The following is a 57,113-nucleotide window of genomic DNA, read 5'->3' as shown; positions in this document are numbered from 1 at the left end:
GAAGATCGATTAACGATCCTCCATGTGCCGGTATTGCTGTCATGCTTCTATTCCTCCCTACTTGTTTAAGCGTATCGTATTATTTATGCAATCCACACTCTACCTTACCTGTACCTGACCAACGTCCTGCACGAGGATCCTCACCAGGCATAACTTGTCTTGTGCAGTGAGAGCAGCCGATACTTGGGTAGTGGTTGTCATGAAGTGGGTTGTAAATGATATTATTATTGCGGATATATGCCCACACATCATCCCAAGTCCAATGTGCAATTGGATTAAACTTTACAAGGCCAAATTTCGTATCGTATTCAATTTTCTTTGCATTAGCACGAGTAGGTGCTTGATCACGGCGAATACCAGTAATCCATGCATCGTATTTGCTTAATATTTGTGTTAAAGGTTCTACTTTACGGATGTTGCAGCATTTGTTGGGATCGCTCTTCCATAGTTCAGACCCAAATTGTGTATCTTGTTGTTCAGGAGTAATGGATGGTGCTACACGTACAAATTCTAAATTGTAGTGAGATTGTATTTGATCGCGAGTGTGGTAGGTCTCTTCGAAGTGAAAGTCAGTATCGAGATAAAAAATATCAGTTGAAGGGCTAATCTTCTGTACCATATCAACTAGAACAACATCTTCTGCCCCAAAGCTGCATGCAAATGTTATATTCGGAAACGTTTCTATAGCCCATTGAATAATTTCTTCAGGACTAGACGTTTCAAACACTTCAGCCTTCTCAGCTATCAACGCTTCTTTCTCCAATAAGTTCATTACCGCATCCTCCACCATCTTTAAATTCCTAGTATTTAGGTGTGTTTTATATACTTAATAAGTATAATTTGATTTCAAGTAAAGTCAATCCATTTTTTGACTAATTGAGGCGTTTTAGCTATAACTTTTTCTTATTTTGGATTTAAGAGTTCGAAATTGATAAAGAATAGGCTTGAATAGGTGCTGAGATTTAGGGGAGGTCATGTTTTGGCCGAGGAAGATCATTGGGGTTTGATTTAAAGTATGCAAAAAACCTCTTCTGTGTAAACACAGAAGAGGTTTGATACCCATTGTAATCCAATATTAACGTTTGGAGAACTGAGGTGCGCGACGAGCTGCTTTAAGACCGTATTTTTTACGCTCTTTCATACGAGGGTCACGAGTCAAGAATCCAGCTTTCTTCAAAGCGGAACGAAGCTCTGGGTCAGCTTTAAGCAATGCACGGGAGATACCGTGGCGAATTGCGCCTGCTTGTCCGGAGATACCACCACCATGAGCCAATACCAAAACATCGTACTTGCCGACTGTTTCTGTAAGGTTCAATGGTTGCTTGACGATTAGTTTCAAAGTTTCCAAACCGAAGTATTCATTAAGGTCACGTTTGTTGATAACGATGTTGCCTTCACCTGGTACAAGGCGAACACGCGCTACGGAATGCTTACGACGACCTGTCCCATAGTATTGTACTTTTGCCATGAAACTGTCCTCCCTTTTATTTATCCGCGAAGTTCGTAAACTTCTGGTTGTTGTGCTTGATGTGGATGAGCTGCGCCAGCATATGCTTTAACACGAAGCTTCATTTTGTTGCCCATGCGAGTCTTAGGAAGCATCCCTTGAACCGCTAGTTCAATCATACGCTCTGGCTTCTTAGCAAGCATTTCGTGAGCTGGAGTCACTTTCAAACCACCGGAGTAGAGGGAGTGACTGTAGTAGTTTTTGTTTTGAAGTTTCTTACCTGTCAAAACAACTTTCTCAGCATTGATGATGACTACGAAGTCGCCACCGTCAACATGAGGTGTGAATGTTGGCTTGTGCTTACCGCGGATAAGTGCCGCAGCTTCAGTAGCAAGACGACCAAGCGTCTTACCTTCAGCGTCGATAACGAACCATTTACGTTCTACTTCAGCTGGTTTCGCCATGTATGTTGTACGCATGAAACATCCTCCTAACAAATTCATTGTTCGCTTTAATTCAAAAAACGTATATATCGTTCAATCTGTTACATTTAAATGTTAGCTGTTACCATAACGCATTTCTTTATTGGGGGCCGTGGGAAGCCATAAAGAAACACAAATGTTATTTTACAATATAACGCTCGAATTTGCAAGTTGTTTTTGCTCTGTTAAAGTTCTAGATTCGTTCTTCCCCATCGTATTCGACGCTCCACAGCAACAAACCATGTGCCACGGTCATTGGCCCTGCAGCATCACGATGACGAGCCTCCATAATATCGGGTATATCCTCAGGACGGAGTTTGCCTTCCCCAACCCACATCAACGTACCTGCTATAATCCGTACCATGTTGTATAAGAATCCATTACCTTTGAAGAACAAGTGAATCCGACCACGGCCAGCTTCATCACTTCCTGCATCCTCGACTTCCATCCATGAGCGAAATATCGTACGAACATTAGATTGCTTCGTTGACTTCGGCGATGTAAAAGAAGTAAAGTCATGCTCACCTTCTAAATAAGACATTCCTTTCCGCATAGCCTCAATATTGAGAGGACGCGGATGATGGAACTCGTATAAACGTCGGAATAAGTCCGGGTTGCGCTCTGCTAAAATGGTGAAACGATACGTCTTTACCTTCGCCGAATAACGAGCGTGGAAGTCTAACGGTGCCTCCCAAGCGTCCTGAATGACAATGTCATTTGGCAGCCTAGAATTCATCGCTAGTACCCAGCGTTCGATCGGAATAGCGGATGTTGTATGAAAGTTGAACACCTGTCCCCTAGCATGAACACCCGCATCCGTACGCCCAGATGCCGATATCGTAATTTGTTCGCTCGTAAGCTTCGCAATCGCTGCTTCGATTCGTCCTTGAACCGTGTCTTGATCAGGCTGTCTTTGAAAGCCGCTATATGCAGTGCCATCATAAGACACAGTCATTCCGATATTTCGCATACTTCCCTCCGGTCTACGATATACACAAAAAGAAAAGCTCCTCGAGGGAGCCTTCTTCCACGCTGCTCATGCTGCGTTATTGCGCTATATCAAATGCATCTTGCCGCTATTACGCGCGGTCAACTAGTTCCAAGTAAACCATTGGCGCGGAATCGCCACGGCGAGGACCCAATTTCATGATGCGCGTATAACCGCCTGGACGCTCAGCATAACGAGGTGCCAAATCCGAGAATAGTTTCTGGATTGCATCTTTCTCGCCATCTACAGTCTCACGACGTACGAATGCAGCCACCTGACGGCGAGCATGCAAGTCACCACGCTTCGCCAACGTGATAAGCTTCTCAGCGATAGAACGAACTTCTTTCGCTTTAGCTTCAGTTGTTTGAATGCGCTCGTACAAGAACAGATCAGTTACCAAGTCGCGGAACAACGCTTTACGAGCGCTGGAGTCACGACCCAACTTTTGGTATGCCATATGTTTCCCCTCCTTCTATGCCCAAGTCCCGATTAATCTTCCATGCGGAGGCCTAATCCTAATTCTTCGAGCTTCTCTTGAACTTCTTCCAAAGACTTGCGGCCCAAGTTACGGACTTTCATCATGTCTTCTTCAGTCTTCGTGATTAGCTCTTGAACAGTATTAATACCTGCACGTTTCAAGCAGTTATAGGAACGAACAGAGAGATCAAGTTCTTCGATAGTCATCTCAAGCACTTTCTCTTTCTTATCTTCCTCTTTTTCAACCATGATTTCCGCATCTTTCGCTTCGTCCGTCAATCCTACGAAGAGCATCAAATGCTCTGTAAGGATTTTTGCACCAAGACTAACTGCTTCTTCTGGTTGCGTGCTTCCGTCTGTCCATACTTCAAGCGTAAGCTTGTCGTAGTTCGTCACTTGTCCTACACGCGTATTCTCTACACTGTAATTAACACGAGAGATTGGTGTGTAGATCGAGTCAACTGGAATGACACCAATAGGTTGATCTTCATTCTTGTTGCGATCTGCAAGGACAAAGCCACGACCACGATTCGCATAAATACGCATATGGAGACGGGAGCCTTGTGACAATGTAGCAATGCGAAGATCCGGGTTCAAAATTTCCACATCACTATCCGCGCGAATATCTCCGGCAGTAATTACCCCTTCACCTTCAGCATCGATTTCGAGAATTTTCTCTTCATCGGAGTGAATTTTGAGTGAAAGGGACTTCAGGTTCAAAATAACCTCTGTTACGTCTTCATAGACACCAGGGATTGTAGAGAACTCATGAAGCACGCCGTCAATTTGCACAGAAGTCACTGCCGCGCCTGGCAAGGAAGAAAGTAAGATACGGCGTAGGGAATTCCCTAGTGTCGTACCGTAGCCACGTTCAAGCGGCTCGACTACGAACTTGCCGTAAGTACCTTCTTCATTGACATCAACGGTTTCAATTTTCGGCTTTTCGATCTCAATCACTATATAACCCTCCTTCAAAACGTCGCTGGCGTTAAACCATTAAACACCTACGGTCGGTCGATTCATGCAGTATGCCTAAACAACCATTATTCCCAACAGGCGTCATTATAAACGACACGTTAGCCACACACGTAAATTATACGCGGCGACGTTTTGGCGGACGGCAGCCATTGTGAGGAACTGGAGTTACGTCTTTGATCATGCTAACTTCCAACCCTGCAGCTTGCAAGGAACGGATGGCAGCTTCACGGCCTGCGCCTGGGCCTTTAACCGATACTTCTACCGTCTTCATACCATGTTCCATAGCTGCTTTAGCAGCTGATTCTGCAGCCATTTGTGCAGCAAACGGTGTGGATTTACGCGAACCGCGGTATCCAAGACCACCGGAGCTTGCCCAAGAAATTGCGTTGCCGTGTGTATCCGTGATTGTTACGATCGTATTGTTGAACGTAGAACGAATGTGTGCCACACCAGCTTCAATATTTTTACGGTCACGACGTTTTGTACGTACGACTTTTTTTGGTTTAGCCATTGCTACTTATCCCTCCTTACTTCTTCTTATTTGCTACCGTACGACGAGGGCCTTTGCGTGTACGAGCATTAGTTTTCGTGCGTTGACCGCGAACAGGCAATCCACGACGATGACGAACACCACGGTAACATCCGATATCAACCAGACGCTTGATGTTCAAAGAAATTTCACGACGAAGGTCACCCTCAACCTTAACCGTTTTATCAATTGTTTCACGAATAGCGTTTACTTCGTCTTCTGTAAGATCACGAACACGCGTATTAGCATTAACGCCAGTTGCTGCGATTACTTTTTGAGATGTTGTCTTTCCGATACCGAAAATGTATGTCAAGGCGATCTCAACGCGTTTATCACGTGGCAAGTCTACACCAGCTATACGAGCCATTTACGCTACACCCCCTTCAATTATCCTTGTTTTTGTTTGTGTTTCGGATTTTCACAAATTACCATAACGTTACCTTTGCGACGAATGACTTTGCATTTTTCGCAAATGGGCTTAACAGAAGGTCTTACCTTCATGCTGAATACCTCCCAGTCCTTAAGTTGCACGCGTCAAACCGTCTCGCATGCAGTCTGTTGGTTTGCAAGTGCATTGCAAGCGCTCTTTGAAGCTCCGAGTGCTAATGCTACTTACGATATGTGATGCGACCTTTGCTCAAATCGTATGGCGATAGCTGTACGACCACTTTGTCACCTGTTAGGATACGGATAAAGTGCATCCGCAGCTTTCCAGAAACATGGGCAAGAATCTGATGTCCGTTCTCTAGCTCAACTCGAAAAGTCGCGTTTGGCAACGGCTCGATGACCGTTCCTTCTACTTCAATCACATCTTCCTTGGCCAACGTGATTCTCCTTTCTATTACGCATTTGCTTCGTTCAGCTGCTCCGCATACTTCTGAATGACGTAGCGAAGCTTGCTGTTTGTAACCCGTCCGCTTTCGTTTAAACTCTGGACAACTTCGCGGCTTATATCCTTCTGCAACTCCAGATGAAGCAGGTTTTTACGTTTCGGTTGTTCAAACTTGCGTTTGTCCCCGTCCGCGATAAAGACATATCGCTCAGGCTCTAAGCCAACGATGACAGCCAGCTTGTCGGCATCTCTGCCTTGAGCCACTTTGACAAATTGCCCGAGCTGCGGGTTCAGAATATGATTCATTCCCTCACCTACTCCTGCAATCTAGTCAAAATCTCGCAACCGTCCGGTGTTACTGCAACTGTATGCTCAAAATGAGCACACCATGTACCATCCACCGTCACGACCGTCCAGTTATCCGCAAGTGTTTTTACATAACGCTCACCAATAACGACCATCGGTTCAATCGCGAGCACCATGCCCGGCTTGAGTCGAGGCCCACGGTTCGGGCTACCGTAGTTCGGAATCTGTGGTTCTTCATGAAGACTCGCACCGATTCCATGTCCGACGTACTCACGTACGACGGAAAAACCTGCATCTTCAATGACACGTTGTATAGCATGAGAAATGGTGTACAACCGTTCATCCGGCCGAACAAGTTCTAAACCAGCATAGAGCGAACGTTCAGTGACGTCCAGTAATCTCTGTGCCTCTTCAGAAATCTGTCCAACTCCATATGTCCAAGCTGAGTCACCGTGATACCCACGATACTCTGCGCCGATGTCGATGCTGATGATGTCGCCTTCGTTTAAAACACGGTTACCAGGAATACCGTGCACCAGCTCTTCATTAACTGATGCGCAAATGCTTCCAGAGAACCCGTTGTATCCCTTGAAAGAAGGAGATGCTCCTTGGCTGCGAATGAATTGTTCCGCGATAGCATCAAGCTCCCGAGTCGTAATGCCCGGCTTGATCGATTGAGACATGAGACGGTGCGTTTCCGCAACGATTCTCCCTGCTTCTCTCATAAAGCCTAATTCCACTTCGGACTTACAAATGATCATTCGTTTAACCTCGCAGTAAAGATACGACTTCAGACGTCACCGTATCAATTTCCTTCTCCCCGTCAACATCACGCAACAAGCCTTTGTTGCCGTAATAGTCAAGCAAAGGGGCAGTCTTGTTGATATATTCATCCAAGCGTGTGCCAACTTTCTCTTCGGAATCATCCGAACGTTGGTATAGCTCACCCTGGCACTTATCACAGACGCCTTCTTGTTGTGGCGGGTTAAAAATGACATGGTACGTCGCGCCGCAAGACTTGCAAATGCGTCTGCCTGTGAGACGTGCCAGTAATAATTCACGGTCAACGCTCAGGTTGATGACATGGTCCAATTTGCGACCTAGTGCTCCCAACATGTCGTCCAAAGCTTCCGCTTGAGCCAACGTGCGTGGGAATCCGTCCAAAAGGAACCCTTTCTCACAGTCCGGCTGAGCGAGACGCTCTCGCACAATCCCGACTGTAACGTCATCAGGAACGAGCAGACCTTGATCAATGTATTCCTTTGCCTTTAAGCCGATTGGCGTTTCTTCGCGCATTGCTGCACGAAACGCATCGCCTGTGGAGATATGAGGAATACCGAACTCCGTTACAATGCGTTCAGCCTGCGTCCCTTTACCTGCCCCAGGAGGCCCCATGAATAGAATGTTCATCGAATGTCACTCCCTTTTTGGTAAGCATAGGCTTAACTTTCGTCGGAAGTGTATGCTTTCGATGGCATTCGTTAAGCCTCTGCTTTACAAGAAACAGCACAATAGGTGCCGACCTGAGTCAGTACCTATTGCCTATTTATTGATAAAACCTTTGTAGTGGCGTTTAATCAACTGGCTTTCAACCTGTTTCATCGTATCAAGCGCTACGCCGACAACGATAAGAAACGACGTTCCACCAAGCTGTACTTCACGAGGGAACCCTGCAAGCGATCCAAGGAACACTGGCAATACTGCAATTAGAGCCAAGAAGATGGCACCAGAAAGAGTAATACGGGACATCACTCGTGTCAAGTAAGTAGCTGTAGCTTTACCCGGGCGAATGCCTGGAATATAGCCACCGTTCTTTTTCATTTGATCCGCCATTTGCTGTGGATTCAATTGAACGAACGTGTAGAAGAACGTGAAACCGATAATAAGCAGAACGAAAATAGTCATACCAAGCGGCTTATCAGAAGACGTGTTGTTAATGATCCATTGCGCCCATGCTTTATCAGCCCAGAACTGTGCGATGACTGTTGGGAACATCAGCAATGATGAAGCGAAGATTACTGGGATAACCCCTGCACCATTCACTTTAAGTGGAATGTGCGTATTCTGGCCACCATACATTTTGTTTCCAACAACACGCTTCGCATATTGTACCGGAATCTTACGAGATCCTTGCTGGATGAAAATAACCGCTACAATAATTAGCAAGATCACAATTGCAACAATGACCATTTTAAGAATGCCTAGGAACAGTTGTCCATCACCGTTAACAAATTGTGATTCATACATCTTCCCAAGAAGTGTTGGAATACCAGCCACGATTCCCGCGAAGATGATAATGGATATACCGTTGCCAATACCTTTCTCAGTGATTTGCTCACCGAGCCACATTAGAAATGCAGTACCAGCTGTCAAAACAATGGCGATCACTACGTAATCCGTCATGGTCGCGTTAGGAATCATCTGCATTCCATACATTCTATTGAAACCAATAGCTGTACCGAATGCTTGGATTAAACCTAAGATTATTGTGCCATAACGCGTAAATTGAGCAATCTTACGTTTACCAACTTCGCCTTCTTTCGCCCATTGTGCAAACTTCGGAACCACGTCCATGGAAAGAAGCTGCATGATGATCGATGCCGTGATGTATGGAAAGATACTCATAGCAAAGATGGAAAATTGGAACAACGCACCGCCGGAGAATGTATTCAGCAAGCTGAACAATTCAGTTCCAGTAGTGTTGCTTTGAAATACCGAAGGATCAACGCCGGGAACCGGAATAAAGGACCCGACGCGATAGATGATAAGGACACCAAGAGTAAAAAGAATCTTACTTCTTAGATCCCCAACTCGCCATATATTCGATACGGTCTTAAACATTAGATCACCTCGGATTTACCGCCGGCAGCCTCGATCTTCTCTACCGCAGATTGAGAGAACTTGTTAGCTTTAACCGTAAGCTTAACAGACAAGTCACCAGTACCCAAGATCTTGATTCCGCTCAATGGGTTCTTGATGATGCCTTGCTCCATAAGCAATTCCGGAGTTACTTCAGTTCCTGCTTCGAAACGGTTCAAGTCCGCTACGTTCAACACCGCGTACTCTTTACGAGTTGGATTCGTGAATCCACGCTTAGGCAAACGACGGTACAATGGGTTTTGTCCGCCCTCAAAGCCTGGACGAACACCACCACCGGAACGAGCATTTTGACCTTTGTGACCGCGACCTGCTGTTTTACCGTTACCGGAAGCGATACCGCGTCCGCGGCGGAAGCCTTCCTTACGGGAACCAGGTGCTGGAGAAAGTTCATGCAAATTCATCGTTCGTCGCACCTCCTTAAATATTTATGCTGTTATCTATCAATCGAGTGTTCGATCGCAATTCATTTAATGAAATTAATTAATTCAAAGCCTAAGCTTCGATTTCTTTAACTTCAACCAAATGAGTAACTTGATTTACCATGCCGCGAATCGCTGGGCTGTCGTTTTGAACAACCGTCTGATTCAGCTTGCGTAGGCCCAAAGTATTCACCGTTTTACGGTGAGTTTCCGGGCGACCGATCAGACTGCGAACGAGGGTAATTTGCAATTTAGCCATTGTCGTCCCCTCCTTATCCTAACAGTTCCTCTACGGATTTGCCACGAAGCTTAGCTACTTGCTCTACAGTCTTCAAACGAGACAAACCTTCAAGCGTAGCGTTTACCATGTTCATGGAGTTTGAAGAACCTAGGGACTTCGTCAAGATGTCGCCTACACCAGCTAGCTCCAATACAGCACGAACCGGGCCGCCAGCAATAACTCCTGTACCTTCAGAAGCCGGTTTAAGAAGAACTCTACCAGCGCCGAAGTGACCAATTACTTGGTGAGGAATTGTTGTGCCAACGAAAGGAACATGAATTAGATTTTTCTTAGCGTCTTCGATACCTTTACGGATCGCGTCAGGAACTTCGGATGCTTTACCGATTCCTACGCCAACCCAGCCTTTGCCGTCGCCGACAACGACAAGTGCGCTAAAGCTGAAACGACGTCCGCCTTTTACAACTTTAGAAACGCGGTTAATTTGAACAACTTTTTCAGATAGTTCTAACGTGTTTGGATCAACTCGCAAGTCGTTAACCTCCTTTTGTAAAATTCTTAGAACTCAAGACCAGCTTCACGAGCTGCGTCTGCCAATGCTTGAATACGTCCATGGTACAAGTAGCCACCGCGGTCGAATACCACATTTGTTTGGCCTTGCTCTTTTGCACGTTTCGCTATCAATTCGCCAACTTTAGCTGCCGCCTCAACGCTGCCGCCGTTTTTGATTTGATCACGCAATTCTTTGTCCATTGTCGAAGCGGAAGCAACAGTTACGCCCTTCACATCGTCGATCAATTGAGCGTAGATATGCTTAGAGGAACGGAATACGTTCAAACGTGGACGTGCAGTCGTTCCTTCAATTTTCTTACGAACACGAAGGTGACGTTTCAAACGAGCTTTGTTCTTATCGCCTTTTGTGATCATCGTTGTTTTCACTCCCTTCAGTTTAGCCATTAAGCTACAGAGGTAAGCGAGCTAGGCAAGATATTACTTCTTCTTGCCTGCTTTACCTTCTTTACGTAGAATACGTTCGCCTTGGTACTTGATACCTTTGCCTTTGTAAGGCTCTGGTGCACGTACAGCACGAATTTTTGCAGCATACTCACCAACACGCTCTTTGTTAATACCCTTAACAATGATTTGTGTTTGAGTTGGTACTTCGAACTCGATACCAGCTTCTGGAGTAATCTCAACTGGGTGAGAGTATCCAACGTTTAGTACGAGCTTGTCACCAGTTTTGTTTGCACGATATCCGACACCAACTAGCTCCAAAGTTTTGGAGTAGCCTTCCGTTACGCCGTTAATCATGTTGCTGATGACGCTGCGAGTTGTTCCGTGAAGGGAACGGTGAAGTTTATGTTCAGAAGGACGAGTCACGCTAATTACGTTCTCTTCTAGAGATACTTGAATATCTTTATGAAGTTCACGAGTCAACGATCCTTTCGGTCCTTTAACCGTAATCACGCTATTTTCCAAAGTAACTGTTACGCCACCTGGAACGTTAATTGGTTTGCGACCAATACGAGACATGTGTTGTTGCACCTCCTATCATTATGCAGTAAATTACCAAACGTAGCAGATCACTTCGCCGCCGGATTTCGCTTGACGAGCTTCTTTATCCGTCAAAACGCCTTTGGACGTCGAGATGATTGCAATTCCGAGACCACCAAGTACGCGAGGTACCTCGTTGGATTTCGTGTAAACGCGTAGACCTGGTTTAGAGATACGCTTCAAACCAGTGATGACACGCTCTTGGTTTTGACCATATTTCAAGAAAATACGGATGATCCCTTGTTTGTTGTCATCGATATATTCTGCATCACGGATAAAGCCTTCACGCTTCAAAATTTCAGCGATTTGCTTCTTCATCGTAGAAGCAGGCATTTCCACTGTTTCATGACGTACTGTGTTAGCATTGCGAATACGAGTAAGCATATCAGCAATTGGATCAGACATAACCATTAGTGTAAACCTCCTTCCCGCAACAGGGTTGATTACCAGCTAGCTTTTTTAACGCCAGGAATCTGGCCTTTATGTGCCAATTCGCGGAAACAAATTCGGCAAATTTTGAACTTACGCAATACAGAATGCGGACGACCGCAACGCTCACAACGAGTGTATGCGCGTACTTGGAACTTCGGCTTGCGTTGCTGTTTAACAACCATCGAAGTTTTTGCCACGTGTTGACACCTCCTATGAACTTTGTCGTGACATCATGGTCACCGGACAAACTCATGTCCTAATTTTATTCATCAAATGATGAGCTAGACCGACCTTACTTCACGAAAGGCATGCCGAGTTGCGTCAACAATTCACGGGACTCTTCGTCTGTCTTCGCTGTAGTAACGATGACGATATCCATACCGCGTGCTTTATCAACTTTATCGTACTCGATCTCAGGGAAGATCAATTGATCTTTAAGACCAAGAGTGTAGTTACCACGACCGTCAAACGCTTTGTTCGAAATTCCGCGGAAGTCACGAACACGTGGAAGCGTTACGTTGAACAATTTGTCCAAGAAGTGGTACATACGCTCACCGCGCAATGTTACTTTAACACCGATCGGCATTCCTTCACGAAGCTTGAAGCCTGCGATAGACTTTTTAGCGCGTGTAATAACTGGCTTTTGACCAGCAATTAGTTGCAATTCAGCTACAGCTGTGTCCAGTACTTTGGAGTTCTGAACAGCTTCACCCATACCCATGTTGATAACAACTTTCTCAACTTTAGGTACTTGCATGACTGTTGTATAGTTGAACTTCTGCATAAGAGCAGGAGTAATGTCGTTCAAATAACGTTCTTTCATACGAGCTGCCATTGTAAATGGACCTCCTTTCCTAGCAATTAGTCGATAATAGCGCCGGAACGTTTAGCTACGCGCACTTTTTTACCGTTCTCTACTTTGTAACCGATGCGCGTTACTTTACCGGACTTCGGATCCACGTGCATCACGTTGGAAGCGTGGATAGCAGCCTCTTGCTCAATAATACCGCCTTGTGGGTTCTTTTGATTAGGCTTCTGGTGCTTCTTCACCATGTTTACGCCTTCTACAAGAACGCGGTTTTGACGAGGGAATGCTGCGATGACGCGGCCTTTTTTACCTTTATCTTTACCTGTGATAACGATGACCGTGTCGTCTTTTTTCACGTGCAATTTATTATTATGCGACTCGAGAATCTTCTTCAATCGTGGCATGTGTTACACCTCCTGAGTCTTGCCAGGCAGGCAAGTTGATTTAGATAACTTCCGGAGCCAAGGAAACGATCTTCATGAAATCTTTCTCGCGAAGTTCGCGAGCAACAGGTCCGAAGATACGCGTTCCGCGTGGTCCTTTATCTTCCTTAACGATAACCGCTGCGTTCTCATCGAAAGCGATGTAAGAACCGTCTTTACGACGTACCGAACGTTTTGTACGAACGATAACTGCCTTAACTACGTCACCCTTTTTGACAACGCCACCTGGTGTTGCTTGTTTCACGGAGCATACAATCAGGTCACCGATGTGTCCTACACGACGTCCCGTACCACCCAACACACGGATACACATCAATTCTTTCGCACCAGAGTTATCTGCTACTTTCAAACGTGTAAATGGTTGAATCATTCTGATTTCCTCCTTTCGGTAGAGCTACCCGGACATTAAACGATTACTGCTTTTTCAACGATTTCCACGAGTCTCCAACGCTTGTCTTTAGACAGCGGACGAGTCTCCATGACTTTAACAGTATCGCCGATTTTAGCTTCATTGTTTTCGTCGTGAGCTTTGAACTTCTTCGTATATTTGATGCGTTTATGGTACAAGTCATGCTTTTTGTACGTTTCAACCGCGATTACGATTGTTTTGTCCATTTTATCGCTGACAACTTTACCGATTTGCACTTTACGAGCATTACGTTGTTCACTCATCAGTGTATTGCCTCCTTCCTGGTTACAGGATGTCTATTTTCAGTCAAGACCTTGACTTCAATTAACTAGTGATCCCAAGTTCTCTTTCATGCAATACCGTTTTCGCACGAGCAATTGCTTTACGCACGTCACGGATACGAGTTGGGTTGTCAAGCTGTCCAGTAGCCAATTGGAAACGGAGGTTGAAAAGTTCTTCCTTGAATCCTGCAATCTTCTGTTCAAGTTCAGCAGTGGTCAAGTTGCGGAATTCACTAGCTTTCATTTGCTTCACCACCCAATTCTTCGCGTTTCACAAACTTAGTTTTGCAAGGCAGCTTGTGAGCAGCAAGGCGCATCGCTTCACGAGCGACTTCCTCAGGTACACCAGAAAGTTCGAACATAACTTTACCAGGCTTAACCACAGCTACCCATTTCTCAACGTTACCTTTACCACTACCCATACGTACCTCTAGCGGCTTAGCCGTAATTGGTTTGTCTGGGAAGATTTTAATCCATACTTTACCACCACGCTTGATATAACGAGTCATCGCGATACGAGCGGACTCGATCTGACGGTTCGTAATCCAAGTTGGTTCAAGAGCTTGCAAGCCGAATTCACCGAAATGAACCGTTGTGCCGCCTTTAGCGCGACCTTTCAAGCTACCACGTTGTTGTTTACGATGTTTTACACGTTTAGGTACCAACATGATTAGTTGCCTCCTTCCTCAACAGCCTTTTTCTTAGCCGTAGGAAGTACCTCTCCACGATAAATCCATACTTTTACGCCGATACGGCCGTAAGTTGTATGAGCTTCCGCAGTTCCGTAGTCGATATCAGCGCGAAGCGTATGAAGTGGTACAGTTCCTTCGCTGTATCCTTCCGAACGAGCGATTTCAGCACCGCCCAGACGTCCACTTACCGCAGTTTTAATTCCTTTTGCACCAGAACGCATAGTACGTTGAATAGCTTGTTTAAGTGCACGACGGAAAGAAACGCGGCGCTCAAGTTGTTGAGCAATGCTCTCAGCAACAAGAATAGCGTCCAAATCTGGAGTCTTGATTTCCGAAATGTTGATGTGAACTTTTTTACCGTTAGCAATTTTAGTTACTTCACGGCGAAGTGCTTCAACTTCGGAACCGCCTTTACCGATTACCATACCCGGCTTAGCGGTGTGGATCGTAACGTTCACGCGGTTAGCTGCACGTTCGATCTCGATGCGCGATACTGCCGCATCTTTCAATTTATTTTTCAGGTATTCCCGGATTTTTACGTCTTCGATAAGCAATGTACCGAAATCTTTTTCAGCATACCACTTAGACTCCCAATCGCGGATAACACCCACTCGAAGTCCGACTGGATTTACCTTTTGACCCACACGTTTTCCCTCCTTATTTCTCAGATACTACTAGCGTAATGTGGCTAGTTTTCTTATTGATACGGCTTGCACGTCCCATTGCGCGAGGACGGAAACGTTTCAACGTTGGACCTTGGTTAACGAACGTTTGCTCGATAACGAGTTTGTTCACGTCCATAGAATAGTTGTGTTCTGCATTCGCAATAGCAGAGTTCAACAACTTCTCCACGATTGGAGATGCTGCTTTTGGCGTGTGACGCAAAATTGCGATCGCCTCGCCTACTTGCTTACCGCGGATCAAGTTAAGAACGATCTGAACTTTACGCGGTGCGATGCGAACCATATTCGCATGTGCTTTCGCTTGCATGGAAGTACCTCCCCTCAAGTGCTAGATATCAGTATTAACGTCTTGTCTTCTTATCGTCGTCATGACCTTTGTACGTACGAGTTGGCGCGAATTCGCCAAGCTTGTGTCCGACCATATCTTCAGTTACGTACACTGGCACGTGTTTGCGACCGTCATAAACGCCGAAAGTGTGACCGATGAATTGAGGGTAGATAGTGGAACGACGGGACCAAGTCTTAATAACGACTTTTTTACCACTCTCGTTCATAACTTCAACCTTCTTCATCAAATGACCATCAATGAATGGTCCTTTTTTCAAACTGCGACCCATGTGTAAATCCTCCCTTCACGAAATCCGTTAATTTCGCTTATTACGCGGCTAATTTACTAACCAAACAAATATTACTTCGTGCGACGACGAACGATGTATTTGTCGGAGTGCTTGCCCTTCTTGCGAGTCTTGTAACCAAGTGTCGGTTTACCCCATGGAGACATAGGAGATTTACGACCGATTGGTGCACGACCTTCACCACCACCGTGTGGGTGATCAACAGGGTTCATTACAACACCACGTACGACTGGACGTTTGCCCAACCAACGAGAACGACCTGCTTTACCAACTTTGATGAGCTCATGGTCTTCGTTACCTACAGATCCGATTGTAGCGCGGCAAACTTTCAATACTTTACGAACTTCGCCAGAACCCAAACGAATTGTAACATAACGCTCTTCTTTACCAAGCAATTGAGCTTCCGTACCAGCTGCACGAACCAACTGACCGCCCTTGCCTGGCTTCAACTCGATGTTGTGGATAACTGTACCTACAGGGATGTTTTCAAGTGGCAATGCATTACCGATCTTGATATCAGCTTCTGGTCCAGAAACGATTACGTCTCCAACTTTCAAGCCTTTAGGAGCGATAATGTAACGCTTTTCACCATCCGCGTAGTTGATCAACGCGATGTTGGAAGTACGGTTTGGATCGTACTCGATTGTAGCAACGCGACCTGGAATGCCATCCTTGTTACGTTTGAAATCGATGATACGATACTTACGCTTATGTCCGCCGCCTTGGTGACGAACTGTTATTTTACCTTGGTTGTTACGACCTGCTTGTTTGCTAAGAGGCGCAAGCAACGATTTCTCCGGTGTGCTCGTTGTGATTTCTTCGAACGTAGATACGCTCATCGCACGGCGAGCCGGGGATGTCGGTTTATACTTTTTAATAGGCACTAGTTTTCCCTCCTAACTTTAAGAATTGTATATTTATACCGTCTCAAAGAACTCAAGCGGCTTGCTGTCTGCAGTCAATGTTACGAAAGCTTTCTTCCATTCGGAAGTGTAACCGTTGTAACGACCGTAGCGCTTAGGTTTAGCTGGAACACGCAACGTGTTCACACCTGCTACTTTAACTTTGAAGATTTGCTCGATTGCAGCTTTGATTTCCGTTTTGTTAGCACGGATATCAACTTCAAAGACATATTTCAAATCGTCCATCATTTCAGCTGTACGCTCAGTGATGATTGGGCGTTTGATAATATCACGAGGGTTTTTCATTACGCGAACACCTCCTGTACCTTCGAAACCGCATCCTTAGTAAGGATAAGCTTTTGATGGCGAAGAACGTCATAAACGTTTACTCCGTCAGCAGCTACCAATTTAACGGATGGGATGTTACGAGCGGACAATGCAACGTTGTCGTTGTACTCAGGAAGCACAACTAGCGCTTTGCGGTCCACTTTCAAGTTGTTAAGCAATGCTTGGAATTCTTTCGTTTTCGGCGCATTGAATGCCAACTCGTCTAGAACGATGATTTGATTTTCCAACACTTTGGAAGAAAGTGCGGATTTGATCGCCAAACGGCGAACTTTCTTAGGAAGCTTGTATGCATAGCTGCGTGGTGTTGGTCCGAAAACGACACCGCCGCCTTTCCATTGCGGCGCACGAATAGAACCTTGACGCGCACGACCAGTACCTTTTTGTTTCCATGGCTTACGGCCACCGCCGCGAACCTCGGAACGGCCTTTAACTTTGTGTGTTCCTTGACGCATGGATGCAAGTTGCATCACAACAGCATCATGAAGCACATGTTTGTTTGGTTCAATTCCGAATACGCTGTCAGCAAGTTCAATCTCGCCAACTTGAGCACCGGAGATGTTGAATACTGCTACTTTAGGCATTCTGAGCTCCTCCTTTCCTCACCAATTACTTTTTAATTGCAGATTTAATGTTAATGAAGCTGTTTTTAGCACCAGGAATGGAGCCTTTAACGAGGATTACGTTACGTTCCGCATCCACTTTAACAACCTCAAGGTTTTGAATTGTAACTGTTTCTGCTCCCATATGACCTGGAAGGTGTTTACCTTTAGGTACGCGGTTCGCTTGAATGGAACCCATGGAACCAGGGCCACGATGGTAACGAGAACCGTGAGACATTGGTCCGCGGCTTTGTCCCCAGCGCTTAATTGTGCCGGTAAAGCCTTTACCTTTAGAAATACCTGTTACGTCAACGAACTCGCCTTCTGCGAAGAGATCAGCCTTCAATTCTTGGCCAACTTCGTATTGAGAAAGATCGATACCGCGGTATTCCTTAATGTAGCGCTTAGGTGTTGTGTTTGCTTTTTTAGCGTGACCTTGTTCAGGCTTGTTAGAACGCTTTTCCTTTTTGTCAGCGAAGCCGACTTGGATTGCTTCGTAGCCGTCATTCTCAACGTCTTTCTTCTGAAGAACGACGCAAGGACCAGCTTCGATAACTGTAACTGGCAATACGTTACCTTCTGGGGTAAACACTTGAGTCATGCCGAGTTTTTTTCCTAAGATACCTTTCATGTTGACACCTCTTTTCGTTTCCATGATCCGTTCATTTTAAGCTGTTATTACAGCTTGATTTCGATATCTACACCGGACGGTAGGTCTAGTCGCATAAGCGCATCAACCGTTTGCGGCGTTGGACTCACGATATCGATAAGGCGCTTATGAGTGCGCATTTCGAATTGCTCGCGAGAATCCTTGTACTTGTGCACCGCACGAAGAACCGTGATGATTTGCTTTTCCGTTGGCAACGGAATTGGACCGGACACTCCTGCACCGGAACGTTTCGCTGTTTCAACGATCTTCTCAGCGGATTGATCAAGAATTCTGTGGTCGTATGCTTTTAAGCGGATACGAATTTTTTGCTTTGCCATTGTATTCCCTCCTTTAATCGCCCAATTTTGCATCGGACATACTCCGTGAAAATTTTCCTTCACACTCCCCCATGGCAAAGGGGCCGGGTGTGTCGGTAACCTCTCACATCATCGCAACGTCGACGAACAACATTCACTATTATATATAATAGTCCCGACAATTGCAAGCATTTATTTAAAATCATTACGAAACAATTCCTTCTGTAATAAGGTCTGTACGTCCTGATGTCCTGCATCTGTCGGGAACTATTCGTCTTCTGCTGTTGTCCATTATATAATGAAGCAACTGAATTTTTCTACGGAAATCTATTCCACCATTGATTTACTAGCTTTATAGACTAATATAACGCTCAAATTAATTATACGGAACTAATACGATTAAGCTGTTCAGCTGAAGAAGCAACTTGTTCAGTAGATTCACTAATACTTTGAATTGCATCTGATAAACTTTGAATGCTATCGCTAATGACATTAAGTTGTGAAGCGCTTTCAGAAATTTCTAATACTATATTCGAAAATTTCTCCATTGTAAGCTCTGCATTTATTCTTACTTGACCTGCATTGTTCTGCACCGCTGAAATCACTTCTACTACTGCTTTTGTCACTTCACTTGAATTAACGATAAGATTTTCAATGTTGTTTACGGTTTGCTTTGTACTGACAGCAAGTTTGTTTACTTCCTTAGCAACAACTGAGAAACCTGCTCCTCGTTCCCCCGCGTGTGCTGCTTCAATCGAAGCATTCAATGATAATAGATGTGTATGGTCAGCAATCTCTATAATGGACTGGGCAATCGATGCAATATGTTCGGTCGTCATTTTGAGCGCACTCATATGCTGTTCAACCTGCTGCATATCGATATCGATTTGTTGAATACTAATATTCAATTGATCCATAAACATTTTGCCTTCTTCAGCATTTCTTTGTGTTGCTATTGATAAATTTGCGGTTTGTTGGGTAGAGTTGTTCAGTTCAATTCCATATGACACCATTTCTTGAATTGCATCATTTGTACGAACCGATAACGAGGCTAATTGTTCACTTAGTTTACTAATTTGTGAATGAAGCTCATCTTTTTGGCGAAGATGTTCTTTCTCTGTTTCTTGTCTTTTCCTTTCAAAAAATTCAAGTACGAGCTGCTGTTCGAGGTTCAATACTTTGTTGAAACTATGTACAACTTCTACAGCCAATTGCGGATTAGCAGCATGCATCATCAACCGTTCAAATACAACTGCTTGTACTTTTTGAAATGCTCCCATATACCATTTCGGCTCCAAGCCTATTCGATAATGAATCGAAGCAATGCGCATGCGCTTTTCTACATAGGCTTCATTAATGAAGCCATCGAACATTTCCTCGATGTGCTTGCGCAAAGTAATTTGCAATTTTTCAACACTACTATGCTGATTGATCATTTCCTTTAGTGCTCCTACCTGTAAAACAGATTCATAAAAGGCTTCACTAATTTCATCTAACCAAGGCAGAAGATGCGGTTGCGCCAAGCGAAGCATGCCGAGATCTCTTGTAGTAAGTTGAATCATTTTTAATTGAGACCATATCTTATGATCTTCAGAAAATTGAATACTACCTAGTTGATCTGCTTGCTCCAGATTAAAGTCCCATTTCGTATTCATGTCATTATGAGCTACATGATTATTCTGTTTCTCTTTATTATATCCCCATCGTTTAAACAATCATTTCACCCTCCCCCGTAGGAATCTTTTGTGATTATGGAGTTTTATTACATCCCTTTCATTATAATCATGTATACAGTCATTCGGATATACATTCTTCAAGTAAATATGAAAAAATTATATTATGCAATTTACATAGCAGCAGAGCTACTTATAACAAAAAGCCCCTCTCCCGAAGGAGAAGGGCTTTATCATATCGCTAAGCGATATTACTTGATGATTGTAGCAACTGCACCTGCACCTACTGTACGGCCACCTTCGCGGATAGCGAAACGTGTACCTTCTTCAATCGCGATTGGATTGATAAGGTTTACAGTAACTGTGATGTTGTCACCAGGCATAACCATTTCAGTACCTTCTGGAAGGTCGATTACACCAGTTACGTCAGTTGTACGGAAGTAGAACTGTGGACGGTATCCAGTGAAGAATGGCTTATGACGGCCACCCTCTTCTTTAGTCAAAACGTACACTTGTGCAGAGAACACAGTGTGTGGTTTAACTGTACCTGGCTTAACCAATACTTGACCACGCTCGATGTTGTTGCGGTCTACACCACGAAGCAATGCGCCAACGTTGTCACCTGCTTGAGCGGAGTCAAGCAATTTACGGAACATTTCAACGCCCGTAACAACGGATTTGCGAGTTTCTTCTTGGATACCAACGATTTCGATCTCGTCGCCGACTTTGATCGTACCACGCTCTACACGACCTGTAGCAACTGTACCACGGCCAGTGATGGAGAATACGTCCTCAACAGGCATCAAGAAAGGCTTGTCAGTGTCGCGCTCTGGAGTTGGGATATAAGTGTCGATTTGTTTGAACAATTCAACGATCTTTTGAGCCCACTCACCATCAGGAGCTTGAAGAGCTTCACGAGCAGAACCACGAATGATTGGCGTGTCGTCGCCTGGGAATTCGTACTCGGAAAGCAAGTCACGAACTTCCATCTCAACCAATTCAAGCAACTCTTCGTCTTCAACCATGTCGCATTTGTTCAAGAATACAACGATGTAAGGTACGCCTACTTGGCGAGAAAGCAAGATGTGCTCACGAGTTTGTGGCATTGGACCGTCAGCTGCGGATACAACCAAGATCGCGCCGTCCATTTGTGCAGCACCAGTGATCATGTTTTTAACGTAGTCAGCGTGACCTGGGCAGTCTACGTGTGCGTAGTGACGAGTATCAGTTTCGTACTCAACGTGTGCAGTAGAAATTGTGATACCACGCTCGCGCTCTTCTGGAGCTTTGTCGATTTGATCGAATGCTACAGCAGCACCACCGTAAGTTTTGGACAATACAGTTGTGATTGCAGCAGTCAAAGTTGTTTTACCGTGGTCAACGTGACCGATAGTACCGATGTTAACGTGCGGCTTATTACGCTCAAATTTTGCCTTTGCCATTTGAACAATTCCTCCTTAAGTAGATGGAATAATATAGTGTAATGGTTGTCTGCAAGTTCTCACCTACAGACAATCCATGAATATAAGTCAATTAAGCAATAATCGTTAGATTATTGACCTTTAACTTTGGAAACGATTTGCTCAGCGATGTTGCGAGGTACTTCTTCATAATGAGAAAGTTCCATTGCGAACACGCCGCGTCCTTGTGTACCGGAACGAAGTGTTGTGGAGTAACCGAACATCTCAGCGAGAGGTACCTTAGCACGGATAACTTGTGCACCAGCACGAGAATCCATACCTTCGATACGTCCACGACGGGAGTTCAACATACCCATAACGTCGCCCATGTACTCTTCAGGAACTGTAACTTCAACCTTCATGATTGGCTCTAGCAATACCGGATTACATTTTTCCTTAGCAGCTTTAAGCGCCATGGATCCTGCAATCTTAAACGCCATCTCGGAGGAGTCAACGTCATGGTAAGAACCATCGAAGATTGTAGCTTTGATATCTACCATCGGGAAGCCAGCCAATACGCCGTTCTTCATCGATTCTTCGATACCAGCTTGAACCGGAGCGATGTATTCACGAGGAACAACACCACCGACGATTTTGTTGACGAACTCAAATCCAACACCTGGCTCTTGTGGTTCGAACTCGATCCAAACGTGACCGAACTGACCACGTCCACCGGATTGACGTACGAACTTACCTTCAACCTTAGCAGCGGATTTAAACGTTTCACGGTAAGCAACTTGAGGGTTACCTACGTTCGTCTCAACTTTGAACTCACGACGCATACGGTCAATGATGATCTCCAAGTGAAGCTCACCCATACCCGCAAGAATCGTTTGTCCAGTTTCTTCGTCTGTGTGAGCACGAAGAGTTGGATCTTCCTCAGTCAATTTGCTGAGTGCTACACCCAACTTATCTTGGTCAGCCTTAGTCTTAGGCTCAACCGCGATCTCGATAACTGGATCAGGGAAGTTCATAGATTCCAAAATAATTGGATTCTTCTCTTCACACAGTGTATCACCTGTACCTGTATCTTTCAAACCTACTGCAGCTGCGATGTCACCGGAGTAAACTACATCGATTTCTTCACGGCTGTTAGCGTGCATTTGAAGGATACGGCCGATACGCTCGCGCTTGCCTTTTGTTGCGTTCAATACGTAAGATCCGGAGTTCAATACACCAGAGTATACGCGGAAGAACGTCAACTTACCAACGTAAGGGTCTGTCATAATCTTAAACGCAAGAGCCGAGAATGGCTCAGAGTCAGAAGACTTACGAACAGCTTCCTCGCCATCTTCCAATGTACCTTTAATGTCAGGTACATCTGTTGGAGCTGGCAAGTAATCAATAACTGCGTCCAACATAAGTTGAACACCTTTATTTTTGTAAGAAGAACCACAGATAACAGGGAAGATTTGAACGTTTACTACACCTTTACGGAGACCAGCTTTGATTTCTTCAATCGTAAGCTCTTCACCTTCAAGGTATTTCATCATCAATTCTTCGTCAAGCTCTGCAACCTTCTCGATAAGTTCCATACGAAGTTCTTCAACTTTCGCTTTGAACTCTTCTGGAACGTCAATAATATCAACATCGCGACCAAGGTCATCTTTGAAGATATGAGCTTTTTGCTCAATCAAATCAATGATACCTTTGAAGTCGTTCTCTGCTCCGATTGGCAACTGAATAGCTACAGCATTCGCTTGCAAACGATCTTTCATGGTTTCAATAACGTTGAGGAAGTCAGCGCCAATGATGTCCATTTTGTTTACATAAGCAATACGAGGTACGCTGTATTTATCAGCTTGACGCCATACTGTCTCGGATTGAGGCTCAACGCCTTCTTTAGCAGAGAATACGCCTACTGCTCCGTCCAATACGCGAAGGGAACGCTCAACCTCTACCGTAAAGTCAACGTGACCCGGAGTATCGATGATGTTAACACGATGACCTCTCCAAGCTGCTGTAGTAGCAGCGGAAGTGATCGTGATACCACGCTCTTGTTCTTGTTCCATCCAGTCCATTGTTGCTGCACCTTCGTGCACCTCACCGATTTTGTGAGTACGGCCTGTGTAGAACAAAATACGCTCCGTAGTTGTTGTTTTACCGGCATCGATGTGAGCCATGATTCCGATGTTACGCGTATTCTGCAAGGAGAACTGTCTAGCCATTATTGGGAGTCTCCCTTCAAAATAAGAGTTCGGAGAAACGAACTCGCATTAGCATCCTACCAGCGGTAGTGAGCAAATGCTTTGTTCGCTTCAGCCATCTTGTGCGTGTCTTCGCGCTTCTTAACAGATGCACCAGTGTTGTTGGAAGCATCGATAATTTCTGCTGCCAAACGCTCTTGCATTGTTTTTTCACCGCGGTTACGCGAGTAGTTAACCAACCAGCGCAATCCCAAAGAAGTACGGCGCTCAGGCTTAACTTCGATAGGTACTTGATAGTTAGCACCACCTACACGGCGAGCTTTAACTTCAAGAACTGGCATGATGTTTTTGATTGCTGCTTCAAATACTTCCATAGGGTCATTGCCTGTACGTTCTTGGATAAGCTTGAATGCATCATACAAGATTGTTTGAGCAACACCGCGTTTACCGTCGATCATAATACGGTTGATCAAACGAGTAACCAACTTGCTGTTGTATACCGGATCCGGCAACACGTCACGTTTAGTAACTGGACCTTTGCGTGGCATGTGTATCCCCCTTTCTCAATAAGATCATGAATTATGTTCATGAGCTTTTTTCATTATGCTTTTTTCTTAGGACGCTTCGTACCATATTTGGAACGAGCTTGCATACGGTTGTTTACACCTGCAGTATCCAAAGCACCGCGAACGATGTGGTAACGTACACCCGGAAGGTCTTTTACACGGCCACCGCGTACAAGCACGACACTGTGCTCTTGCAAGTTGTGACCAATACCTCCGATGTAAGCAGTAACCTCTACACGGTTAGTCAAACGAACACGCGCATATTTACGAAGTGCGGAGTTCGGTTTTTTAGGCGTCATAGTACCTACACGAGTACAAACACCACGTTTTTGAGGTGCGCTCAAGTCAGTCTCCGTACGCTTCAAGGCATTGAAACCTTTTTGCAAAGCTGGGGATTTGGACTTAGTTACTTTTGCTTGACGGCCCTTACGGACTAGTTGGTTAATAGTTGGCATGATTGCCACCCCCTCATTATAGAATCAACTGTGTTGCCTGGCTTAGCTAAGCCCACAGATCCAGGCGGTTCATAAATGGGCAAATGAAAAGTTTTTGTTCCCGGAAACTTCAATACATTCCGTCATCCTTCACAAAAACATTGGGTTACCTATTCTGGTTTGATGACCGCTGCCATAGCAGCTCCGACTTCGATACCACACAGCTTGCCAAGCTCTTGCATCGTAGTAACTTCTGTTACTTTTACATTTCGCTTGAAACAAATTGATGTTATCTTAGAAATCAATTTCTTGTCGGCATCTAAAGCAACATAGACTTCAATGGCTTTGCCTTGCTCTACCATCTTGGTCGTCTGTTTCGTCCCAATCTTGATGTTTGTATCCTGTAGACTCTTATCATTAGACATGAATCATGTTCCTCCGAAAGTAACAGGTTAACCTCTTGGGCACACTTCGATATATTATCACTTGAGTTATATCATGTCAAGAATATTTTTGATAAAAACTTTGTCGCTCGCTTCATGTAATTTACTACTTCAATAAACTTTTCATTAACTACACTAAGCAACAATTTCTCGACCTTTCTACTATACCATCTTGTCCGAGATTTTCAATAACAAACGTTGCCATTGCATCTACTAGCAGCTTATTTGTTATCCATATAAAAACCGTTAGGGGAACTACTTATGCAGCCCCCTAACGGCCAGTATATTATGCTATAGAAATCAGCAGATAGATCGACTCTGAATTAGTCAGCTACGCTAACTACTTCTTCGGAATCCAATGCCTCTTCGTTCGTCTCTTCAAGCGGGTTGATTACTTTAACACTGCGGTAACGGTTCATACCTGTACCTGCAGGAATCAACTTACCGATGATGACGTTCTCCTTCAGACCAAGCAATTGGTCCACTTTGCCCTTAATCGCTGCATCTGTCAAGACACGAGTCGTCTCTTGGAAGGATGCTGCAGACAAGAAGGAATCTGTCTCAAGAGACGCTTTTGTAATACCGAGCAATACTGGTTTAGCGACTGCTGGCTCTTTACCAGCCAAGATCGCTTCCTTATTAGCCGTTTCGTATTCATAAATGTCTACGAATGCGCCTGGTAGAAGCGTAGTGTCTCCAGCATCGATAATACGGATCTTACGAAGCATCTGCTTGATCATAACTTCAACGTGCTTGTCGTTGATTTCTACACCCTGGTTACGATATACGCGCTGAACTTCCTGAAGGATATAGTTCTGAACGCCACGAATACCTTTAATGCGAAGCATTTCTTTAGGGTCAATAGAACCTTCTGTAATCTCGTCGCCCGCCTCGATCGTCTGGCCTTCATGTACACGGATACGAGATCCATAGCTCGCTGCATAGACTTTCGTCTCAGCTTCGCCTTGTACTTCAACCTCACGACGATCTTTCGTTTCACGGATTTCTTTGATTACGCCGTCGAGTTCAGAGATAATCGCTTGACCTTTCGGATTACGCGCCTCGAACAACTCTTGGATACGCGGCAAACCTTGTGTAATATCGTCACCCGCAACACCACCGGTGTGGAACGTACGCATTGTAAGCTGCGTTCCTGGTTCACCGATCGATTGCGCGGCGATGATACCAACTGCTTCACCGATCTCAACGAATTTACCTGTTGCCAAGTTACGACCGTAACACTTCTTACATACGCCATGACGTGCACGACAGCTAAGAACGGAACGGATTTGAAGTTTCTTGACACCAGCTTTAACGATTGCATCTGCTTTGTCAGAGTCGATCAATTCGTTACGGTTAACGATGATCGCACCTGTTTCTGGATGACGAACCGTTTCAAAGGAGTAACGACCTTCAACACGATCATACAAACCTTCGATAACCTCTTTGCCGTCAGAAATATCCGCAACAAGGAAGCCTTTATCTGTACCGCAATCGTCTTCGCGCACGATAACGTCTTGTGCAACGTCAACGAGACGACGTGTAAGGTAACCGGAATCCGCTGTACGAAGTGCTGTATCGGCAAGACCTTTACGAGCACCGTGCGTGGAGATAAAGTACTCCAAGACCGTAAGACCTTCACGGAAGTTCGATTTAATCGGCAACTCGATGATACGACCAGACGGGTTGGCCATGAGACCACGCATACCGCCTAGCTGAGTAATCTGCGATTTATTACCACGGGCTTTGGAATCAACCATGAGCATGATGGAGTTATAGCGTTCCATCGATTTCATCAAGATATCAGTAATGACATCTTTTGATTTCGACCAAACTTCAATAACTCGGTCATAACGCTCTTCATTCGTAATAAGACCACGACGATATTGATTTGTAATAACCTTAACTTTGTCATCAGATTCTTTCAATACCTCGATCTTCTCTTGCGGTACGATAACGTCAGATACCGCTATAGAGATACCCGCACGAGTCGAGTATGTGAAGCCGAGTTGCTTGATCTGATCCAAGATAACAGCTGTTTTAGTCGTATGGAACGTCTCAAAGCAACGAGCAATGATCTGACCCAAATAATCTTTACCAACCGCACCAGTTTGCGGAATATTTTCGATATACTCACGATAGTTCGCGCCTTTATCGTAAATAAAGTAGTGATCTGGTGTTCCCTCAAACAAGTTTTGCTTCGACGGCTCATTGATGTAAGGGAAATCAGCTGGGAAGATTTCATTAAATATAATACGCCCTACCGTTGTAACGAGAAGAGCATCTTGTTGTTTTTCTGTGAAGCACGTCTTACCAAGTGCTTTAACTGGAATGACAACGCGAGCATGCAAGGAAGCAACGTCACGCTGATAAGCGGAAACAGCCTCATTCATGTTCGACAAGATCATACCTGTACCTTTAGCTTCTTTGTTATCCATCGTCAAGTAGAAGGATCCGAGGACCATATCCTGGGATGGCGTAACAACTGGCTTACCGTCTTTCGGGTTCAAGATATTGCCGGAAGCGAGCATTAGCAAACGTGCTTCTGCTTGAGCTTCTGCGGACAATGGAACGTGAACCGCCATCTGGTCACCGTCGAAGTCAGCGTTATAAGCTGTACATACGAGCGGATGAAGCTTAATAGCACGGCCTTCAACCAAAATTGGTTCGAATGCCTGGATACCGAGTCTGTGAAGCGTAGGTGCACGGTTAAGAAGAACTGGATGTTCACGGATTACTTGCTCGAGAACGTCCCATACTTCTGGGCTAACACGCTCAACTTTGCGCTTCGCACTCTTAATATTGTGAGCCAAGCCTTTGTTAACAAGCTCTTTCATAACAAACGGCTTAAACAATTCAAGTGCCATTTCTTTCGGCAAACCGCACTGATACATCTTCAAGCTCGGTCCTACTACGATAACCGAACGTCCGGAGTAGTCAACACGTTTACCTAGCAAGTTCTGACGGAAACGTCCTTGTTTACCTTTCAGCATGTGGCTGAGAGATTTCAATGGACGGTTACCCGGTCCTGTAACTGGACGACCACGACGACCGTTGTCGATGAGCGCGTCAACTGCTTCTTGAAGCATACGCTTCTCATTTTGAACGATAATGTCAGGTGCACCCAAGTCAAGAAGACGCTTCAAACGGTTATTACGGTTAATAACACGGCGGTACAAGTCATTCAGGTCAGAAGTCGCAAAACGACCGCCATCCAACTGTACCATTGGGCGAAGCTCAGGTGGGATAACTGGCAATACATCGAGAATCATCCAATCCGGGAAGTTTCCAGAATTACGGAATGCTTCGATGACTTCCAAACGCTTAATCGCACGATTACGGCGTTGGCCTTGTGCCGTACGAAGATCTTCCTTCAACGTTTCAAGATCTTTCTCGAGATCAAGGTCTTGAAGCAATTTCTTAACTGCTTCAGCACCCATGCCTGCTTGGAATGCAGGGCCGTATTTTTCACGGTAGCTGCGATATTCCTTCTCGGAAAGAAGCTGTTTCTTCTCAAGAGGTGTATCACCTGGATCCGTGACCACGTACGATGCGAAGTAGATAATCTCTTCGAGTGAACGTGGTGACATATCAAGTGCCAAGCCCATACGGCTTGGAATACCTTTGAAATACCAAATGTGAGATACTGGAGCTGCCAATTCAATGTGACCCATACGCTCACGACGTACTTTTTGACGCGTTACTTCAACACCGCATCGATCACAGACAACACCTTTGTAACGAACACGCTTGTATTTACCGCAATGACATTCCCAGTCTTTCGTCGGTCCGAAGATTTTTTCGCAGAACAAACCTTCTTTCTCCGGCTTGAGCGTACGATAGTTGATTGTCTCCGGCTTCTTTACTTCACCGCGAGACCACGAACGGATCTTTTCGGGAGAGGCAAGCCCAATCTTCATAAATTCAAAATTGTTGACGTCCATCTAGGAGCGACCCTCCTTAATCTGTACTTGAGATCACCGTCTATTGTTAGACGGCCTAGTGAACTTCGTTCTATCTTCGAGCAAATGTCTCCCTAAGAACAACAAATTCCCTAGAACAGACGGTTATACACCATGTAATGATAGTAGGCAGCTAATGCTGCCTGCTATCATCCTGCTAGTTCTATTTATTCCACTGCGTAGTCGTCATCCAAACCAAGATTCAGTTTGTCTTGAGGAACATCATCATCCTCATCGAGTTCACGCATTTCAATTTCTTCTTCATTCTCTGTCAGAATCTTAACGTCCATACCCAAGCTTTGAAGCTCTTTAATCAATACCTTGAAGGACTCTGGAACACCCGGTTCTGGAACGTTCTCACCTTTAACGATCGACTCGTACGTTTTCACGCGGCCAACAACGTCATCGGATTTGACAGTAAGAATTTCTTGCAACGTGTATGCAGCACCGTAAGCCTCAAGTGCCCAAACCTCCATCTCACCAAAGCGCTGTCCACCGAACTGAGCTTTACCACCCAACGGCTGCTGCGTAACGAGAGAGTAAGGACCTGTAGAACGCGCATGGATTTTATCGTCAACCATGTGCGCGAGCTTAATCATGTACATAACGCCGACAGTAACTTCACGTTCGAAGCGCTCGCCTGTACGACCATCGTACAATACGGTTTTACCGTTGCGTTGCATACCTGCTTCTTCCATTGTATCGAATACGTCATACTCCGTTGCACCGTCGAATACCGGTGAAGCAGTATGCATACCCAAGTAACGTGCTGCCATACCCAAGTGAACTTCAAGTACCTGACCGATGTTCATACGGGATGGAACGCCTAGTGGGTTCAATACAACTTGAACTGGCGTACCGTCTGGCAAGAACGGCATATCTTCTTCAGGCAAGATACGAGCGATGACACCCTTGTTACCGTGACGTCCCGCCATCTTATCTCCTTCAGAGATTTTACGTTTCTGTGCAATATATGCACGCACGAGTTGGTTCACGCCTGGTGGCAATTCGTCACCATTCTCACGCGTGAACACTTTGACATCAACAACGATACCGTCAGTACCGTGAGGTACACGCAAGGAAGTATCACGAACTTCGCGTGCCTTCTCACCGAAGATTGCATGAAGCAAACGCTCTTCAGCCGTCAACTCAGTAACACCTTTAGGTGTAACTTTACCAACGAGAATGTCACCTGCTTTAATCTCAGCACCAACACGGATAATACCGCGTTCGTCGAGATTCTTCAATGCCTCTTCACCGACGTTCGGGATGTCACGAGTAATTTCTTCTGGTCCAAGCTTCGTATCACGAGCTTCAGACTCGTACTCTTCGATGTGAATAGACGTATACACGTCTTCTTTCACGAGTTTCTCAGAGAGAAGAATCGCATCCTCATAGTTATAACCTTCCCACGTCATGAACGCAACGACAACGTTGCGACCGAGTGCCAGTTCACCCATCTCCGTGGAAGGACCGTCAGCCAGAATATCGCCAACTTTGACGATTTCGCCGCGTTTAGCAAGCGGACGCTGGTTGATACAAGTTCCTTGGTTAGAACGCATGAACTTCTGCAATTTATGCTTAACGAGATCACCACGTACCTCGCGGCCATCTACTATTTGAATCTCACGAACTTGAATTTCGTTCGCACTTACACGCTCAACAACACCATTAATCTTAGACACGATACATACGCCGGAATCTTTAGCCGACTTATGTTCCATTCCCGTACCAACAAACGGAGCCTGCGGAATTAGCAATGGCACCGCTTGCCGCTGCATGTTTGATCCCATGAGCGCACGGTTAGAGTCATCGTTCTCCAAGAACGGAATAAGCGCTGTTGCAACGGATACTACCTGTTTAGGTGATACATCCATATAGTCGACGCGTTCCGTCGGCATTGTAAGGATGTTATCCGATTGCTTGTTGTAACGAACGATTGTTGCCTCATCACGGAATGTTCCATCTTCATTAAGAGGGGCATTCGCCTGTGCGACAACATAATTGTCTTCTTCATCCGCTGTCATGTAATCGATATGATCGGTTACTTGACCTGTCTTAGGATCAACCCAACGATATGGTGCTTCGATGAAGCCATATTCGTTCACACGAGCAAACGTGGACAAGGAGTTGATCAAACCGATGTTCGGACCCTCTGGTGTCTCGATCGGACACATACGACCATAGTGGGATGGGTGAACGTCTCGGACTTCAAAGCCCGCGCGCTCACGCGTCAAACCGCCTGGTCCTAACGCAGAGAGACGACGCTTATGCGTCAGCTCAGCCAACGGATTCGTTTGATCCATAAATTGCGACAACTGAGAGCTACCGAAGAACTCCTTAATTGAAGCAATAACTGGACGAATGTTGATTAGAGCCTGCGGCGTAATAACATTCGCATCTTGAATGGACATACGCTCACGAACAACACGTTCCATACGGCTAAGACCGATACGGAATTGGTTCTGAAGCAATTCACCAACAGAGCGCAAACGACGGTTACCTAAGTGGTCAATATCGTCCGTGCTTCCGATGCCGTGTAGCAAGTTGATAAAGTAGTTGATAGACGAGATGATATCTGCCTGAGTGATGTTCTTAACAGACTTATCGATAATCCCGTTCGCAATCAGCTTCACAATTTTGCTGTCGTCAATCGGTGAATATACGCTAATCGTTTGCAATGGAATATCGTCCGTCTCGTGTACTCCACCAGCTACATGATGTGTCTTGAAGCCAATGTTACTTTCCAAGCGCGGCAATATTTCATCTAACAAACGACGGTCAATCATTTGACCTGCTTCTGCAACAATTTCTCCCGTATCCGGATCAACCAATGTCTCAGCAAGACGTTGATTGAAGAGACGGTTCTTGATGTGAAGCTTTTTATTAATTTTATAACGACCTACATTGGCCAAGTCATAGCGCTTCGGATCGAAGAAACGAGCGATAAGCAAGCTTCTTGCATTATCCAATGTCGGCGGCTCGCCTGGACGAAGGCGCTCATAAATTTCAATCAGCGCTTTCTCAGTAGAGTCTGTATTGTCTTTATCAAGAGTGTTACGAATATATTCATCGTGACCGAGCAAATCTAAAATTTGTTCGTCAGTTCCGAAGCCCAATGCACGAAGAAGTACCGTTACTGGGATTTTACGCGTGCGATCGATACGAACATAGATAATATCTTTCGCATCTGTCTCCAATTCAAGCCATGCACCACGGTTCGGAATTACTGTAGCCGTATAGTTCTTTTTCCCGTTTTTGTCGATTTTTGTGCTAAAATAGACACTTGGGGAGCGGACTAACTGGCTGACAATTACACGTTCTGCACCGTTGATGATGAACGTACCGGTTTCTGTCATGAGCGGGAAATCTCCCATAAATACTTCCTGCTCTTTTACTTCACCAGTTTCTTTATTAAGAAGACGCACCTTTACACGAAGCGGTGCCGCATATGTTACATCGCGTTCTTTTGATTCATCGACCGAGTACTTCGGCTCACCTAAGCTGTAATCGATAAATTCCAGAACTAGATTACCTGTGAAATCCTGAATCGGAGATATGTCTTGGAACATCTCTCGCAATCCTTCATCCAAAAACCATTGGTACGATTTCTGTTGGATTTCTATCAAGTTCGGAACTTCGAGAACTTCTTCGATGCGCGCATAACTACGTCGAGTGCGTCGTCCATATTGAACAAGATGTCCTGCCAACTTATACTCACCCCTCATGTCTACTCAAAAAAATTGGATTGCGAATCCTTTTCGATATCCTTTATAATAAAGTCCACGAAAGTGACTCTAAAACACTAAAGTTAAGAAACAAACACAAAAAGAAAACATACGCTCATAACAAAAACGCTGATAACGCATATTTGCAATGGACGCCGTTTCCCCATTCCGTCATTTCGGTGTTGCCATAGTTCTTCATATTCGATAGATTTGCCCAAAATGTAAACATTATACGTCACTTAACGAAAATGTATGCATGCTTTTCATAAAAAAGCTTGACATTTCAGTGATTTAAAGACATGAAGACCATTCTAATACTGACATTCTATAATAATAACACACCACAAATATCAAGTCAATTAAAAGTGGTTATTAATATACGCCATACTCCAGTGAAGATATTGCCAATCAGGATTTAAGCGCACGATAAATTCGATACCCTTTATCTTTGGCTACTTCCTCTACACTATCTTTGCCAAATAAGTCTTGAAGCTTCTCAACTGCCGATGGCGCACCCTGCTTCTTCTGAATAACGATCCACAGGCTACCACTTCCATTAAGCTGATGATAGGATTGCTCAAAAATACGATGCACTACTTCCTTACCCGCACGAATTGGCGGATTCGTTAATATAACGTCGTATTTCTTGCCTACTAGCGCGTTCAATCCATCACTCTCGTGAATCGTTACATTTGATACACCATTCAAACCGGCATTTTCTTGTGCCAAAGCAAGAGCACGATCATTTACATCTACCATCGTCACATGACCACTTGGATTTAGTTTTGCCGCTATCAAGCCAATCGGCCCGTAGCCACAACCTACATCCAGCACCTGACTGTTCGCCGGAATTTCCATATGCTCAATCAACACTCTACTACCATAATCGACACTACCTTTTGAAAATACGCCAGCATCTGACCATAACCGCAAAGATATTCCACGTAAATTAAACGTCAGCTCTCGTTTGTTATGTGCAACTTGTTGCTCTTTACTGTAATAGTGAGCCATTTGCGGCACCCCCTATCTTTCTTTCCTCTATTGCCTAGGATGCGTCAAAGACACAGTATGTCATCCGTCGTATCCTAGACAACGAACCCCTTGAAGTCAAGTTCAAGGGGTTCGAATCAAGAAAGTAGCTATTACTTAACTTCTACAGTTGCGCCTGCTTCTTCAAGCTTAGCTTTAACTGCTTCTGCTTCTTCTTTGCTTACTTTTTCTTTCAAAGCTTTTGGAGCGTTGTCAACTAGCTCTTTAGCTTCTTTCAAGCCAAGACCAGTGATTTCGCGAACTACTTTGATTACGTTGATTTTGCCAGCGCCTGCGTTAGTCAAAATAACGTCGAATTCAGTTTGCTCTGCAGCAGCTTCACCAGCGCCACCAGCCATAACTGCTACTGGAGCAGCAGCTGTTACGCCGAATTCTTCTTCGATTGCTTTAACAAGATCGTTCAATTCCAATACGGACATGCCTTTAATGGCTTCCAAGATTTGCTCTTTGCTCATTAGGATAACCTCCATTTAGTTCTTTTATAAGTTTAGGACACATTCTTGACGAATAAGTCTCTTACGCTTCGGCTTCTTGCTTCTCTGCAACTGCTTTGACTGCCAATGCGAAGTTGCGAACAGGTGCTTGAAGCACGCTGAGCAACATGGACAGCAAACCATCGCGGGATGGCAATGTTGCCAATGCTTGAATTTGTGCTACGTCTACGACGCGACCTTCAACGACGCCACCTTTAATTTCAAGAGCGTCATTTTTCTTTGCGAAATCATGCAAGATTTTCGCAGGAGCAATTGCGTCTTCACGGCTGAACGCGATCGCTGTAGGTCCAGTTAGAACCTGATCCAACTCAGACAATTCAGCTTCTGCTGTTGCACGACGAACCAATGTATTTTTCAACACTTGGAATTCAACGCCTGCCTCACGCAATTGTTTACGAAGTTCAGTTACCTGAGCTACGCTCAATCCGCGGTAGTCCGCAACAACCGTAGTTGCGCTGCCACGCAATTTCTCAGCGATTACTTGAACGGATTCTTGTTTCGCTGCGATAGTATTTGCGTTTGCCACTCGATCCACCTCCTACAAGATTAATGACCGCATGTATTCGATGTTTCTTAACGCCTTAGCATAAGAAAAGCCTCTGCAGTGTTCTACAGAGGCATCACGAAGCGAATGGCGGGCGGGCTACGCCCAACCATCGCACTCATTCTATTCGAACACCTCGGTAGGAAATTAAGCCTTGCGGCACCTACTGTCTACGGTACGTTTATTCAAATTTAATTCAACACGTTGTCAACAACAACTCTATTAGAGTAACACGTCCAGCCGATTAATGTCAACCTTTAGCGTTAATTACCAATAGTTTGTCTTATCTTAGCGATAAGAAGCTGTGTTTACGCGTGCTGCAGGACCCATCGTGGAAGAAACCGCGATGTTCTTCATGTAAACACCTTTAGCCGCTGCTGGCTTAGCACGGTTAAGAGCATCGATTAGAGCTTTCAAGTTTTCGTTCAACTGTTCAGCGCTGAAAGATACTTTACCGATAGGTGCGTGAATTTGACCTGCTTTGTCTAGACGGTATTCGATTTTACCAGCTTTGATTTCTTGAACAGCTTTAGTAACATCGAAAGTAACCGTACCAGCTTTAGGGTTTGGCATTAGGCCTTTACCACCAAGGATACGACCCAATTTACCAACTTCACTCATCATGTCTGGTGTTGCTACGCAGACATCGAATTCGAACCAGCCTTGTTGAATTTTGTTGATTAGATCTTGATCTCCAACAAAATCAGCACCAGCTGCTTCTGCTTCTTTAGCTTTCTCGCCTTTTGCAAATACGAGAACGCGTTTAGTTTTACCAGTACCGTGTGGCAATACAACTACACCACGAACAGCTTGGTCTTGTTTACGAGGGTCTACACCCAAACGAACTGCAGCTTCAACAGTCTCGTCGAATTTAGCAGTCGCTGCTTTTTTCACCAATTCAATGGCTTCAGCTGGCTCGTAGATTGCATCTTTATCAATCAACTTAGCAGCTTCAAGGTATTTCTTACCGTGCTTTGCCATGATATTTCCTCCTTTGTGGTAATAACGGATAAACCTCCCACATGTGCGTACGAAGACGGATTAGTCTTCTACAACAATACCCATGCTGCGTGCTGTACCTTCAACCATGCGCATAGCCGCTTCTACGGACGCTGCGTTAAGGTCAGCCATTTTTTGTTCTGCGATCTCACGAACAACGCTACGCTTTACAGTCGCAACTTTCTTCTTGTTAGGCTCGCCAGAACCTTTTTCCACTTTAGTAGCTACTTTCAACAATACTGCAGCTGGTGGAGTTTTCGTGATGAACGTAAAGGAACGATCTTCGAATACAGAAATCTCAACAGGAATGATAAGACCTGCTTGATCAGCTGTTTTCGCGTTGAACTCTTTACAGAACGCCATGATGTTAACACCTGCTTGACCCAATGCTGGACCTACTGGTGGTGCAGGATTCGCTTTACCTGCTGGAATTTGCAATTTGACAACTTTAATGACTTTCTTCGCCATGTTGTACACCTCCTTGCGCTAATATGTGGGCAGAGTTAGCTCTCCCACAAAAGAAACCTTCTGAAAAGATTTATTAAATCTTCTCCACTTGGTGGTAATCCAACTCAAGCGGGGTTTCTCGACCAAACATGTTTACATGAACCTTAAGCTTTTCTTTGTCTGTTACAATCTCTTCGATTGAACCAACAAAGTTTGCAAAAGGCCCTACCTTAATGCGCACTGATTCTTTCAGTTCGAAGTCGACTGTCGGCTTCGGCGCTTCCATACCCATTGTTTTCAGAATCTGATCAACTTCTTCTGGCAACAACGCTGTTGGTTTGGAACCTGAGCCTGTTGAACCAACGAATCCAGTAACACCTGGCGTATTACGCACAACGTACCACGATTCATCAGTTTGGATCATCTCGACAAGAACATAACCTGGGTAAACTTTACGCATGACAGTCTTTTTCTTACCGTCTTTGTTTACCAGTTCTTCTTCCATAGGAACAAGAACACGGAATATCTTATCTTCCATGCCCATCGATTCGACGCGCTTTTCGAGATTGGCTTTCACCTTGTTTTCATACCCTGAATAGGTATGAACGACATACCATCTTTTTTCCATACTTGTTCCACCTTGGGACTTTTATTAAATAATCGCTTCGACAATCGCCGAAATGCCGATGTCCAACACCCAAAAATAAAGCGTAACAAAGATGACCGTAGATAATACAACGATCGTATAGCTTGTCAACTCTTTACGGTTAGGCCAGCGAACTTTCTTCAATTCGCCCCAGCTGTCGGAGAAGAAGGAAAACATCGAACCAAAACTACGCTTCACATTCCCTAAGAAAGCCACGGACTGCACCTCCACCTAGCTTATCTTGTTTCACGATGAGAAGTATGCTCGTTGCAGTACTTGCAGAATTTCTTGAACTCGATGCGGTCTGGATGATTGCGCTTGTTCTTTGTTGTCGTATAGTTGCGTTGTTTGCAGCTTGTGCAAGCCATCGTAACGATTACGCGCATGTTGTACACCTCCTGAAGACACCTTTTAATGATAAGAAGCGTCGGAATTTTATCCTAAAAACGTACGCATATTTAGGGCTACCTAAAACACTTTATCATACGGGTAATTTCATGTCAATGAAATTTATGTTGACGCCATGGGGGTTTATGCCCTTTACTCTATCATATCCGACAGCTGAATACAAAGGTAAAGATCGTCAAACTTTTATTGCTATCAGTATGGTAGTTTTCTTTTCAAACTAAACCTGTACAGACCATTTACGATAATAAATCAAAAAAAGTCAACTTCTTTTAAGTAAGAAGTAGACTCAAATCTGTAAATAATAGCGAATTCATAACTAACTATGCCAGTTCAACACCGTCGCGCACTTCCAGATAACGCTCTAGCTTACGTTTAACACGTTGCAACGCATTATCAATCGACTTCACATGTCTATCCAAATCAACTGCAATCTCCTGATATGACCGACCATCTAAATACAGCATCAACACTTTCCGTTCTAGATCGCTTAGTATTTCTGACATCTTATCTTCAAGACCAACAAATTCTTCTTGATTGATAATAAGTTCTTCAGGATCAGAAACCCTTGAACCCCCGATTATGTCTAATAATGTACGATCTGAATCTTCATCATAAATCGGCTTGTCCAGCGAAACATAAGAATTAAGAGGAATGTGCTTCTGACGCGTGGCAGTCTTAATGGCAGTGATAATCTGCCGGGTAATGCAGAGTTCCGCAAATGCCTTGAATGAAGCTAACTTGTCTCCTTTGAAATCACGTATCGACTTGTATAGTCCGATCATACCTTCCTGTACAATATCTTCACGATCAGCTCCAATGAGAAAGTAAGAACGGGCCTTAGCACGAACAAAATTGCGGTACTTGTTAATCAAATACTCCAAAGCATCGCAATCACCTTCACGGACAGCGTCCACGAGTTGTTCATCCGTCCATTTATCGTATGGGAACGTGCTTAATTCTTTGAGGTCTACACTCACTAGCAATCCCTCCGGCCTGCAACGCAATCCACCCGTTACATCACAAATGATAGATTTAGTATATAGAATAGTTGGTATACCGTCAACCGCGAGAAAGCTTGATCCCATGCGAAAAAAACACTTTCACTTTAAAGATCAACTGGAAACTATTGAAACTACCTACCAAGTAGGTCAAATATTTGCTCATTTACTATAGTGCTGTTTATTTCGATTTACCACGCCTAAGCTGCTCTAGCTTTAACAAAACATCGAGACTAAGCTTCTCTTCTAATGGATTACGCTTCACAGGATAGAGAGCTTGATCGCGAATATGAACCTGTACTTCTTGACGAGCTTGTTGAATGACGAGCTGTAATTCACGTGCAGAAACTCGCAAAGCTCCTTGAGCAAATGCTACATTTTGCTCCGTCATATCTGAAGTGGCTACATAGATCGCCCGGCGCCGATGTTTGAGCTCAGCTACAAGACGCTCTATACATTCATCGGCTGTTTCTTTTTCCTTTGTAAATGTTATGTTCACATCGCCTTGCTTGTAGGAAGCCCCTAGCCCAGGTACTCGATAGGCATCGAATACAGTAATAACTCGACGCCCCGAATAAGCCTGATAGTCAGCAAGCATATCCAGCAACCGATTGCGAGCTTCCTCCAAATTTTGATCAGCCAGCTGCTTCAAATTTGACCATGCTCCAATCATATTGTAGCCGTCAACAAGCAATACATCACGATAATCAGACTGTTGTGCCATAAAGGTCACCCCCGGCGATGACGCACAACCTCATACATGAATATTCCCGCTGCAACCGACGCATTCAAAGAGTTTATCTGTCCAGCCATCGGAAGCTTCAGCAATACGTCGCAAGATTCGCGGATAAGACGTCCCATTCCCTTATTCTCATTGCCAATTACAAGTGCAACTGGAGAGTCAAACACATTCGTGTCATATATCTCTTCACGTGCTGACACATCTGTTCCAACGACCCAAACTCCACGCTCTTTTAAATCTGCGATAGTTGATGCTAAGTTCGTCACTCGCGCTACTGGTACATATTCAACAGCACCCGCGGAAATTTTCGATACGGTAGCCGTCAAACCAACAGAGCGACGCTTCGGAATAATGACCCCGTGAACTCCTGTACAGTCAGCTGAACGTAAAATAGAACCTAAATTATGAGGATCCTCTATCTCATCCAAAATAAGCAAAAACGGCTTCTCTCCGCGCTCTTCTGCACGAGCCAACAGCTCGTCCACTTCGAAATAAGCATATGCCGCAACTTGAGCGACTACACCTTGATGCTGTACACCTTCAGCCATTTGATCGAGCTTGCGCTTATCTACAAACTGAACGACAACACCTGCTTTTTTCGCTTCCGCAATAATCGGCTGTGTTAAATGTTTTTGCGCCTGCTCAGCAATCCATATTTTATTGATCGTTCGACCGGAGCGAAGCGCCTCTGTAACGGAGTGCTTCCCGGCAATAAGTTCTTGTTCTTCCATCGTGTATATCCTCCTAGCTATTACATCGTTCTAAGTTAACTTAGCATTTCAAATCATTTTTTCTCTATTTACTGTCATCGAGAACGACGGCTGGTTCCTTAACAGAACCATCCTCTTCAGACATCATCAGTTCCACTAATTCACGGAGCCGTTCCACCCGCTTCTCGTAATACAAAAACCCAAACAAAGCTTCTAACGCTGTAGCTTGCCGATATTCATTTACGTTAGCACTCTTTGGTACATTAGATTTCGTATTTCGTCCTTGCCGTACGACATCTGCCTCTTCTTCAGACAAAAACGGTACAAGTTTTTGTAAATTACGAGCTTGCGCCTTAGCAGAAACCAGCTTAATCGACTCACGATGCATATGATTTGGCCGATGGTTTGCCTGTGATATCACATATTGGCGCACAGCCATCTCGTATACCGCATCTCCGATGTACGCAAGTACAATTGGATTAAGCTGCTTTGTATCCTTAGAAGGACGATAAGGGAACAGCCAATCCAACTGTCCCGCTTCTACCTGTCCCAGCTGACGTTCTTGCTGTTGCTGCTCATCTACCATCGTCAACTGCACTCCTTTCATGCCCGCTTCCAGCGAACACCTTGCGGTGTATCTTCAAGTACAATACCACGCGCCGTTAACAAATCGCGAATCTCATCTGCACGAGCCCAATTTTTTGACTGGCGAGCTTCGATTCGTTCTTGAATCAACTGATCAATTTCTGCATCGAGCAATTCTTCTTGTTCTACTACAATTCCTAGCACTTCATTCATTGCATCGAATGCATCAATGAGTGCAAGCAGATCAGCTGCTTGCAGCGTATTAGCTTGTGCCTGCTGCTGTACCCACACATTTGCTTCTGTAGCCCACTCAAACATCGCTGTTATCGCATCGGCCGTGTTGAAATCATCCTGCATCTTCGCGTCGAATGTTTCAAGAATGTTTGCCAGCTTAGCTTGCAGCTCTTCATTTGGCTCTCCATGGCTAGATACATCGCCCGCTTCATCATGAACAGATACGCCAAGCGATTGCAAAGCATGCTTCACATTCGCTACTGCATTTTCTAGGCGCTCGACCGATTTCTCCGCCTGTTGTATCGCTTCAGCCGAGAAATTCAACGGGTTACGGTAATGAGTAGCTAAAATAAAGTAGCGAAGTGCATTTGGCTTATATGCCTTAACTAATTCTCTAACAAGCACACCGTTTCCAAGCGACTTCGACATTTTTTCATTATCCATATTAATATAACCATTATGCATCCATACGTTAGCCAAAGGCTTGCCTGTTACTGCCTCGGACTGCGCTACTTCGCACTCATGGTGTGGGAACGTTAAATCTTTACCGCCGCCATGTATGTCAAGCGTGTCACCAAGGTAGCGACGAGCCATTGCCGAGCATTCGATATGCCAGCCAGGACGACCTTCTCCCCATGGACTACTCCATGAAATTTCACCTGGCTTAGCGGCTTTCCAAAGTACAAAGTCTTCTTGACTTTCCTTGCGCTTATCCACTTCGATCCGAATACCGAACTGCAATTCATCGATCTTTTGATGAGATAGTTTACCGTACTCCTCAAACTGCTTCGTGCGGAAATAAACATCTCCACCGGACTCATAAGCAAAGTCTGTCTCCACTAATTTGGAGATGAACTCAATAATTTCTTGAATATGCTCTGTCACACGCGGATTCATTGTTGCACGACGAATACCAAGGGCATCGCAATCTTCTAAGTAAGCTTCGATATAGGTGTCAGCTACTTCATTAACCGTCACGCTCAACTCTTGAGACTTCGTAATCAGTTTGTCATCTACATCTGTAAAGTTCATTACATATTGTACATCGTATCCGATTGTCTCCAGATAACGACGTACCACATCGAACACCATAGCTGGCCTTGCATTACCAATATGAATATAGTTGTACACAGTTGGACCGCACACATACATCTTTACTTCACCCGCTTTTTGCGGTGTGAAAAGCTCCTTCTCACGTGTCATCGTATTAAATATGTTAAGCGTCATATCTGCTTTACCTCCTTCAAGTCGGGTTGTCCCGTACTACTATTCATTGACTGTTTAATCGTTTTCTCATGTCTCGCGTCATTCACCGAAGACCCCGAGCTGTTCACTTGTATATGCTGGCGCATCCGTTCAAGTTCCGTCTTCAATCCAGTTATCTCCTCTTCCATGGAACGGAGCATATCGATAACAGGGTCAGGCAGCTGTGTATGATTCAAACGATCAATTTTAATTCCATTTTGCTTAACGATCCGCCCCGGATTACCTACCACTGTACAATTGGATGGTACTTCTCTCAGCACAAGTGAATTCGCACCTATATTAGAATTATCCCCTACTGTAAAAGAACCAAGCACTTTCGCACCGGAACCGATAACAACATTGTCTCCGATTGTAGGATGACGTTTGCCCTTTTCTTTTCCCGTACCACCAAGAGTAACCCCTTGATAAATAACAACATCATCACCGATAATACAGGTTTCCCCGATGACAACTCCCATACCGTGGTCAATAAACAACCTCTCTCCGATCGAAGCGCCTGGGTGTATTTCAATTCCGGTCATAAATCGGCTCACTTGAGAAATCATCCGAGCAACCGTAAACCAGCGGCGTCTAAAAAACCAATGTGCAACTCGATGAGCCCATATCGCATGCAATCCTGAGTAGGTAAACACAACTTCGAACTTACTACGTGCAGCTGGATCATTCTCGAATACTGTCTGTATGTCGGACTGGATTAGCTTTCGTATACGTCCCATAATTTGTACATTCTCCCCCTGAACCGCCATTTTGTATGGTTGGTCATAAAAAAACGCCCCTGTAGCTATGCTACAGAGACGCGACGCGTGGTTCCACTCTGTTTGGATCGGAGATAACTCACCAATCCCACTCCTGCGTTCTGTAACGTGAACGACTCGTCATTCTTTACCTTAAGCCTTTCTCTTTAAATTAAAAGATGGCTTATATCAAAAATGAAGCTTCCGGGTGCAATGCATACAATTAACATGAGGTCATTTACACCTTACGAAACATGCTTCGTAATAGACCCTCTCTGGACATGCCATTTACTTGTATACTCTCCCGTTCAACGCTATTTCAATTATTCATACTATTTCTTTTCATGTATACATCAGTATACGAGAAATGATCTTATCTTGACAATCCTAGGATTGCGAAAGCCAGTGAATTATGCAGATACACCATTTTGCAGGCGCTTCAATACCGTTTCACGACCAAGCAAAATAATCGTCTCATTCAAATCACGACCGTGCATTTGTCCAGAAACCGCTACGCGCACAGGCATAAACAACCCTTTGCCTTTTGCACCAGTTTCCTTCTGTACTTCTTTCAATGCACCTTTTACCGTTTCAACATCCCAAGCGGATGCCGCTTCCAACTTACCATGCAAAGCTGCAAGTACAGTTGGCACTTGTTCCTCGGACAATACTGCTTGTGCTTCCTCGTCGATTACTAATTCATCGCGGAAGAACAAATCAGACAATTCCACGATATCCGAAGCACAGTTCATCTGCTCCTGATAAAGCTTCACGAGCGCTTTTGCCCATGCCGCTTGTTCTTCGCTAAGCGATTCAGGCAGCTTTCCTGCTTTCTGAAGATGCGGAATAGACATGTCCGCAATGCGGTCCGGGTCTGCTTTTTTCATATACAAGTTGTTTAAGTGCTTCAGCTTGTTCGTATCGAACACAGCAGGACTCTTAGAGAGACGGTTTGCATCGAAAATTTGGATAAGCTCTTCACGCGAGAACATCTCTTCTTCGCCTTCTGGAGACCAACCAAGCAATACGATGAAATTGAACATTGCTTCTGGCAAATAGCCAAGTTGGTCATATTGCTCAATAAACTGAACGATCGACTCGTCGCGCTTACTAAGCTTCTTGCGATTTTCATTTACGATAAGTGTCATATGTCCGAATATTGGAGGTTCCCAACCAAGCGCTTCATAAATCATCAACTGACGAAGCGTATTCGTAATATGATCCTCTCCACGGAGAACGTGAGACATTTTCATCTCATAATCATCAACAACGACAGCAAAGTTGTACGTCGCAATACCGTCTTTCTTAATGATAACCCAGTCTCCCGTTGTATCGGACTCGAACGTAATCTCGCCTTTTACAACATCATCAAATGTGTACGAACGACCTACTGGTACTAAGAAACGAATGCTTGACTCACGGCCTTCTGCTTCAAGACGAGCGTGATCATCAGCTGTTAAATGACGGCAAGTACCAGCGTACTTAGGCGTCTCGCCGCGCTCCATTTGAGCATCGCGCTCTTTTTCAAGCTCCGATTCCGTACAGTAACATTTAAAAGCATGACCGCGATCCATAAGATCTTGCGCATACTTACGGTACGTTTCCAAACGCTCAGTCTGGCGATATGGACCGAAGTCGCCGCCAACATCAATACTCTCATCCCACTCGATGCCGAGCCATTTCATATATTTGAACTGGCTTTCTTCTCCGCCAGCTACATTACGCTTCACGTCTGTATCTTCAATACGAACGATGAACTTCCCGCCATGACGGCGAGCGAATAAATAGTTGAATAACGCTGTACGTGCATTACCAATATGCAAGTGTCCTGTAGGACTAGGTGCATACCGGACGCGGATGTCTTTTGTCATTATGTATCCCTCACAATATGCCTTATTTTCATCGTACCATCATATCATACCGCTGTCTTAGCGGACAAGACAGATAACCGCTTGCGCAGCAATCCCTTCGCCTCTACCTGTGAAACCTAACTTTTCGGTAGTCGTCGCCTTCACATTAACTTGAGAAGTCTCCGCTTCTAGTACACGAGCTAAGTTCTCAACCATTGCCGGAATATGCGGCAGCATTTTAGGGGCCTGAGCGATAATCGTGCAGTCTACATTACCTAGACGATAACCACGCTCTTTAGCCAAATTCCACACATGCTCCATCAACTTCATACTATCTGCATCTTTAAAGGCAGGGTCCGTATCCGGAAAATGTTTACCGATATCGCCTAGTCCCAGCGCGCCAAGCACTGCGTCACTAACCGTGTGCAGCAATACATCTGCATCAGAATGGCCAAGCAATCCCTTTTCGTATGGAATATGAACGCCTCCAATAATACATGGGCGACCTTCTACTAGCTGGTGAACATCGAAACCTTGTCCTACTCGAATCATCGTGTCCCTCTCCCTTAACCTGATAAATGTTTACATACAATTGCTAATTCACTTTTACAGCCTAGAAGAGAAAACGATTGCTCCTTTTCCCTATTTAGCGACGCTCAAGCCACCATTCCGCCCAATCCAAATCCTCTGGAGTAGTCAGCTTAATATTGGTGTAGCTGCCTTCCACAACATGAACAGGAATACCAATCTGCTCAACGAGAACTGCATCATCGGTGCCAAGTCTGTTCGCAGCATTCGCTTCATCATGAGCTCTGATTACATCCTCAAGACGAAAAGCTTGTGGGGTTTGAATCGCCCACAAGCTGCTCCGATCTGGGGTAGCCGTAATGACTCCAGCTGCGTCCACTTGTTTAATCGTATCTTTAACAGGCACACCCAGCACAGCAGCACGATGTTCAACTGCGCCTTGGCAGCAAGCAAGAACATGCTGCTCTTCCACAAAAGGACGAACCCCATCATGGATGAGCACAATTTGAACACCCCGCGCCTTAGCTGCCTGCAATCCCGCATATACAGAATGCTGACGTTCGTTACCACCGTTAACGATGTCTCTTACTTTACTCAGTTGATATTGCTCAACCCAATGTTGGCAGCGTTCACTGTCATGTGATGAAGTGACAAGTACAATCGCCTCACATTGAGACATCTGCTGGAACCGCTCTAACGTATGAATGAATACTGGCTTGTCCTGCAATAGCAAAAATTGCTTACTTTCCGCAGTACCCATTCGCGTCCCTTTACCTGCCGCTACAACAACAACTCCGAAACTTTGTTGCATGGTTAACGCCCTCCATGGTGATAATAACATCATCATACCTGTTTTACTGGGCTTTTTCCAACAGTTTCGGCTTAGCAAATATCATACGACCAGCAGAAGTCTGCAATACACTGGTCACCAGTACCTCCATCGTGGTCCCGATATAGTCACGTCCACCTTCAACAACAATCATCGTACCATCGTCAAGATAAGCAACACCTTGCCCATGCTCCTTGCCGTCTTTTATAACTTGAACCACAATTTCTTCTCCAGGCAGCACAACAGGTTTAACAGCATTAGCCAGGTCATTAATATTAAGAACCGATACCCCTTGAAGTTCGCACACTTTATTCAAATTAAAATCATTCGTAACCACTTTACCTTTTAACAGTTTTGCTAACTTAACAAGCTTGCTGTCTACTTCTGAAATTTCCTCAAAGTCGCCTTCGTAAATTAGCACTCTAACTTCAAGTTCTTTTTGGATTTTGTTTAAAATGTCTAATCCTCTGCGCCCGCGGTTACGTTTAAGCAAGTCAGAAGAATCAGCGATATGCTGCAGTTCCTCTAGTACAAACTCCGGTATAACAATTGTCCCTTCGATAAAACCTGTTTTGCAAATGTCTGCAATTCGTCCATCGATAATAACACTCGTATCCAAAATTTTATGCTCTTCAAAATCGGTGCTTGAACGATCATCTTCTCCTTTTTTCGGAAGACGTACAGATGCTAGCCATGAAGCAGCTTCATCCAGTTTCCACGCCGACATTTGAACACCTGCAATCATACATCCTACTGTAATTATTGTTGCAGCAAGCTGACCTATAACTCCAAAATGGCTCAATAATGGCACCAGCAGCGCCGACACAGAGAGACCTACTAAAAGTCCGCATGTATAAATCAAAATATGTGGTGTAGACATTTCTGCTACTCTTTGGCGAAATAGACTCCACCAATGCTTAACAGGAGAAGCGAATGCCTGACAAAGCACGATCCCTATTACCGAGCCCCCAAAGGCCCATATGATTCGACCTGACGTCCAACCTCCCGCTACTGCTGACCACTGCATGGTTTGAGCTGACATGCTGCTGTATAATTCCATTCCGCCCCAAGCTCCAAGCAAGCCGGCTAAAATCATCACAATTCGTTTAATCATGAACGTCCACCTCCTAGCTCCAATGTATATTCTTTACAATTATGACCCAAGTAGCCACGTCCTAATCCATTCGGTTTGCTTTTTACGAAGAGTCACAGTTGAAAAATGGCAATTATTAGTCTTATAATGGTGAAGTAGTATGCATCCGTTCAACCTTAACGATTCGTGCCACTCCTTACTACAAGAGGTTGGCACCATAACAAGAATAGAGGTGGAATTGCACATGAGCACTCCCAACTTGCAAGCATTTCAAGACCAGGTCGCCGATTTGCTGTTGCGTCATCGCAGTTTGTTAGACGTACTATCCAAATACGGCCAATCCGATGCTTCTGTAAATCGTGCTGTAACGAAAGCAATTACGGAATGCGGTTGTTTGGAGCTACACGCCAAAAGGCAGCCATACAAAGAAGAAATGAATCTTCACGAAGCAAAACACAGTATGGAGAGCCATGTAAAAGGTCAATTATGTGAGCATTGTACAGAAGTGATACGCTCTGAGCTAGGAAAGCATCTATTCTATATGTCTGCCCTATGTAACTTACTGGACATTCAACTTGAAGATGTCGTGAAGGATGAGGCTAAGAAGTGCCAAACACTAGGTATATTTAACCTGTCATAATGAGCTTTCGCTTTTGCAACGACCGCTGTGCGAATTAGCATAGCGGTTCTTTTGTATGCAAAAATAAAAAAGGTGCTTGCCTCATCTTTTCAGATGAAACAAGCACCTTTTTGTCTACTGATATTGTCGTTCCTTATAGATGTTTCGATACTGTATCTTCGGAATCCACTTGTGATTTTCGACGACGCATCAGCATTCTAACGTTTTTTTTTAAGCCGAGCAGCGCGTATAGTACGAGCGGCACAAAAATAAGTACTGGCATTTGCTCCGGCTTCCATAGAGCAAGACCGACAGCAGCCGCAATAACAAACGGCGTGATCCAGATTGCTTTCTTAGGAATACCGATCTTTTTGAAATTCGGATAACGTACTGTACTTACCATTAGGTACGATACAAGCAGCATTGCAATTAATAAAAATGTTGTGGAAATATCATTATGGAATAATGCTAATGTACAAATAACGCCACCCGCTGCTGGAATTGGCAAGCCGATAAAATAACCCGGAGTGCCTTCAACCACGTTGAAGCGAGCTAAGCGGAGTGCACCGCAAATCGGGAAAATAGCTGTTACAATCCACGCTACAGCTGGATTAACATCCGTCAATGCAGTTACGTACATAATAAATGCTGGTGCAACTCCGAATGATATTACATCCGAAAGCGAATCAAGCTCCTTACCGAACTCACTTTGTGCATTCAATGCACGTGCTACACGTCCATCCAAGCCATCCAATAGCATAGCTATAATGACCATGAGCGCAGCCAGGTTATACTCCTGATCAAACGCAAGCATAATGGCTATAATTCCGAGAAACAAGTTACCGATGGTAAACAAGTTCGGAAGCGACTTTGTAATCATAGATTCACCTCTAATTATACTATGCCCAACGTTCGTGAATTCATTGTAGGTAAACTAAATTTGCCTGTCAATGAAAACCTGCTCCTGAATTCGTTTGAGTCCTTCTTTGATGTTGCGTGCTCTTACCTCGCCAATGCCGTCCACTTCGTCCAATTCCTCAATCGTTGCACTAAGTACATGAGGAAGAGTTGTGAAATTATCGACCAAATTCGTAATAATAACATTAGGAAGGCGTGGAATTTTATTCAAGACACGATACCCACGAGGCGAGATCGACTCATCTTGAGCAGCACTCGTAACCTGGTATCCAAGAAGACGGATCAAATAATTCGTATCAAGCAGTTCGTCAGCTGTGCATTTTTTTAGTTGATTCAATATTTCTTTAATCTTCTCATCGCTGTTGTCACGTGCATAATCCTTCAAGAGAAGCCAAGCATCATCTTCTGTATTGCTTACTAATTCTTCAAGCTGCATACTAATGAGTCGGCCTTCGGTACCTAGTTCATTAATATATCGCTTGATCTCCAATTTAATACGTAATACCATCTCAGTTCGTTGCATAACATTCACAACTTCTTGTAAAGTAACCAATTCTTCAAACTCAGACGCAGACAAATTAGTCAGTCCTTGCATTAATACCGCTCTATACTTCTCAAGTGTCTGAATGGCTTGGTTAGCCTTTGTTAAAATAACGCCAATTTCTTTCAAAGCATATCGAAGACTGCCCTGGTATAGGGTAATAACATTGCGTCGCTGAGAAATGGACACGACTAGTTTACCTGTTTGTTTAGCTACCCGCTCCGCGGTACGATGGCGAATCCCCGTCTCAATCGAAGGGATCGATGAATCTGGAATAAGCTGCGTATTTGCATATAGTATACGCTTTAAATCCTCACTTAAAATGATTGCTCCGTCCATTTTAGCAAGCTCATACAAATAACTCGGTGAAAAGTCACAGTTAATGGAGAATCCGCCATCAACGACTTCCATCACCTCAGGGCTATAACCAACAACGATTAGCGCCCCTGTCTTAGCACGTAACACGTTCTCCAAACCATCGCGAAAAGACGTACCTGGCGCAACCATTTTAAGCAAATCGTTCATAATATCCAGCTGATTATCTTTGACACTCATCTTTGATTTGAGCCCCCTAACCTAACGCTGCTGTCAATGCTTCTGCAACGGTATTTACACCTACAATCTCAATATGCTTAGGCGGAGTCCAGCCACGAAGACTCTTCTCCGGCATAATAATTCGTTTAAATCCTAATTTCTCTGCTTCCTTCACGCGCTGTTCAGCTCGTGATACCGCTCTTACTTCACCTGTTAATCCTACTTCGCCAATAACGACATCAAAAGGCTGAGTTGGCATATCACGGAAGCTGGATGCGATAGCAATCGCAATGGCTAAGTCGACCGCTGGTTCATCCAAACGTATACCGCCAGCAACATTAACATATGCATCTTGGTTCTGTAAAAACATCCCCATACGCTTCTCTAAGACAGCAATGATAAGTGCAAGGCGATGATGATCAATACCTGTGGCAGTACGTCGAGGAGAAGGGAAGTTTGTCGCTGCTACAAGTGCCTGCATCTCTACTAGAACCGGTCTTGTGCCCTCGAGGCTAGCGACAACTATTGACCCAGCAACACCAAGTGGACGTTCCTGCAAGAACAGTTCAGATGGATTTTTAACCTCTACAAGACCGCCCTCAGTCATATCAAATATGCCAATTTCATTCGTTGATCCAAATCGATTTTTAACCGCTCGCAAAATACGATACGAATGGTGCCGCTCACCTTCAAAATACAAAACACAGTCAACCATATGCTCCAATAAACGTGGGCCAGCTATGGCTCCTTCTTTCGTCACATGTCCGACAAGTACAGTAGCGATCCCTTTCCCCTTTGCAATCCGCATAAATGTACTTGTGCACTCTCTTACTTGAGCGACACTACCCGGAGCCGATTCGACGGAAGGTTGGAATACCGTTTGGATCGAATCGATGACGAGAAAATCAGGCTGCATAGCTTCAATGGCTTCTTCTATGTGCTGTAAGTTTGTCTCACTAAGCACAAATAGCTGCTCAGACAAAGCACCTAACCGATCAGCTCGCAGCTTTGTTTGGCGCATGGACTCCTCACCAGACACATACAATACCTTTAAGCCGCTCAATGCAATCGCATTGGAAGTCTGAAGCAGTAACGTAGATTTACCAATACCAGGGTCCCCACCGACAAGAATGAGTGAGCCTGGTACTACTCCACCACCCAGTACACGATTCAATTCGGACATCGTCGTACTTATGCGTGGTTCACGCCCACTTTCAATATGTATGATCGGTTGTGGAATTTCTTTCGTTTGAGCGAAGGAAGACTTCATCCCCTTAGTTTTTACAACGGTTTCTCGTTCCTCCACCATCGTATTCCATTGGTTACACCCTGGACATTTTCCCATCCATTTAGGCGATTCATATCCACAATCTGTACAGAAAAATTTTGTTTTTACTTTAGCCATAAAACCGACAACTCCTGTCCTCATCCTATTTTCCGTGTCTTGATGTGGAATTAGTCAGAGGCAGATGGCTACTTTCCTGCACAAAACACTTGCACGGAGCAATGATATTGCTTCTTTTATTTTTATCGACATCATCCAACTCAATTATGAATAATGTGCACAATTGTTATCCTTTTTTGTAGGAAAACGACGAATATCCTAATATACTCAAGTTTACCATTTTTGCAGGAGCGTGGAAAGGCAAGTCAATAAAAAAGGACACAGTCTGTTGAAATTAACAATCTAATTAAGAAAGAAAAATGAAAAAAACCTCCAAGAGCACGGTTTTAAGGTAGCTCTTGAAGGTTTTAATTGTTAACTTTATCGTGACTGAAAGTAAGGTTATAAACCGAACGTTACACGTAGTTAGCTTAGACTATAACTTACATATCGCTTACTTTTGTGATGGCTCAGGCTCTTTCTCACTTTGCCCTTCTTGTGACTGATGAATAACGCGCAATTCACCGTCTTTTTCATCAATTGAAACGGAATCGCCTTTAGAGATGTTACCACGAAGCAGCTCTTCAGAAAGACGATCTTCAATATGCTTCTGGATCGCACGACGTAAAGGCCTTGCTCCATAGGCAGGGTCGTACCCTTCCTTCGCTAAGAATAGCTTCGCTTTCTCAGTAAGCTCAAAGTGGATATCTTGCTCCTTAAGACGTTTGCTTAAGTCATCAGCCATTAAGCTAACGATTTCACCAATATGCTTCTCTTCTAGAGAATGGAACACGATAATCTCATCGATACGGTTCAAGAACTCAGGACGGAAGCTCTTCTTCAACTCGCCCATCACTTTGTCCTTCATGCTGCTGTAGTCTTTCTCGCTATCCGTGCGGGCTGTAAAGCCCAATGTAGAATTGCGTTTTATTGCCTCAGCACCTACGTTGGATGTCAAAATAATAAGCGTATTTCGGAAATCAACGACACGGCCTTTGGAATCCGTCAAACGGCCATCCTCAAGCACCTGCAACAAAATATTGAACACTTCTGGGTGTGCCTTCTCAATCTCATCGAGAAGTACGACAGAATACGGTTTGCGGCGTACTTTCTCTGTTAATTGGCCACCCTCTTCATAACCAACATAGCCCGGAGGAGCTCCGACAAGACGCGCTGTAGAGTGCTTCTCCATATACTCAGACATATCGATACGTATAACAGAGTTCTCATCACCGAACAATGATTCTGCTAGTGCACGAGCTAACTCCGTCTTACCAACACCCGTTGGTCCAAGGAAGATGAACGAGCCCATAGGACGTTTCGGATCCTTAAGACCAGCACGAGCACGGCGGATCGCACGGCTCACTGCCTTAACTGCTTCATCTTGCCCGATAACACGCTCATGGAGGATGGATTCCATGTTCAACAGTCGCTCCGTTTCTTCTTCCTTAAGCTTGAGTACAGGAATTCCAGTCCAGCTCGCAACGATATGCGCAATATCTTCTGGCGTTACTTCGGAATCTAGTCGACCTTGCTTCTCTTTCCATTGATTGCGCACCGTTTCCAGCTCTTCACGCATCTTCTGCTCCGTATCACGAAGTGCAGCAGCCTTTTCAAATTCTTGGCTCTGTACAGCAGCATCCTTTTCTTTGCGAATGTCCTCAAGACGCTGTTCCAGTTCCTTCAAATTTGGTGGAACCGTGTAGGAATTCAAGCGAACTTTGGAGCTAGCTTCATCAATAAGATCAATCGCTTTATCCGGTAAGAAACGATCTGTAATGTAGCGATCAGACAATTTAACGGCCTGTAAAATAGCCTCATCCGTTATTTTCACACGGTGGTGAGCTTCATAACGGTCACGTAGACCTTTAAGAATAAGAATGGCCTCTTCCGGTGTCGGCTGATCCACAGTGATCGGTTGGAAGCGACGTTCCAGAGCAGCATCCTTCTCGATATATTTGCGGTACTCATCCAACGTAGTTGCCCCGATGCATTGCAATTCACCACGAGCCAATGCTGGCTTCAAAATGTTAGAAGCATCAATAGCTCCTTCTGCACCGCCTGCCCCGATAAGTGTATGCAACTCATCGATGAATAAGATGATATTTCCCGCTTGGCGAATTTCATCCATAATCTTCTTAAGACGATCCTCAAACTCACCACGATACTTCGTACCAGCAACAACAGAGCCCATATCCAGCGTCATGACACGTTTATCACGAAGCGTCTCTGGAATTTCATTGTGGATAATTTTCTGTGCCAATCCCTCTGCAACAGCGGTCTTACCTACACCTGGTTCCCCGATAAGAACTGGATTGTTCTTCGTACGACGGCTTAGTACTTGAATTACACGCTCAATCTCACGGCTGCGGCCAATGACTGGATCGAGGTTCCCCTCTTTTGCACTAGCCGTCAAATCACGAGCTAGGCTATCCAATGTTGGCGTGCTCACATTTTGAGGAGAACCGTGATGGCTCGATACTGCTTCACTACTGCCAAGCAGTTGCAGTACTTGCTGACGTGCTTTGTTCAAGCTGATTCCAACATTGTTCAGCACACGTGCAGCAACACCTTCTCCTTCTCTAATAAGACCGAGCAAAATATGCTCTGTTCCCACATACGTATGACCAAGTTTGCGTGCTTCATCCATCGATAACTCGATAACTTTCTTTGCACGCGGTGTATAGGCGATATTAGTCGGTTGCTCCTGCCCGCGACCAATAAGTGATTCTACTTCATCCTGAATTTTTTCTAGTCCTAATCCTAGGGCAACAAGAGCTTTCGCTGCGATGCCTTCCCCTTCACGAATAAGACCAAGCAAAATATGCTCTGTGCCAATATTATTGTGTCCAAGACGCATTGCTTCCTCTTGAGCTAATGCGAGTACTTTTTGCGCTCTTTCCGTAAATCTACCGAACATCATATTGTTGCACCTCCACATGAATATTTGTTGCCATGTCTAAGCCAATTGTACTTAATGCTCTACATGCTCTCTACTCTGCGATATCTCGTTTGTTCCCCAACGTATCGCGAATCAGTCTCGCACGATAAATATCGCGTTCATCAGCACTCATTGGCTTCTTATAAATATGCTGCAGGAATCCTGGTTGGGTCATTACTAATAATTCATTCAACGCGGTTCCCGTAACATCCTTCAACATTTCTAAATCTGATCCGAGTCGAATATCGGACAGTCGTTGTGAAGCTTCTTTTGAATCTATTACGACTGCATGCTTCAATATGCCATAAGAACGGCAAATCCGATCCGTCAATCGAGTATTACTTTGCTGGATCAACTGCTCGCGTGCCGATTTTTCATGTTCAATAATCTGCTTTACTACTCCATACAGATTATCAATAATTTCGGACTCTGACTGACCAAGCGTAATTTGGTTCGAAACCTGAAACAAATTCCCCGTTGCTTCGCTGCCCTCCCCATACAAACCTCGTACAGCAAGCCCTACTTGAGCAACAGCTTGCAAAATACGATTAATCTGCTGCGTAAGCACAAGGGCAGGCAAGTGCATCATAACCGAAGCGCGGATCCCTGTACCCACATTTGTCGGACAGCTTGTTAGATACCCTCGCTTTTCATCAAAGGCGTAATCAACCTGTGCTTCAAATACATCATCAATCCGACTTGCCTCATTCCACGCCTCATGTATTTGTAGACCTGGATATAAACATTGAATACGTAAATGATCCTCTTCATTCAGCATAATGCTGACCGATTCATCATCCTTTAATAGAAGACCACCGTTCCGAGACTCATTCGCTAAGTTAGGACTAATCAGATGTTTCTCGACCAATACCTGTCGCTCCATATCAGTAAGCTCAGTTAAAGAAATAGCTTGAAAATGCCCCAACTGCGAAAAGTCTGGAGATTCCGTTACCTTCGTTAATCGAGAAAGCGATTCGGCCGACTGCTGATTCGTCGCAAGCAGCGGAAATGGTAGACCATTCAAGTTCCGGGCAATCCGTATTCGGCTGCTGATGACGATATCCGAGTCAGGTCCTGTGCCTCTCATCCAATCGCTTACTGGCTGCTCCATAAAAGAATGATTGGACATGCTCTACTCCTCCTTGCTCGTTTACACGATTATTTCGCTTCGGCTTCACCCGATAAATCCTGCTCAATTTTTCGAATCTCATCCCGCAGTTGAGCTGCCGTTTCAAATTGCTCTTGTTGAATGCTTAGCTGCAACTTCTCGCGCAGCGCAATTAATTCACGCTTACGCTGCATGACAATACCGTTTCGCTTCGGTATTTTACCAACATGCACAATATTGCCGTGAACTCGCTTCAAAAGCGGATCCAAACGGGATGCAAATGACTTATAACAAGCATCGCAGCCAAAACGACCCATTTTACTGAATTGTGAAAAAGTAAGACCACAGTGATCACAGCGCATCACTTCTTGCGTAGATTTAATTCCATATAAGCCACTCTGTAATTGACTGCTGCCATTTGTCATATCGAAGTCTAATAAACCCGATAACAAGTTGTGAATAGAGAAGCCATTGGGTGCCCCAGGTATTAGTTCACCTTTATCACGAGCACAGCTCTCACAGATGTGAAATTCCGTTTTTTCACCATTAATAATCTTCGTGAAATGTAAAGTAGCAGATTTCTGTCCGCATTGCTGACACATCATAGCCTCGTTCCTCCTTCTGACCCGATACGACATAAATTAGTATCTTATCCGTATTCATTACGTAAAGTGAACGTTTGTGTCCTTGTCAGTCTGCAACTACGATTTACCAAGCAGAGCCACCAGCATAGCACGCAATAACTTTGCACGAAGCTCATCTCGGTAAGGTAGTTTAAGCATCAAGTTGTCTCGAGCAATTGCGGCCCGTAACAAACTCGCCTCACGTTGGGAGATAATTCTAGCCTCTTCCAGTTGATATATGATCCCTTCCCCTGTCTCTTGACTGATGCAATCACCAATCGTATCGCAGACATGAGCGTGAATCGCATGCTGCGCTGGTAGCTCTATACGCTGAATTCGAATATAGCCACCACCACCACGCTTACTTTCAACTACGTAGCCTTTTTCTAATGAAAATCGAGTGCTGATCACGTAGTTAATTTGAGAAGGAACACAAGAAAATTGCTGGGCAAGGTCGTTGCGCTGAATCTCTACAGCCCCTTCTTGACTATTCAGCAACAAAACTTTCAGATGCTGCTCGATCAAGTCGGAAATGTTACGCAATTAACTCCCTCCTTTCTGAGCATCTATAATTAGGTTTAACCATTTTTGACCTATTTTTATTCGACTTTAATTATATTTCATTGACTTTGACTTTCTTTGACCTTGAAATTATTATAGCAGAACAGATCGTTCTTTGCCAATTGTTTGTTTTAAAAAACCGAAATAATCCACAAGTGTGACACTTCTACATATTTAGCTGAGAAATACCCAATATATATTAAAGCGCTTACAACAAATTCTAACATCATTACTATAATTATAGTCTTAAAGGTTCCATGCTCCATAATATTGTTTTTGCATGTGCTAATAATAGACATTGCCCTAACTAATCTCATACTACAAGAAAGTGATCTGTGGATAAACAAGCAAGAAGAAATCTATTAGAGGGATAGAATTAGAATATCTTTGTGACCAAATCACAACATTTCCACAGAACGTTAATAAGAGGTGGATAATTATATGAATAACATTAATAATCAACTACATAAAAGAACTGAAAATACAAGATTCATGGGTTTCGAATGGAACTTATGCACATGTGGAAAACAGAGGAGGAGCTTTCAAACTACTTACATCTGTGTATAAAAGGTGAATATCCGAGTGGCATGAGCGAATTATTAATACGTTGTACATAAAATTAGAAAACAAAAACCCACTGAATACCTCAGTGGGTTTTCTTTGCTTGGCAACGTCCTACTCTCCCAGGACCCTGCGGTCCAAGTACCATCGGCGCTGGAGGACTTAACGTTCGTGTTCGGGATGGGTACGCGTGGAACCCCTCCGCCATCGTCACCAAACATGATTTTTGCGATGTATATCTCCCTGTATTCCTACAGCAAAATATCACATCATCTAAATCGATTCAGGACATATCCTACCATCAGGTAGGTTCCCTAACAAGGTTATACCTTGAAAACTGACCGCAAAGTGTTTAAAACGCTTCTTCATATTCATTAGGATAAGCCCTCGACCGATTAGTATTCGTCAGCTCCACACATTACTGT

Annotated in this window: 70 protein-coding genes, 1 rRNA gene and 1 other annotated feature (1 of these 72 running past the window's edge); of the genes, 1 reads left to right on the top strand and 70 read right to left on the bottom strand. The window is 44.5% G+C overall.

The window, feature by feature from the left end:
- The 62 genes from sat to H580_RS0112565 all read right to left on the bottom strand — a co-directional run.
- Positions 1–43: the 5' portion of a sulfate adenylyltransferase gene (sat, locus tag H580_RS0112870; RefSeq protein ID WP_028595160.1), read on the bottom strand. 1,130 nt of this gene lie to the left of the window's left edge; the window shows 43 of its 1,173 coding nt (coding positions 1–43); its start codon is at positions 41–43; the stop codon falls past the left edge of the window.
- A gap of 36 nt (positions 44–79) precedes the next feature.
- Positions 80–772, bottom strand: a complete 693-nt coding sequence (locus tag H580_RS0112865) for a phosphoadenylyl-sulfate reductase (protein WP_028595159.1) — start codon at positions 770–772, stop codon at positions 80–82.
- A 303-nt stretch (positions 773–1,075) separates the two neighbouring features.
- The gene (gene rpsI / locus H580_RS0112860; RefSeq protein WP_028595158.1) at positions 1,076–1,468 is read right to left on the bottom strand and encodes a 30S ribosomal protein S9; all 393 of its coding nucleotides are present in this window, start codon (positions 1,466–1,468) and stop codon (positions 1,076–1,078) included.
- A gap of 20 nt (positions 1,469–1,488) precedes the next feature.
- Positions 1,489–1,926, bottom strand: a complete 438-nt coding sequence (gene rplM, locus H580_RS0112855) for a 50S ribosomal protein L13 (protein ID WP_028595157.1) — start codon at positions 1,924–1,926, stop codon at positions 1,489–1,491.
- 196 nt (positions 1,927–2,122) lie between these two features.
- Complete coding sequence (gene truA / locus H580_RS0112850) at positions 2,123–2,899, bottom strand: tRNA pseudouridine(38-40) synthase TruA (protein ID WP_028595156.1); 777 nt, start codon at positions 2,897–2,899, stop codon at positions 2,123–2,125.
- Positions 2,900–3,008: 109 nt separating this feature from the next.
- A complete protein-coding gene (gene rplQ / locus H580_RS0112845) occupies positions 3,009–3,374 on the bottom strand; it encodes a 50S ribosomal protein L17 (protein WP_028595155.1) in 366 nt (121 codons plus the stop codon).
- Positions 3,375–3,406: 32 nt separating this feature from the next.
- Positions 3,407–4,351 (bottom strand): DNA-directed RNA polymerase subunit alpha, encoded by a 945-nt coding sequence (locus H580_RS0112840; RefSeq protein WP_028595154.1) that lies wholly within the window; start codon positions 4,349–4,351, stop codon positions 3,407–3,409.
- A 136-nt stretch (positions 4,352–4,487) separates the two neighbouring features.
- Entirely contained in the window at positions 4,488–4,883 is a 396-nt protein-coding gene (rpsK, locus tag H580_RS0112835) for a 30S ribosomal protein S11 (RefSeq protein WP_028595153.1), read from the bottom strand.
- A 16-nt stretch (positions 4,884–4,899) separates the two neighbouring features.
- A complete protein-coding gene (rpsM, locus tag H580_RS0112830; RefSeq protein ID WP_028595152.1) occupies positions 4,900–5,268 on the bottom strand; it encodes a 30S ribosomal protein S13 in 369 nt (122 codons plus the stop codon).
- 20 nt (positions 5,269–5,288) lie between these two features.
- Positions 5,289–5,402 (bottom strand): 50S ribosomal protein L36, encoded by a 114-nt coding sequence (gene rpmJ, locus H580_RS0112825; RefSeq protein WP_003333770.1) that lies wholly within the window; start codon positions 5,400–5,402, stop codon positions 5,289–5,291.
- Positions 5,403–5,509: 107 nt separating this feature from the next.
- Positions 5,510–5,725 (bottom strand): translation initiation factor IF-1, encoded by a 216-nt coding sequence (infA, locus tag H580_RS0112820; protein WP_006676514.1) that lies wholly within the window; start codon positions 5,723–5,725, stop codon positions 5,510–5,512.
- Between the two features lie 17 nt (positions 5,726–5,742).
- The gene (locus tag H580_RS0112815; RefSeq protein ID WP_028595151.1) at positions 5,743–6,039 is read right to left on the bottom strand and encodes a KOW domain-containing RNA-binding protein; all 297 of its coding nucleotides are present in this window, start codon (positions 6,037–6,039) and stop codon (positions 5,743–5,745) included.
- Between the two features lie 8 nt (positions 6,040–6,047).
- Entirely contained in the window at positions 6,048–6,800 is a 753-nt protein-coding gene (gene map / locus H580_RS0112810) for a type I methionyl aminopeptidase (RefSeq protein WP_028595150.1), read from the bottom strand.
- Positions 6,801–6,804: 4 nt separating this feature from the next.
- Positions 6,805–7,449 (bottom strand): adenylate kinase, encoded by a 645-nt coding sequence (locus H580_RS0112805; RefSeq protein WP_028595149.1) that lies wholly within the window; start codon positions 7,447–7,449, stop codon positions 6,805–6,807.
- A gap of 132 nt (positions 7,450–7,581) precedes the next feature.
- Complete coding sequence (gene secY / locus H580_RS0112800) at positions 7,582–8,880, bottom strand: preprotein translocase subunit SecY (protein ID WP_028595148.1); 1,299 nt, start codon at positions 8,878–8,880, stop codon at positions 7,582–7,584.
- On the bottom strand, positions 8,880–9,320 hold the full coding sequence (gene rplO, locus H580_RS0112795) for a 50S ribosomal protein L15 (protein WP_028595147.1): 441 nt from the start codon (positions 9,318–9,320) through the stop codon (positions 8,880–8,882). The genes secY and rplO overlap by 1 nt, the downstream gene beginning before the upstream one ends.
- Positions 9,321–9,411: 91 nt before the next feature.
- Positions 9,412–9,597 carry a 50S ribosomal protein L30 gene (gene rpmD / locus H580_RS0112790; RefSeq protein WP_028595146.1) on the bottom strand — a complete coding sequence of 62 codons (186 nt, stop codon included), beginning with the start codon at positions 9,595–9,597 and terminating at the stop codon, positions 9,412–9,414.
- Between the two features lie 13 nt (positions 9,598–9,610).
- The gene (gene rpsE, locus H580_RS0112785; protein ID WP_028595145.1) at positions 9,611–10,108 is read right to left on the bottom strand and encodes a 30S ribosomal protein S5; all 498 of its coding nucleotides are present in this window, start codon (positions 10,106–10,108) and stop codon (positions 9,611–9,613) included.
- Positions 10,109–10,134: 26 nt separating this feature from the next.
- A complete protein-coding gene (rplR, locus tag H580_RS0112780) occupies positions 10,135–10,503 on the bottom strand; it encodes a 50S ribosomal protein L18 (protein WP_028595144.1) in 369 nt (122 codons plus the stop codon).
- Positions 10,504–10,566: 63 nt separating this feature from the next.
- A complete protein-coding gene (rplF, locus tag H580_RS0112775) occupies positions 10,567–11,109 on the bottom strand; it encodes a 50S ribosomal protein L6 (protein WP_028595143.1) in 543 nt (180 codons plus the stop codon).
- Positions 11,110–11,142: 33 nt separating this feature from the next.
- Positions 11,143–11,541, bottom strand: a complete 399-nt coding sequence (gene rpsH, locus H580_RS0112770; RefSeq protein WP_028595142.1) for a 30S ribosomal protein S8 — start codon at positions 11,539–11,541, stop codon at positions 11,143–11,145.
- 32 nt (positions 11,542–11,573) lie between these two features.
- Entirely contained in the window at positions 11,574–11,759 is a 186-nt protein-coding gene (locus H580_RS0112765) for a type Z 30S ribosomal protein S14 (RefSeq protein ID WP_028595141.1), read from the bottom strand.
- A 95-nt stretch (positions 11,760–11,854) separates the two neighbouring features.
- Positions 11,855–12,397, bottom strand: coding sequence for a 50S ribosomal protein L5 (rplE, locus tag H580_RS0112760; protein WP_028595140.1), 543 nt, complete (start codon positions 12,395–12,397; stop codon positions 11,855–11,857).
- Positions 12,398–12,423: 26 nt separating this feature from the next.
- Positions 12,424–12,774 (bottom strand): 50S ribosomal protein L24, encoded by a 351-nt coding sequence (rplX, locus tag H580_RS0112755; protein WP_084509214.1) that lies wholly within the window; start codon positions 12,772–12,774, stop codon positions 12,424–12,426.
- A 40-nt stretch (positions 12,775–12,814) separates the two neighbouring features.
- Positions 12,815–13,183, bottom strand: a complete 369-nt coding sequence (gene rplN / locus H580_RS0112750) for a 50S ribosomal protein L14 (RefSeq protein WP_028595138.1) — start codon at positions 13,181–13,183, stop codon at positions 12,815–12,817.
- A 35-nt stretch (positions 13,184–13,218) separates the two neighbouring features.
- Positions 13,219–13,485 (bottom strand): 30S ribosomal protein S17, encoded by a 267-nt coding sequence (gene rpsQ / locus H580_RS0112745; protein ID WP_028595137.1) that lies wholly within the window; start codon positions 13,483–13,485, stop codon positions 13,219–13,221.
- A 61-nt stretch (positions 13,486–13,546) separates the two neighbouring features.
- Positions 13,547–13,747, bottom strand: coding sequence for a 50S ribosomal protein L29 (gene rpmC, locus H580_RS0112740; protein WP_028595136.1), 201 nt, complete (start codon positions 13,745–13,747; stop codon positions 13,547–13,549).
- Positions 13,737–14,171 carry a 50S ribosomal protein L16 gene (rplP, locus tag H580_RS0112735; RefSeq protein ID WP_028595135.1) on the bottom strand — a complete coding sequence of 145 codons (435 nt, stop codon included), beginning with the start codon at positions 14,169–14,171 and terminating at the stop codon, positions 13,737–13,739. The genes rpmC and rplP overlap by 11 nt, the downstream gene beginning before the upstream one ends.
- Positions 14,172–14,173: 2 nt before the next feature.
- Positions 14,174–14,839 carry a 30S ribosomal protein S3 gene (gene rpsC, locus H580_RS0112730; protein ID WP_028595134.1) on the bottom strand — a complete coding sequence of 222 codons (666 nt, stop codon included), beginning with the start codon at positions 14,837–14,839 and terminating at the stop codon, positions 14,174–14,176.
- A gap of 13 nt (positions 14,840–14,852) precedes the next feature.
- Positions 14,853–15,185, bottom strand: a complete 333-nt coding sequence (gene rplV, locus H580_RS0112725; RefSeq protein ID WP_028595133.1) for a 50S ribosomal protein L22 — start codon at positions 15,183–15,185, stop codon at positions 14,853–14,855.
- A 34-nt stretch (positions 15,186–15,219) separates the two neighbouring features.
- Positions 15,220–15,495 (bottom strand): 30S ribosomal protein S19, encoded by a 276-nt coding sequence (gene rpsS / locus H580_RS0112720; protein ID WP_028595132.1) that lies wholly within the window; start codon positions 15,493–15,495, stop codon positions 15,220–15,222.
- Between the two features lie 71 nt (positions 15,496–15,566).
- Positions 15,567–16,397: a 50S ribosomal protein L2 gene (gene rplB, locus H580_RS0112715; protein WP_028595131.1), complete on the bottom strand. Its 831-nt coding sequence runs from the start codon at positions 16,395–16,397 to the stop codon at positions 15,567–15,569.
- A gap of 33 nt (positions 16,398–16,430) precedes the next feature.
- On the bottom strand, positions 16,431–16,721 hold the full coding sequence (gene rplW / locus H580_RS0112710; RefSeq protein ID WP_028595130.1) for a 50S ribosomal protein L23: 291 nt from the start codon (positions 16,719–16,721) through the stop codon (positions 16,431–16,433).
- The gene (rplD, locus tag H580_RS0112705; protein WP_028595129.1) at positions 16,721–17,344 is read right to left on the bottom strand and encodes a 50S ribosomal protein L4; all 624 of its coding nucleotides are present in this window, start codon (positions 17,342–17,344) and stop codon (positions 16,721–16,723) included. Before rplD ends, rplW begins: the two co-directional genes overlap by 1 nt.
- Before the next feature lie 25 nt (positions 17,345–17,369).
- A complete protein-coding gene (gene rplC / locus H580_RS0112700; RefSeq protein WP_028595128.1) occupies positions 17,370–17,993 on the bottom strand; it encodes a 50S ribosomal protein L3 in 624 nt (207 codons plus the stop codon).
- A 47-nt stretch (positions 17,994–18,040) separates the two neighbouring features.
- Entirely contained in the window at positions 18,041–18,349 is a 309-nt protein-coding gene (gene rpsJ, locus H580_RS0112695; RefSeq protein WP_028595127.1) for a 30S ribosomal protein S10, read from the bottom strand.
- A 359-nt stretch (positions 18,350–18,708) separates the two neighbouring features.
- Entirely contained in the window at positions 18,709–20,043 is a 1,335-nt protein-coding gene (locus tag H580_RS0112690) for a globin-coupled sensor protein (RefSeq protein WP_028595126.1), read from the bottom strand.
- A 209-nt stretch (positions 20,044–20,252) separates the two neighbouring features.
- Positions 20,253–21,443, bottom strand: a complete 1,191-nt coding sequence (tuf, locus tag H580_RS0112685; protein WP_028595125.1) for an elongation factor Tu — start codon at positions 21,441–21,443, stop codon at positions 20,253–20,255.
- Positions 21,444–21,553: 110 nt separating this feature from the next.
- Positions 21,554–23,629: an elongation factor G gene (gene fusA / locus H580_RS0112680; RefSeq protein ID WP_028595124.1), complete on the bottom strand. Its 2,076-nt coding sequence runs from the start codon at positions 23,627–23,629 to the stop codon at positions 21,554–21,556.
- A 56-nt stretch (positions 23,630–23,685) separates the two neighbouring features.
- On the bottom strand, positions 23,686–24,156 hold the full coding sequence (gene rpsG / locus H580_RS0112675; RefSeq protein WP_028595123.1) for a 30S ribosomal protein S7: 471 nt from the start codon (positions 24,154–24,156) through the stop codon (positions 23,686–23,688).
- 53 nt (positions 24,157–24,209) lie between these two features.
- The gene (gene rpsL / locus H580_RS0112670; protein WP_028595122.1) at positions 24,210–24,629 is read right to left on the bottom strand and encodes a 30S ribosomal protein S12; all 420 of its coding nucleotides are present in this window, start codon (positions 24,627–24,629) and stop codon (positions 24,210–24,212) included.
- A gap of 149 nt (positions 24,630–24,778) precedes the next feature.
- Complete coding sequence (locus tag H580_RS0112665) at positions 24,779–25,033, bottom strand: ribosomal L7Ae/L30e/S12e/Gadd45 family protein (protein ID WP_028595121.1); 255 nt, start codon at positions 25,031–25,033, stop codon at positions 24,779–24,781.
- 341 nt (positions 25,034–25,374) lie between these two features.
- Positions 25,375–28,995: a DNA-directed RNA polymerase subunit beta' gene (gene rpoC, locus H580_RS0112660; RefSeq protein ID WP_028595120.1), complete on the bottom strand. Its 3,621-nt coding sequence runs from the start codon at positions 28,993–28,995 to the stop codon at positions 25,375–25,377.
- 185 nt (positions 28,996–29,180) lie between these two features.
- Positions 29,181–32,723 (bottom strand): DNA-directed RNA polymerase subunit beta, encoded by a 3,543-nt coding sequence (gene rpoB, locus H580_RS0112655; RefSeq protein WP_028595119.1) that lies wholly within the window; start codon positions 32,721–32,723, stop codon positions 29,181–29,183.
- Positions 32,724–33,149: 426 nt separating this feature from the next.
- Entirely contained in the window at positions 33,150–33,752 is a 603-nt protein-coding gene (locus H580_RS0112650) for a class I SAM-dependent methyltransferase (RefSeq protein WP_028595118.1), read from the bottom strand.
- Between the two features lie 131 nt (positions 33,753–33,883).
- Entirely contained in the window at positions 33,884–34,246 is a 363-nt protein-coding gene (gene rplL, locus H580_RS0112645; protein WP_028595117.1) for a 50S ribosomal protein L7/L12, read from the bottom strand.
- A 61-nt stretch (positions 34,247–34,307) separates the two neighbouring features.
- A complete protein-coding gene (gene rplJ / locus H580_RS0112640) occupies positions 34,308–34,811 on the bottom strand; it encodes a 50S ribosomal protein L10 (RefSeq protein WP_028595116.1) in 504 nt (167 codons plus the stop codon).
- A 54-nt stretch (positions 34,812–34,865) separates the two neighbouring features.
- Positions 34,866–35,023 (bottom strand) — a sequence feature (ribosomal protein L10 leader region).
- A 94-nt stretch (positions 35,024–35,117) separates the two neighbouring features.
- Positions 35,118–35,810, bottom strand: coding sequence for a 50S ribosomal protein L1 (rplA, locus tag H580_RS0112635; protein ID WP_028595115.1), 693 nt, complete (start codon positions 35,808–35,810; stop codon positions 35,118–35,120).
- Between the two features lie 60 nt (positions 35,811–35,870).
- The gene (rplK, locus tag H580_RS0112630; RefSeq protein ID WP_028595114.1) at positions 35,871–36,296 is read right to left on the bottom strand and encodes a 50S ribosomal protein L11; all 426 of its coding nucleotides are present in this window, start codon (positions 36,294–36,296) and stop codon (positions 35,871–35,873) included.
- 73 nt (positions 36,297–36,369) lie between these two features.
- Positions 36,370–36,903, bottom strand: a complete 534-nt coding sequence (gene nusG, locus H580_RS0112625; protein ID WP_028595113.1) for a transcription termination/antitermination protein NusG — start codon at positions 36,901–36,903, stop codon at positions 36,370–36,372.
- Positions 36,904–36,927: 24 nt separating this feature from the next.
- Complete coding sequence (gene secE / locus H580_RS0112620; RefSeq protein WP_028595112.1) at positions 36,928–37,119, bottom strand: preprotein translocase subunit SecE; 192 nt, start codon at positions 37,117–37,119, stop codon at positions 36,928–36,930.
- A 38-nt stretch (positions 37,120–37,157) separates the two neighbouring features.
- Positions 37,158–37,307 carry a 50S ribosomal protein L33 gene (rpmG, locus tag H580_RS0112615; protein ID WP_028595111.1) on the bottom strand — a complete coding sequence of 50 codons (150 nt, stop codon included), beginning with the start codon at positions 37,305–37,307 and terminating at the stop codon, positions 37,158–37,160.
- 342 nt (positions 37,308–37,649) lie between these two features.
- Positions 37,650–38,306, bottom strand: coding sequence for an RNA polymerase sporulation sigma factor SigH (gene sigH, locus H580_RS0112610; protein WP_028595110.1), 657 nt, complete (start codon positions 38,304–38,306; stop codon positions 37,650–37,652).
- Positions 38,307–38,508: 202 nt separating this feature from the next.
- Positions 38,509–39,051 carry an NYN domain-containing protein gene (locus H580_RS0112605; RefSeq protein ID WP_028595109.1) on the bottom strand — a complete coding sequence of 181 codons (543 nt, stop codon included), beginning with the start codon at positions 39,049–39,051 and terminating at the stop codon, positions 38,509–38,511.
- A gap of 5 nt (positions 39,052–39,056) precedes the next feature.
- Positions 39,057–39,800, bottom strand: coding sequence for a 23S rRNA (guanosine(2251)-2'-O)-methyltransferase RlmB (gene rlmB / locus H580_RS0112600; RefSeq protein WP_028595108.1), 744 nt, complete (start codon positions 39,798–39,800; stop codon positions 39,057–39,059).
- 64 nt (positions 39,801–39,864) lie between these two features.
- The gene (locus tag H580_RS24165) at positions 39,865–40,386 is read right to left on the bottom strand and encodes a Mini-ribonuclease 3 (protein WP_245583560.1); all 522 of its coding nucleotides are present in this window, start codon (positions 40,384–40,386) and stop codon (positions 39,865–39,867) included.
- Positions 40,383–41,825, bottom strand: coding sequence for a cysteine--tRNA ligase (cysS, locus tag H580_RS0112590; RefSeq protein ID WP_028595107.1), 1,443 nt, complete (start codon positions 41,823–41,825; stop codon positions 40,383–40,385). Before cysS ends, H580_RS24165 begins: the two co-directional genes overlap by 4 nt.
- Complete coding sequence (gene cysE, locus H580_RS0112585; protein ID WP_028595106.1) at positions 41,822–42,580, bottom strand: serine O-acetyltransferase; 759 nt, start codon at positions 42,578–42,580, stop codon at positions 41,822–41,824. The genes cysS and cysE overlap by 4 nt, the downstream gene beginning before the upstream one ends.
- 428 nt (positions 42,581–43,008) lie before the next feature.
- On the bottom strand, positions 43,009–44,469 hold the full coding sequence (gltX, locus tag H580_RS0112580) for a glutamate--tRNA ligase (protein ID WP_028595105.1): 1,461 nt from the start codon (positions 44,467–44,469) through the stop codon (positions 43,009–43,011).
- Positions 44,470–44,526: 57 nt separating this feature from the next.
- Entirely contained in the window at positions 44,527–45,000 is a 474-nt protein-coding gene (gene ispF / locus H580_RS0112575) for a 2-C-methyl-D-erythritol 2,4-cyclodiphosphate synthase (RefSeq protein WP_028595104.1), read from the bottom strand.
- A 94-nt stretch (positions 45,001–45,094) separates the two neighbouring features.
- Positions 45,095–45,787, bottom strand: coding sequence for a 2-C-methyl-D-erythritol 4-phosphate cytidylyltransferase (gene ispD, locus H580_RS0112570; protein WP_028595103.1), 693 nt, complete (start codon positions 45,785–45,787; stop codon positions 45,095–45,097).
- A 43-nt stretch (positions 45,788–45,830) separates the two neighbouring features.
- Complete coding sequence (locus H580_RS0112565; RefSeq protein ID WP_028595102.1) at positions 45,831–46,919, bottom strand: PIN/TRAM domain-containing protein; 1,089 nt, start codon at positions 46,917–46,919, stop codon at positions 45,831–45,833.
- Between the two features lie 223 nt (positions 46,920–47,142).
- On the opposite strand from H580_RS0112565, the gene H580_RS0112560 reads away from it, so the two are divergent.
- A complete protein-coding gene (locus H580_RS0112560; RefSeq protein ID WP_028595101.1) occupies positions 47,143–47,538 on the top strand; it encodes a nucleoside triphosphate pyrophosphohydrolase family protein in 396 nt (131 codons plus the stop codon).
- A gap of 133 nt (positions 47,539–47,671) precedes the next feature.
- Here the strand turns inward: H580_RS0112560 and pssA are convergent, their stop codons facing one another.
- The 8 genes from pssA to rrf form a co-directional block, all read right to left on the bottom strand.
- Positions 47,672–48,397, bottom strand: a complete 726-nt coding sequence (gene pssA / locus H580_RS0112555; RefSeq protein WP_028595100.1) for a CDP-diacylglycerol--serine O-phosphatidyltransferase — start codon at positions 48,395–48,397, stop codon at positions 47,672–47,674.
- 54 nt (positions 48,398–48,451) lie between these two features.
- The gene (gene disA / locus H580_RS0112550) at positions 48,452–49,531 is read right to left on the bottom strand and encodes a DNA integrity scanning diadenylate cyclase DisA (protein WP_028595099.1); all 1,080 of its coding nucleotides are present in this window, start codon (positions 49,529–49,531) and stop codon (positions 48,452–48,454) included.
- Between the two features lie 16 nt (positions 49,532–49,547).
- Complete coding sequence (radA, locus tag H580_RS0112545) at positions 49,548–50,915, bottom strand: DNA repair protein RadA (RefSeq protein WP_028595098.1); 1,368 nt, start codon at positions 50,913–50,915, stop codon at positions 49,548–49,550.
- A gap of 433 nt (positions 50,916–51,348) precedes the next feature.
- On the bottom strand, positions 51,349–53,817 hold the full coding sequence (gene clpC / locus H580_RS0112540; protein ID WP_028595097.1) for an ATP-dependent protease ATP-binding subunit ClpC: 2,469 nt from the start codon (positions 53,815–53,817) through the stop codon (positions 51,349–51,351).
- 70 nt (positions 53,818–53,887) lie between these two features.
- Positions 53,888–54,964, bottom strand: coding sequence for a protein-arginine kinase McsB (gene mcsB / locus H580_RS0112535; protein WP_028595096.1), 1,077 nt, complete (start codon positions 54,962–54,964; stop codon positions 53,888–53,890).
- Positions 54,965–54,993: 29 nt separating this feature from the next.
- The gene (mcsA, locus tag H580_RS0112530; protein WP_028595095.1) at positions 54,994–55,548 is read right to left on the bottom strand and encodes a protein-arginine kinase activator protein McsA; all 555 of its coding nucleotides are present in this window, start codon (positions 55,546–55,548) and stop codon (positions 54,994–54,996) included.
- 96 nt (positions 55,549–55,644) lie between these two features.
- Entirely contained in the window at positions 55,645–56,109 is a 465-nt protein-coding gene (locus H580_RS0112525; RefSeq protein WP_028595094.1) for a CtsR family transcriptional regulator, read from the bottom strand.
- A gap of 680 nt (positions 56,110–56,789) precedes the next feature.
- Positions 56,790–56,906: ribosomal RNA gene (gene rrf / locus H580_RS0112520) — 5S ribosomal RNA — on the bottom strand.
- Positions 56,907–57,113 lie beyond the last annotated feature (207 nt).

Origin of the sequence: Paenibacillus assamensis DSM 18201, assembly GCF_000422445.1 — a bacterium.
Classification (GTDB): domain Bacteria; phylum Bacillota; class Bacilli; order Paenibacillales; family Paenibacillaceae; genus Paenibacillus_B; species Paenibacillus_B assamensis.
The sequence above is the reverse complement of the archived record's forward strand: the minus strand, read 5'-3'. Positions and strand labels throughout refer to the sequence as shown.

Excerpts from the sequence above, each read along its gene's own strand:
- H580_RS0112865 (WP_028595159.1), bottom strand. The coding sequence starts at position 772 with ATGAACTTATTGGAGAAAGAAGCGTTGATAGCTGAGAAGGCTGAAGTG.
- rpsI (WP_028595158.1), bottom strand. The coding sequence starts at position 1,468 with ATGGCAAAAGTACAATACTATGGGACAGGTCGTCGTAAGCATTCCGTA.
- rplM (WP_028595157.1), bottom strand. The coding sequence starts at position 1,926 with ATGCGTACAACATACATGGCGAAACCAGCTGAAGTAGAACGTAAATGG.
- truA (WP_028595156.1), bottom strand. The coding sequence starts at position 2,899 with ATGCGAAATATCGGAATGACTGTGTCTTATGATGGCACTGCATATAGC.
- rplQ (WP_028595155.1), bottom strand. The coding sequence starts at position 3,374 with ATGGCATACCAAAAGTTGGGTCGTGACTCCAGCGCTCGTAAAGCGTTG.
- rpsK (WP_028595153.1), bottom strand. The coding sequence starts at position 4,883 with ATGGCTAAACCAAAAAAAGTCGTACGTACAAAACGTCGTGACCGTAAA.
- rpsM (WP_028595152.1), bottom strand. The coding sequence starts at position 5,268 with ATGGCTCGTATAGCTGGTGTAGACTTGCCACGTGATAAACGCGTTGAG.
- rpmJ (WP_003333770.1), bottom strand. The coding sequence starts at position 5,402 with ATGAAGGTAAGACCTTCTGTTAAGCCCATTTGCGAAAAATGCAAAGTC.
- H580_RS0112815 (WP_028595151.1), bottom strand. The coding sequence starts at position 6,039 with ATGAATCATATTCTGAACCCGCAGCTCGGGCAATTTGTCAAAGTGGCT.
- map (WP_028595150.1), bottom strand. The coding sequence starts at position 6,800 with ATGATCATTTGTAAGTCCGAAGTGGAATTAGGCTTTATGAGAGAAGCA.
- H580_RS0112805 (WP_028595149.1), bottom strand. The coding sequence starts at position 7,449 with ATGAACATTCTATTCATGGGGCCTCCTGGGGCAGGTAAAGGGACGCAG.
- secY (WP_028595148.1), bottom strand. The coding sequence starts at position 8,880 with ATGTTTAAGACCGTATCGAATATATGGCGAGTTGGGGATCTAAGAAGT.
- rplO (WP_028595147.1), bottom strand. The coding sequence starts at position 9,320 with ATGAATTTGCATGAACTTTCTCCAGCACCTGGTTCCCGTAAGGAAGGC.
- rpmD (WP_028595146.1), bottom strand. The coding sequence starts at position 9,597 with ATGGCTAAATTGCAAATTACCCTCGTTCGCAGTCTGATCGGTCGCCCG.
- rplR (WP_028595144.1), bottom strand. The coding sequence starts at position 10,503 with ATGATCACAAAAGGCGATAAGAACAAAGCTCGTTTGAAACGTCACCTT.
- rplF (WP_028595143.1), bottom strand. The coding sequence starts at position 11,109 with ATGTCTCGTATTGGTCGCAAACCAATTAACGTTCCAGGTGGCGTAACA.
- rpsH (WP_028595142.1), bottom strand. The coding sequence starts at position 11,541 with ATGGTTATGTCTGATCCAATTGCTGATATGCTTACTCGTATTCGCAAT.
- rplE (WP_028595140.1), bottom strand. The coding sequence starts at position 12,397 with ATGGCAGCTCGTATGAAAGAACGTTATTTGAACGACATTACTCCTGCT.
- rplX (WP_084509214.1), bottom strand. The coding sequence starts at position 12,774 with ATGCCACGATTGAAGAAGATTCTCGAGTCGCATAATAATAAATTGCAC.
- rplN (WP_028595138.1), bottom strand. The coding sequence starts at position 13,183 with ATGATTCAACCATTTACACGTTTGAAAGTAGCAGATAACTCTGGTGCG.
- rpsQ (WP_028595137.1), bottom strand. The coding sequence starts at position 13,485 with ATGAGTGAACAACGTAATGCTCGTAAAGTGCAAATCGGTAAAGTTGTC.
- rpmC (WP_028595136.1), bottom strand. The coding sequence starts at position 13,747 with ATGAAAGCTAGTGAATTCCGCAACTTGACCACTGCTGAACTTGAACAG.
- rplP (WP_028595135.1), bottom strand. The coding sequence starts at position 14,171 with ATGTTGGTACCTAAACGTGTAAAACATCGTAAACAACAACGTGGTAGC.
- rplV (WP_028595133.1), bottom strand. The coding sequence starts at position 15,185 with ATGCAAGCGAAAGCACATGCGAATATGGTTCGCATCGCACCGCGTAAA.
- rpsS (WP_028595132.1), bottom strand. The coding sequence starts at position 15,495 with ATGGGTCGCAGTTTGAAAAAAGGACCATTCATTGATGGTCATTTGATG.
- rplW (WP_028595130.1), bottom strand. The coding sequence starts at position 16,721 with ATGAAAAACCCTCGTGATATTATCAAACGCCCAATCATCACTGAGCGT.
- rplD (WP_028595129.1), bottom strand. The coding sequence starts at position 17,344 with ATGCCTAAAGTAGCAGTATTCAACATCTCCGGTGCTCAAGTTGGCGAG.
- rplC (WP_028595128.1), bottom strand. The coding sequence starts at position 17,993 with ATGAAAGGTATCTTAGGAAAAAAACTCGGCATGACTCAAGTGTTTACC.
- rpsJ (WP_028595127.1), bottom strand. The coding sequence starts at position 18,349 with ATGGCAAAGCAAAAAATTCGTATCCGCTTAAAAGCATACGACCACAGA.
- tuf (WP_028595125.1), bottom strand. The coding sequence starts at position 21,443 with ATGGCAAAGGCAAAATTTGAGCGTAATAAGCCGCACGTTAACATCGGT.
- fusA (WP_028595124.1), bottom strand. The coding sequence starts at position 23,629 with ATGGCTAGACAGTTCTCCTTGCAGAATACGCGTAACATCGGAATCATG.
- rpsG (WP_028595123.1), bottom strand. The coding sequence starts at position 24,156 with ATGCCACGCAAAGGTCCAGTTACTAAACGTGACGTGTTGCCGGATCCG.
- rpsL (WP_028595122.1), bottom strand. The coding sequence starts at position 24,629 with ATGCCAACTATTAACCAACTAGTCCGTAAGGGCCGTCAAGCAAAAGTA.
- H580_RS0112665 (WP_028595121.1), bottom strand. The coding sequence starts at position 25,033 with ATGTCTAATGATAAGAGTCTACAGGATACAAACATCAAGATTGGGACG.
- rpoC (WP_028595120.1), bottom strand. The coding sequence starts at position 28,995 with ATGGACGTCAACAATTTTGAATTTATGAAGATTGGGCTTGCCTCTCCC.
- H580_RS0112650 (WP_028595118.1), bottom strand. The coding sequence starts at position 33,752 with ATGGCTCACTATTACAGTAAAGAGCAACAAGTTGCACATAACAAACGA.
- rplL (WP_028595117.1), bottom strand. The coding sequence starts at position 34,246 with ATGAGCAAAGAGCAAATCTTGGAAGCCATTAAAGGCATGTCCGTATTG.
- rplA (WP_028595115.1), bottom strand. The coding sequence starts at position 35,810 with ATGGCAAAGCACGGTAAGAAATACCTTGAAGCTGCTAAGTTGATTGAT.
- rplK (WP_028595114.1), bottom strand. The coding sequence starts at position 36,296 with ATGGCGAAGAAAGTCATTAAAGTTGTCAAATTGCAAATTCCAGCAGGT.
- nusG (WP_028595113.1), bottom strand. The coding sequence starts at position 36,903 with ATGGAAAAAAGATGGTATGTCGTTCATACCTATTCAGGGTATGAAAAC.
- rpmG (WP_028595111.1), bottom strand. The coding sequence starts at position 37,307 with ATGCGCGTAATCGTTACGATGGCTTGCACAAGCTGCAAACAACGCAAC.
- H580_RS0112605 (WP_028595109.1), bottom strand. The coding sequence starts at position 39,051 with ATGGCACAACAGTCTGATTATCGTGATGTATTGCTTGTTGACGGCTAC.
- rlmB (WP_028595108.1), bottom strand. The coding sequence starts at position 39,800 with ATGGAAGAACAAGAACTTATTGCCGGGAAGCACTCCGTTACAGAGGCG.
- H580_RS24165 (WP_245583560.1), bottom strand. The coding sequence starts at position 40,386 with ATGAAAGGAGTGCAGTTGACGATGGTAGATGAGCAGCAACAGCAAGAA.
- cysS (WP_028595107.1), bottom strand. The coding sequence starts at position 41,825 with ATGACGCTTAACATATTTAATACGATGACACGTGAGAAGGAGCTTTTC.
- cysE (WP_028595106.1), bottom strand. The coding sequence starts at position 42,580 with ATGGGACGTATACGAAAGCTAATCCAGTCCGACATACAGACAGTATTC.
- gltX (WP_028595105.1), bottom strand. The coding sequence starts at position 44,469 with ATGACAAAAGACATCCGCGTCCGGTATGCACCTAGTCCTACAGGACAC.
- ispF (WP_028595104.1), bottom strand. The coding sequence starts at position 45,000 with ATGATTCGAGTAGGACAAGGTTTCGATGTTCACCAGCTAGTAGAAGGT.
- ispD (WP_028595103.1), bottom strand. The coding sequence starts at position 45,787 with ATGCAACAAAGTTTCGGAGTTGTTGTTGTAGCGGCAGGTAAAGGGACG.
- H580_RS0112565 (WP_028595102.1), bottom strand. The coding sequence starts at position 46,919 with ATGATTAAACGAATTGTGATGATTTTAGCCGGCTTGCTTGGAGCTTGG.
- H580_RS0112560 (WP_028595101.1), top strand. The coding sequence starts at position 47,143 with ATGAGCACTCCCAACTTGCAAGCATTTCAAGACCAGGTCGCCGATTTG.
- pssA (WP_028595100.1), bottom strand. The coding sequence starts at position 48,397 with ATGATTACAAAGTCGCTTCCGAACTTGTTTACCATCGGTAACTTGTTT.
- disA (WP_028595099.1), bottom strand. The coding sequence starts at position 49,531 with ATGAGTGTCAAAGATAATCAGCTGGATATTATGAACGATTTGCTTAAA.
- radA (WP_028595098.1), bottom strand. The coding sequence starts at position 50,915 with ATGGCTAAAGTAAAAACAAAATTTTTCTGTACAGATTGTGGATATGAA.
- clpC (WP_028595097.1), bottom strand. The coding sequence starts at position 53,817 with ATGATGTTCGGTAGATTTACGGAAAGAGCGCAAAAAGTACTCGCATTA.
- mcsB (WP_028595096.1), bottom strand. The coding sequence starts at position 54,964 with ATGTCCAATCATTCTTTTATGGAGCAGCCAGTAAGCGATTGGATGAGA.
- mcsA (WP_028595095.1), bottom strand. The coding sequence starts at position 55,548 with ATGATGTGTCAGCAATGCGGACAGAAATCTGCTACTTTACATTTCACG.